We start from the raw sequence: 56283 nt of genomic DNA, 5'->3' as shown, positions 1-56283 counted from the left end.
GTGTTGCAACCACCCCTAGAAACCGCCCTCCCAGGGGGGCGGCCCCACGTCCATTCTATCGGCCCGGCCCGACACAACCCGGAAATCGCCGCAGCCGCGGCCCGGTTGTCCACATCTCGACGGGGCTGTGGACAACCGGCGGGGGTCACGGCGTGACGGCCGCCGCGTCTCCCCCGGCCAGTCCCGCCTCGTACGCCGTGATCGCCGCCTGGACGCGGTTCTTCACCCCGAGCCGGGTCAGGATCGTGCTCACGTGGGCCTTGACCGTGCCCTCCACGACGAACATCTTCGCCGCGATGTCCGCATTGGACAGTCCGGCGCCGACCAGCGCCAGCACCTCCCGCTCGCGCGGGGTCAGCGCGGCGATCCGCTCGCGGGCCGCGGCGGCGCGGGCCAGCTGCCCGCCGGACAGCCGGGCGATGACCCGCTGCGCCACCTTCGGCGAGAGGAACGCGGCCCCGCCGGCGACCGCGTGGATGCCGGCCAGCAGCTCTCGCGGGTCTCCCGACTTGAGCAGGAACCCGCCCGCACCCAGGCCCAACGCGCGTTCGATGTAGTCGTCCTCGCCGAACGTGGTCAGCATGATCACGCCGGTGGCAGGCAGCAGCCGCCGGATCTCCGCCGCCGCGCCCAGGCCGTCCAGCCCGGGCATCCGGATGTCCAGCAGCACGACGTCCGGGTGCGTGGCGAGGACCTGCTGGACGGCCGAACGGCCGTCGGCGGCCTCGGCGACGACCTCGATGCCGGAGTCCGCGGCGAGGATCGCCGCCACCCCCGCGCGCATCATCGCTTCGTCGTCGGCCAGCACGACCCTGATCACGATGCCCCCTCGGCGAACCTGTCCTTGGCGACCAGCTTGCCATCGGCGAAGCACAGCCGGTACGCGGCATAGTCGCTGTCGAGCCACGACCGTCCGGTTCCGTAGTACTCGCACGCGACGCCGGGCACCGGCGGCAGCGGCGGCTCGCCCCGCACCGGACGGGCGATGCGCTGGCGCTCGGGCAGCCGCGGCGCCACCTCGGTCCGGGACTGCCCGATCCGCAGCCCGTCGTAGACCGCCCCGGGCAGCTCCGAGAAGTTCCACTCGTAAAGGAACACGATCCCGCCCGCTGCCAGGACCACCCCGAACAACGCCAGCGGGACGGCCACCGCCTGGATCAGGCTGCGCCGCACGTCACGCCGCGCCAGCTCGAGGGCCCGGGCCGACGTCGACAGCTCGACATCGTCATCGGAAGCGGCGACCGGCGCTGCGCCGTGCGGCAGCGTCGCGGTGACGGCGAACCCGCCCTCGTGCGGACCGGCCCGCAGCGTGCCGCCGGCGAGCCGGACGCGCTCACGCAGGCCGATCAGCCCGACGTGCCCGGACGCGACCCCGGGCAATGGCCCGGCTGGCGGCTTGTCCCAAGCGGCGTTGACGACGCTGACGTCGGTCCGCGCGCCGGTACTGGTCACCCGGACCGTCACGGCGGCGCCCGGCGCGTGCTTCGCCACGTTCGTCAGGCCTTCCTGGACGACCCGGTAGGCGGCGCGGGCGACCATCGGCGGCACCTCTGCTGTGTCCACTGTGGACTCGATGAGCAGCCCGGAGGCCCGCGCGCGCACGATCAGCTCGCCGAGGTCGCCCTGCACCGGTTCCACCGGCGCGGCGTCCTCGCGCAGCACGCCGATGATCTCGCGCAGCCGCTCGGTCGCCGCCGCGGCGCTGGTCCGCAGCTGCGCGGCGGCGTCGCGCTGGGTGTCGCCGAGGCCGCCCGCGACCTCCAGCGCGGCGGCGCGGACGGCGATCAGGCTCAGCTCGTGCCCCAGTGAGTCGTGCATGTCGCTGGCGATCCGCGCCCGCTCGCGCAGCCGGGCCTGCTCGGCGACCAGCCACTGCCTGCTCTCCATCTCCTCGGCCCGGCGCCAGCCCGTGCGGGCGAGTTCGCCGCGCACGCGGACGTACCGGCCGAGCAGCCACGGCGACAGCCCGGCGAACACGAGGATCGCCACCATCGCGGCCCAGTCCCCGAGGCCGTCAGGTCCGGCGAAGAGGGCCAGCGGCAGGCCGAGGACTGTGACGGCGACGCCGATCAGCACGCCCGGCCGAGCCCGGTCCATCCGCAGCCCGGCCTGGTAGGCCATCGCGACCAGCACGAACACCACCCAGACGGGCACGTGGTTGCCGTACGGGAACGGGACGGCCAGCGCTCCGGCCAGGGCGATGCCGAGCGAGACGACGGGGTATCGCCGGGCCGTGGCCACCGACCCGGTCACGACGGCGAGGCCGCCGGCCAGCTCCCAGTACGACCCGGACTCGACCGTGCCCGTGGCGACGACGAACGCGAGGAACAGCCCGAGAGCGACGTCGAGCACCACCCGCCACTTACGTTTCGTCACCTCTCGCACGGTTCGAAGCTACAAGCCGTGAAAGCGGGCGACCACTGCCGAAAGTCAACCTTTCAGCGTGTCCAGGAACGCCAAGGTCTGCGGCCAGGACAGCGCGAACGCGTCGGCGTTGACCTCGGTGCCGTGCCGCGACGAGTCGCTGAAGCCGTGCTCGGCGCCGGGGAAGTGCTGGGTGAACGTCGCACCCCGCGGCCGCGACTGCAACGCCGTCTGCAGGCGCCCGAACGTCTCGTGCGAGACGACGGCGTCGGCCTCCGGGTACGCGACCAGCACGGGCGCGGTGATCTCTGTCGACAAATCGACCGCGTCCAGTTCGTGGTTCGGCGGCGCCGGGTCGCGGACGGTCGGGTGGTAGGCGACGACGCCGGAAAGCCGCTGGTCACGTGCGGCGAGCAGGAGCGCGAACCGGCCGCCGAGGCACCAGCCCATGACGCCCGCCGACGTACAGCCGAGGTCACCGAGAAGGTGGTCGAGCAACGCCGTCTGCTCGGCGAGCGCGGCTTCGTCGCGCAGATCGCCGAGCTTCGCGCCCAGGTCTTCGCGGGCGGTGTTGTCGGTGCTGGCGCCGTGGAAGACGTCCCAAGCCAGCGCGGTGATCCCGCGCCCGGCGAGTTCGTCGGCCCAGGTCCGGACCTGCGCGCCGATCCCGGTGATCATCGGCAGCAGCAGCATCCCGAAAACCGGCTCGCCGGAAGGACGAGCCAGGTAAGCGGAGAGTTCGCCGACACGGACGGTGGACGTCTCGATGCTCATATCCGCACGGTAGCGGCCCGCGTGTTGCATGATGATCCACCATGGCCGAGCGCACACTCGCCGATCAGTTGGGCGGCTACCTCCCCGAAGGCATCGAGGCCCTCGAAGAGCACGAGCGGCAGGACCTCGCCGACGCCCTGCGCGACGCACGCAGGCGGCAGGCGAAAGCGCTCGCCGAAGCGGGCGAGGAGGGGCTTCGGTACGTTCCCGCGCTGCTGCGCGGCGCGGTCCGGAAGGCGGTCGGCTTGTGACGGAAACCCATGCGGCCGAGGCGGAGATCCTGAAGCTGGCCCGCGTCCTCGACGTCGAGCCGGAGCGGCTGGGCTACCTCGCCCGCGTCGACGCCGACGATCTCAAGGCGTTCCGCGAACAGGTCACCGACACGCTGTTCGACGCGAACGCCGCCGTGCTGCAGCGGATGGCGCTGGCCGCGCGGGTCGTGCCCGTCGGGGTGCTCGCCAAGATCGCCGAGAAGGTGTTCGGCCCGCTGCTGTGCGCCCGGATCGCCGGGCTGGTCGACGTTTCGCGCGGTGTCGACGTCGCCAAGCGGCTCCACCCGCGGTTCCTCGCGGAGGTCGCCGCGGAGCTCGACCCGCGGCGTGCGAGCGCGATCATCACCCGCATCCCCCTTGACACCGTCCTCGCCGTGGCGGCCGAGCTGGCCCGCAAGGAGGACTGGATCACGCTCGGCCGGTTCGTCGGGCACCTGCCGGACCCGACCGTGCAGCGAGCCCTCGCCCGGATCGACGACCCGTCGCTGCTGCGGATCGCGTTCGTGCTCGACGACAAGCACCGCGTAGACCACGTCGTCGGCCTGCTCCCGGCGGACCGGCTCGGCAGGCTGGTCACGGCCGCGAGCGCCGACGAAGACCTCTGGACGCCGGCGCTCGACCTGCTGGCCCACCTGGGCGAAGCCCGCCGCACGACGCTGAAGCCGATGCTCTCCGGCCTGCCCGAAGGGTTCCGGGACCGCGTTCAGGCGACGATCAAGGAGATCCCGTAGCCGACGATCGCCGCGCAGGCGGCGAAGCAGACGACCGCGCCGGCCAGCTGTCCCGTGCCGGACGCACCGGCCTCGCGGGCCGACTCGCGCTGGGAGAGCCCGACCACGCCGAACGAGAAAAGGCTGGTCAGCACGACCACCGAAGCGAGCGCGACGACGAAGACGATCCCGAGGGAACCCCAATTGATGTGCACGGCGCTCCTCAGGCGTTGGCCGGCTGCGGCACGGCGGATTCGGACGCGTTCACGGAATCGGCGTTGACCGGGTTCCGCTTCGAGGCGAGGTAGATGCCCAGCGCGACGACGACCCCCGCCAGGCCCACCAGCACGGTGCCCCAGGTCCCGAGTGTCGAGACCTCGGCGGCGACCGCGCCGACGATGGCGGCGGCGGGCAGCGTCAGCGCCCAGGCGAGCACCATCTTGCCCGCGACGCCCCACCGGACCTCGGCGAGCTTGCGGCCCAGGCCGGAGCCGATGATGCCGCCCGAGCAGACGTGCGTGGTGGACAGCGCGAACCCGAGGTGCGCCGAGGTCAGGATGACCGCCGCGGCGCTGGTCTCGGCCGCGAAGCCCTGCGGCGTCTGGATTTCCGTGAGCTTCCTGCCCATGGTCTGGATGATCCGCCAGCCACCGAGGTAGGTGCCGAGCGCGATCGCGGTGCCCGCGGTCAGGATCACCCACAGCGGCGGCCCCGAGTTCGGCGCGAGCGAGCCGGACGCGATCAGCGTCAGCGTGATGACGCCCATGGTCTTCTGCGCGTCGTTCGTGCCGTGCGCGAGCGACACCAGCGACGCCGAGGCGATCTGGCCGGCCTTGAAGGTCCGGCCGACCGTGTCCTGCTTCGCCCTGGCGGTGATCCGGTAGACGAGGAACGTGCCCAGCGTGGCGACGATCCCGGCGACGACCGGCGAGGCGAGCGCCGGGATGAGCACCTTCTCGACGACCTTCCCGAAGTGGACGGCGTCCGAGCCCGACGCGATCCAGGTGGCGCCGATCAGACCGCCGAACAGCGCGTGCGACGAGCTCGACGGCAACCCGATCAGCCAGGTCACGAGGTTCCACACGATGGCACCGACGAGCCCGGCGAAGATGATCACCGGTGTCACCTTGGTGTCGTCGACGATGCCGCCGGAGATCGTCTTCGCGACCTCGACCGAGAGGAACGCGCCGACGAGGTTCAGCACGGCGGACACGGCGACGGCGACCCGCGGCTTGAGCGCTCCGGTGGCGATCGAGGTGGCCATCGCGTTGGCGGTGTCGTGGAAGCCGTTGGTGAAGTCGAAGGCCAGTGCGGCGACGATCACCACCAGCACGATCAGCGAGAAGTCCATGGTCGGCACTCTCTTTCGTAGCTGTTGGTTAGCCACGCTACTGATCAACTTCGGTCAGTCCGATCCCTGCTGTATGACGCCTTTCTGAACTCTCGATGAACCGGGGTGAGGAAAACCCCACCAAAACCCGGTGGTTCAGCCCAGTGTCTTCACCCGTCGCGCCTGGAACCCTCGGAACGGGCGAAAGGGGGCCACGATGGCCAAATCGGGGTGGGCGGCAGCCGCGACAGCGGTATCCGCCGTGTTGTTCTTCTTCGGCACGGGTTTGGACCCGCTGCCCGAACTCGCGTGGCTGGCGCCGTTGCCGATCTTGCTGCTCGCACCCCGCGTCCACGGCGGGATCGCGTTCGCCTGCGCATTCGCCGCGTACCTCGCGGGCAGCAGCGGAAGCTGGGGCTACTTCTGGCATTCCCTCGCCATCCCGCGTCCGGCGGCGGTCGCGATCCTCGGCGGCAGCGCACTGCTGTTCGCCCTGGCCACCGTGCTGTTCCGGCTGCTGGTCCGGCGCGGCCACGGATTGCTGGCCGCAGTCGCCGCGCCCGCGTTGTGGACCGTCGCGCTCTACGTCGTTTCGCTGCTCAACCCGGCCGGAGTCATGGGCACCCTCATGACGACCCAGGCCGACCGGCCGTCCGTGCTGTGGATCGCCGCGGTCACCGGCGGCTGGGGCGTGGAGTTCCTGGTGCTGTTCGTCCCGGCCGCCGTCGCCGCCGCGCTCGCGCCGGGGGTCCGTGGCCTCGCCCGGCTGACCGGACTGGCCGCCGTCGCCGGCGTCCTGGCCGGGCTCGTCTTCTGGAGCGTTCCACCGCTCGCCGGGCCGTCGACGCGGGTCGCCCTGATCGCTCCCGGCCAGAGCCGGTGGGCCGCCGACGTCGCGACCCCGGACGGACAGGCCCTTATCCAGTCCTATGTGGACGAAATCGGCCGGCTGCCGGACGGCGTCCAGGCGGTCGTGCTGCCCGAAGCCGCCTTCGCGGTGGATCGGACCAGCCGCCCGCAGCTCGTCGAGTCGTTCACCCGGGTCGCCCGGGCCAAGCACCTCGACGTCGTCACCGGCGTCCTCGACACGACGCCGGACGGCCGGTTCAACGCCGCCCTCGCCGTCCCGCCCGCCGGGGAACCGGTCGAGTACCGCAAGTGGCACAACGGGGACGCGAAGAACCTCACCTCCGGCACCGAACTCGCCCACCTGGCCGGCATCGGGCTCATGGTGTGCATGGACGTCAACTTCGCGAACCCCAGCCGTGGCTACGGCGAAGCCGGCACCGGGCTGGTCCTCGTCCCGGCCTCCGACGAGGACGTGGACGGCTGGCAGCACAGCCGCACGGCGCTGATCCGCGGCGTCGAGAACGGCTTCTCGGTGGCGTGGAGTGCGGCCCGCGGCACGCCGATGCTGGCCGACGCCCACGGCCGCGTCCTGGCCGAGACCCACACCGGCGGCAGCCCGTTCTCGGTGGTCGTCGCCGACGTCCCGACCGGCACGGGAAAGACCCCGTACGCCCGCTTCGGCGACTGGTTCGCCTGGCTCTGCGGCTTGGTCGCATTGGCCGGGATCGTCGCCGCGGCCCGCACCCCGCGCACCGGTCAGCCGGCCGCCGCGACCGGCAGCGGATCCTGGCCCATGAACCGCCGCCCGTTGTCCGCGGACTCCCGCACCTCGGCGAAACCGTAGTCCACCATCGCGGTTTCGTAGGCGGCCACGGCGTCGAGCAGCGGCGCCCCGGCCAGCGCGGAGGCCAACGTCGCGCCGTCACGCAACGCGGTGTTGGCGCCCGCGCCGCCGGCCGGGCTCATCGCGTGGACGGCGTCGCCGACGAGCGTCACGCGCGACGGCTCCCACAGCTCGATCGGCACGCTCGTGCGGATGGGCTGCGGGAACGTCGCCTCGACGTCCCAGTGCTCGACCATCGCGCGAGCCAGGGGATGCCAGCCGTCGACCAGGCGGAGCGCCACCTTCCGCAGGTCTTCCGGCGTCATCGCCGCGAGCTCGGCTTCGGTGTGACCGGCGACCTCCCAGCGCGCCCCTACCGAGCAGGTCATGTACGGCTGGTCGTCACGCAACCGCAGGTCCGGCACCAGCCGCGCGCACGCGTCGGCGACAGGTTCGGGGTAGTCGACCGGCGCGAACCCGGCGATCGTCCGGTCCGGGCCGACCATCATGGAGAACACCGCGAACATCTCCGGCTCGAACAGCGCGCGCGTCTCGGGTGTCAGCGGGATCCGGCCGTAGAGCTGCACCAGCCCGGCGCCGACGACCTCGGCGTGCGGGAGGTACTGCCGTCGCACGCGCGAGTTGATGCCGTCGGCCCCGACGAGCAGGTCGCCCCGCGCGGACGTCCCGTCGGCGAAGTGCGCGGTCACGCCGTCCGCGTCGGTTTCGTAGTGCGTGAAACGCTTTCCGTAGGCCACTTCCTGACCGTGCAGCAGGATCTGCCGCACGGTGAAGCGGTTGGTGTTGAGATGTGTTCCCTCGTCTTCCAGGCGTGTGACCAGCCGCAGCTGGTCGTCGTAGACGTTCGTGTGCGGCAACGCGCGGCCGGCGGTGGCGCGGAAGAGTTCGTGCAGCTCCGGGCGCAGCACCGCACGCAACGCCGAGTCGCCGTCGCCGCTGATGTGCAGCCGGTAGCCCTGCTTCCGCGCGCCCGGCGACTCGTCGCGTTCGTATACCTGGCACGGGATTCCGGCACGGCGCAGGCCGTGCGCGAGACTCAAGCCACCCAGACCGGCACCCACAATGATCACAGACACAGCTGTCCCTTCGTCACGGATGAGGAAGGGACGCACAGGTAAGCCTGCGTAAGCTGCCCGGACTAACCCATACCGGACTGTGTCTTCGCGCGTCCTCTGCGACCCAAGTTAGCGCACACGCTCACCTGCGCGCCACACCATGTTCGTCAGCGGGACCCCGGGCCGGTACGCCAGGTGCGTCACCGAAGGCGCGTCGAGCACGTGGATGTCCGCCCGCGCGCCGGGCCGCAGCACGCCGACGTCGTCGCGGCGCAACGCCTTCGCCCCGCCCGCCGTCGCGGCCCAGACGGCCTCCTCGATCGTCATCCGCATCTGCAGCACCGCCGTCGCGACGCAGAACGCCATCGACGTCGTGTACGAGCTGCCCGGGTTGGCGTTGCTGGCCAGCGCGACGGTCGCGCCCGCGTCGAGCAGCCGCCGCGCCGGGGCCGGCGGCTGGCGGGTCGACAGGTCGCACGCGGGCAGCAGCGTCGCGACCGTGCCGGAAGCCGCCAGCGCTTCGACGTCCGCGTCCGAAAGGTACGTGCAGTGGTCGACGCTCGCCGCGCCGAGTTCCACCGCCAGCCGCACGCCGGGTCCTTCGCCGAGCTGGTTTCCGTGCACGCGCAGGCCGAGCCCGCGCTCGGCGGCGGCCTTCAGGACACGCGCCGACTGCGCCTCGTCGAACGCGCCGGTCTCGCAGAACACGTCCGCCCAGCGGACGCTTCCCACGACGGCGTCAAGCATTTCACCGCACACCAAATCTACATAGGACTCCGCGTCCGCGCCCGGCGGCACCAGGTGGGCACCGAGGAACGTGACCTCGTCGGCCACCTCCCCGGCGATCCGGGCCGACCGCGCCTCGTCCGCGACGGTCAGCCCGTAGCCCGTCTTCGTCTCCAGGCAGGTCGTCCCCTGTCGCGCCGCTTCGCCGACATGGCGGCGCAGGTTCGCCGCCAACTGCTCGTCGGACGCCTCCCGCGTCGCGTCGACGGTGATCGCGATACCACCTGCCGTGTAAGGCTTTCCGGCCATCCGCGCTTCGAACTCGGCGGTGCGGTCACCGGCGAAGACGAGGTGCGTGTGGCTGTCGACCCAGCCGGGCAGCACCGCGCGGCCGTCGACGTCGACGCGCTCGTCGGCGGCCGGCGCCTGGTCCGCCGGGCCCACCCAAGCGACCTTTTCGCCTTCGACGACCAGGGCGGCGCCGGTCAGCCGGCCGAGTCCGGGGTCGTTCGTCGTGAGTTCGCCGATGCCCGTGATCAGGACTGCCACAGTGTCTCGATCTCCTTCGCCAGAACGGTTTCCGGACGTTCGATGAGCTGGTGGGCGCCGTCGCGCACGACCTCGCGGCCCGCGACGACGACGTGCCGGACGTCGGCCGCGGATGCCGCGAACAGGACGCCGGACGGCTCGATCCCGGCCGTCCGCACCGAATCCAGGGCCACGGTGACGAGGTCCGCGCCCGCCCCTTCGGCGAGCGCGCCGACCTCGTCCCACCCGATCGCCGCGTGGTCGGTGCCCGCCTCCAGGAGTTCCCCGGCGCTGAACCGGCCGCGTTCCTCGCTGGCCAGCCGGTCGTCCAGTTCCAGCGCACGGGTCTCTTCGAACGCGTCGACGACGGCGTTGCTGTCGCTGCCGATGCTCAGCCGCACCCCGGCGTCCCGCAGGGCGCGGGCCGGGCCGATGCCGTCGCCGAGGTCGCGTTCGGTGGTCGGGCAGAAGCACGCCCGCGCCCCGCTCAGCCGCTCGATGTCCGACATCGTCAGGTGCGTGGCGTGCACGGCGACCAGGCGCTCGGTCAGCACCCCGCGGTCGTCCAGCAGCTCGGTGGGCGTGCGGCCGTAAGCGGCCCGGCACTGCTCGTTCTCGGCCCGCTGCTCCGACAGGTGAACGTGGAGGACCCGCTTGCTGTCCACAAGCGACAGTTCGGCGGCCGGAACGGCGCGCACCGAATGGATCGCGGCGCCGACCCGGAACAGCTCGCCTTCGTTCAGCGCGGCCACTCGTTCCGCCCACGCCGAAGCCGACCCGTCCGAGAATCGCCGCTGGACCTCGTCGGGCTCGACGCCGATCCCACCCGCCAGGTAACACGTGTCGAGCAGCGTCAGCCGGATCCCGGCGTCGGCCGCCGCCTGCCGCAGCGCCTCCCCCATCGCGTTCGGGTCGGCGTACGGCTTTCCGCCGGGCGCGTGGTGCAGGTAGTGGAACTCCCCGACGCTCGTGTACCCGCCGAGCACCATCTCGGCGTAGACCCCGCGGGCCAGCCGGTAGTACGCGTCCGGATCGAGCCGGGACGCCAGCGCGTACATCCGCTCGCGCCACGTCCAGAACGTGCCGCGCTCGTGGTGCGTCCGGCCCCGCAAAGCCCGGTGGAAGGCGTGCGAGTGCCCGTTCGCGAAACCCGGCAGCGTCAGTCCGTCGAGCACCACGCCGCCGCGGGGCGCGCCCGCCGTCACCGCGGTGATCCGGCCGTCGGCGACGTCGATCCGCACCCCGGACGCGATCCCGTCCGGCAGCCAGGCCTGTTCGCACCAGAAAACTGTCGGTGCCGAGCGATAGGCTGGAAATGGGGGGCGCCCCCGCGGGCCGAAGGTCATCGCGCCAGCCGCTCCAGGACCGTAGCCAGCGCCGCCGCACCGGCTTCGACGTCGCCGGCTTCGGCGAACTCCTCCGGCGAGTGGCTGATCCCGGTCGGGTTGCGCACGTAGAGCATCCCGGCCGGGACGAATCCGGCGAGGATGGCCGCGTCGTGCCCGGCGCCGGTCGGCAGCTCCGGCGGCGCGCCGAGCCACCCGCCGAGGTCGTGACGCAAGGCGTCGTCGAAGACGACATCGTCCGAATAGGACTCTCGCGTCACGGTCACCCGGCAGCCCTCGTCCGCGGCGGCGGCCTCCGCGGCCTGCCGGATGTCCTCGACGAGCGCCGGGGTCGCGGTTCCGGGCACCCGCGCGTCGAGCCAGAGGTCCACAGTGGACGCGATGACGTTGGTACCACCGGGCGTCGGCACCAGGCGGCCGACGGTCGCTCGCGCGTCGGGCACCGCGTGGGCCAGCCGCCGGACGGCGGTGACCGTCGCGGCGGCGGGCAGCATCGGGTCGGCCCGGTCGGCCAGCAGCGTCGCCCCGGCGTGGTTTCCCTGGCCGGTGAAGGAGAACCGCCACCGTCCGTGGGCGATCACCGTGCTGCCGACGGCCACCGGCGAACCGAGATCGATCAACCCGCGTCCCTGCTCGACGTGCAGTTCGAGAAACTTCCCGATCAGCCCGAGCCGCTCGGGATCGGCGCCGATCCGGGCCGGATCGAAGCCGGCCTTCGCGGCCGCTTCGGCGAACGTCACGCCGTCGGCGTCACGCAGCGCCCGCGCCTTGTCGGCGTCGATCGTGCCGGTGAGCAGCCGCGAGCCGAGGCAAGGGACGCCGAACCGGCCGCCTTCCTCCTCGGCGAACACGACGACGGCGAACGGCTTCCCGGGCCGGAACCCGTTCTCCTGCAACGACTCCACCGCGGAAAGGGCACTGACGACGCCGAGCGGGCCGTCGAAGGCGCCGCCGCCGGGCACCGAGTCGAGGTGGCTGCCGGTGACGACCGCGTCCGGCCCCGGCGGACCCCACCAGGCCCAGATGTTGCCGTTGTGGTCGGTGTCGACATCGAGCCCGAGACCCAGCGCGCGCTCGCCGAACCACGCGCGCAGGTCCTGCTCGGGCGCGTCGAAGGCGTGCCGCGAGTAGCCGCCGCGCTTCGGGTCGCGCCCGACGTCGGCGATCTCCCCCAGCAGCCGGGAGGCGCTCACTCGGCGTCCCGCATCGGCACTCGCACGCCCCGCTCGCCGGCGACTTCGGCCGCGCGGTCGTAGCCGGCGTCGACGTGCCGGATGACGCCCATGCCCGGGTCGTTGGTGAGCACCCGCTCCAGCTTCTGCGCGGCCAGCGGCGTCCCGTCGGCGACGGACACCTGACCCGCGTGGATGGACCGGCCCATGCCGACGCCGCCGCCGTGGTGAATCGACACCCAGCTGGCCCCCGACGACGTGTTGACCAGCGCGTTGAGCAGCGGCCAGTCGGCGATCGCGTCGGAGCCGTCGGCCATGCCCTCGGTCTCCCGGTACGGCGAGGCGACGCTGCCGGAGTCGAGGTGGTCGCGGCCGATGACGACCGGTGCCTTCAGCTCGCCACTGGCCACCATCTCGTTGAACCGCAGGCCGGCCAGGTGACGTTCGCCGTAGCCGAGCCAGCAGATCCGGGCGGGCAGCCCCTGGAACGCCACGCGCTCGCCGGCCAGCTTGATCCAGCGAGCGAGGGATTCGTTCTCCGGGAACAGTTCCAGCATCGCGCGGTCGGTGGCCGCGATGTCCTCCGGGTCGCCCGAGAGCGCCGCCCAGCGGAACGGGCCGTTGCCTTCGCAGAACAGCGGCCGGATGTAGGCGGGCACGAAGCCGGGGAAGTCGAACGCGCGCTCGCAGCCGCCGAGCTTGGCCTCGCCGCGCAGGGAGTTGCCGTAGTCGAAGACCTCGGCCCCGTTGTCCAGGAAGCCCAGCATGGCGTCGACGTGGTCGGCCATCGACTCGCGCGAGCGGTCGGTGAACTCGTCGGGCTTCTTGGCCGCGTAGTCGTGCCAGTCCTCGACGCTGACGCCCTTGGGCAGGTAGGAAAGCGGGTCGTGCGCCGACGTCTGGTCGGTGACGATGTCGACCTCGACGCCACGGCGCAGCAGCTCCGGCAGCACCTCGGCGGCGTTGCCGACGACGCCGACCGACAGCGGGCGCTTCTCCTGCTTCGCCTTGGTGGCGCGGGCGATGGCGTCGTCGAGGTCGTCGGCGACCTCGTCGAGGTAGCGCGTCTCGACGCGGCGGTGCGCGCGCTGCGGGTCGCACTCGATGACCAGCGCGACGCCGTCGTTCATGGTCACGGCGAGCGGCTGCGCGCCGCCCATGCCGCCGAGACCGGCGGTCACGGTCAAGGTCCCGCGAAGTGTTCCGCCGAACTTCTTCTTCGCCACGGCGGCGAACGTCTCGTAGGTGCCCTGGAGGATGCCCTGCGTGCCGATGTAGATCCACGAGCCCGCGGTCATCTGCCCGTACATGGTCAGGCCCTGCTGCTCGAGGCGGCGGAACTCCGGCCAGGTCGCCCAGTCGCCGACCAGGTTCGAGTTCGCGATGAGCACGCGCGGCGCCCACTCGTGCGTGCGGAACACACCGACCGGCTTGCCGGACTGGACCAGCAGCGTCTCGTCGACGTCCAAAGTGGTCAGTTCACGCGTGATGGCGTCGAAGCTGGCCCAGTTGCGGGCGGCCTTGCCGGTGCCGCCGTAGACGACGAGGTCCTCGGGCCGCTCGGCGACATCGGGGTCGAGGTTGTTGTGGAACATCCGCAGCGCGGCTTCGGTCTGCCACGACTTGGCGGTGAGCTGGGTGCCGCGGGCGGCACGGACGACGCGGGACATCAGACCTCCAGACGGGCGGCGTCGAGGACGGCGCCGGAGCGGACGAGTTCTTCGGCGGCCGCGATCTCGGGCGCCAGGTGGCGGTCGGGGCCGGGGCCGGCGACCTTCGTGCGGAGCAGGTCACGCACCGCGCCGGTGACCGGCGACGGTTCGAGCGGCGCGCGGAAGTCCAGCGCGCGGGCCGCCGTCAGCAGCTCGATGGCGAGGACGGTGGTCAGGCCGTCGACGGCCTTGCGCAGCTTCCGCGCGGCCGACCAGCCCATCGAGACGTGGTCCTCCTGCATGGCGCTGCTCGGGATCGAGTCGACGGACGCGGGCACGGCGAGCCGCTTGAGCTCGCTGACGATCGCGGCCTGCGTGTACTGGGCGATCATGTGGCCGGAGTCGACACCGGGGTCGTGCGCGAGGAACGGCGGCAGGCCGTGCGAGCGCGCCTTGTCGAGCATCCGGTCGGTGCGGCGCTCGGCGATGCTGGCGACGTCGGCGATCGGGATGGCCAGGAAGTCCAGCACGTACGCGACGGGCGCACCGTGGAAGTTGCCGTTGGACTCGACACGGCCGTCGGCGAGGACGACGGGATTGTCCACAGCGGACATCAGCTCCCGCTCGCCGACGAGTTCGGCGTGCGCGAGGCTGTCACGCGCCGCGCCGTGGACCTGCGGGGCGCACCGCAGCGAGTAGGCGTCCTGGACGCGGTTGCAGTCCGGGCCGCGGTGGCTCTCGACGATCTTCGAGCCCTGCAGCGCCTGCCACATCCGGGCGGCGGACTTCGCCTGCCCGGGGTGCGGGCGCAGGGCCTGGAGGTCGGCGGCGAAGGCGCGGTCGGTGCCGAGCAGGGCTTCGACGCTCATCGCGGCGGTGAGGTCCGCGATGTCGAAGAGCCGGTGCAGGTCGGCGGCGGCGAGCAGGAGCATGCCGAGCATGCCGTCGGTGCCGTTCGTGAGGGCGAGGCCCTCCTTTTCGGCGAGGACGACCGGCTCGATCCCGGCGTACTTCAAAGCCTCGGCGGCGGGCTTCACTTCGCCGGCGTGGAGCACTTCGCCTTCGCCCATGAGCGCGAGCGCGACGGCGGCCAGTGGTGCCAGGTCGCCGGAGCAGCCGAGCGAGCCGTACTCGTGGACGATCGGGGTGATGTCGGCGTTGAGCAGGGCCGCAAGCGTTTGCGCGGTGCCCGGCCGGACGCCGGTGTAGCCGCTGGCGAGGGTCCGCAGCCGCAGCAGCATCAGCGCGCGGACGACCTCGGCCTCGACGGCGGGCCCGGCGCCGGCGGCGTGCGACCGGATCAGGCTGCGCTGCAGTGCGGTCCGGCTCTCGACCGGGATGTGACGGGTGGCGAGCGCGCCGAAGCCGGTCGAGACGCCGTAGGTGGGCGTGACGGCATGGGCGAGGTTCTCGATGTGCTGACGCGTCGCGGCGAGGTTCTTCTCGGCCGCGTCGCCGAGCCCGACGGGTGCGTGCCCGCGGACGACGTCGACGACCTGGGCGGCGGTCAGGGGCTCCGGGCCCAGGAGCACTTTTTCCGGCATGGGCCCATTGGACATCGTCCTTCCCGCTGGTGGGATGCCTGAACGAGTGGTTTTGTCTGGGATCCCAGACGTAGACTCGAGCTGTGGGCGAGAGCAGTGAAGTTCCGGCGCTGCGCCGCGGGCTGGCCGTGCTGAGCCTGCTGGCGACCCGGCCCGGCCCGGTGACGGCGGCGGCGATCGCCCGGGAGGCGGCTCTCCCCCGCTCGACCACGTATCACCTGCTCAGCGAGCTGGAGGCCGCCGGTTTCGTCGTGCACCTGCCCGCGGAACGCCGCTACGGCCTGGGCATCGCGGCGTTCGAGCTGGGCTCGGCGTACCTGCGGCACGACCCGCTCGAACGGCTGGCCGGCCCGTTGCTGCGCAAGCTCGTCGACCGGGCCGGGCACACCGCGCACCTGGGCGTCCTGCACGGCAACGAGTCGCTGTACCTGATCAAGGAACGCCCGGCGCGGCCGGAGACGCTGGTGACCGAGGTCGGCGTCCGCCTGCCGGCGCAGCTGACGGCGTCCGGCCGCGCGATCCTGCGCCACCTGCCACCGCCGCACGTCCGGGCGCTGTTCCCGTCGGCGTCGGCGTTCGTGCTCCGCACCGGCCGTGGCCCGCGCACGCTGGCCGAGCTGCGCCGCACGCTCACCGCGGAGCGCCGTCTCGGCTGGTCGGTCGAAGACGGCCACGTCACGGACGGCTTCGCGTCGGTGGCCTGCCCGGTGTTCGACCACGGCGCCCGCCCGCTGGCGGCGATCAGCGTGACCTTGCGCCACCACTGCGCGGCGGAGCCGTGCGAAGAAACGTGGCCGGAGCTGGCGGCGGAGGTCGCGGCGACGGCCGCCGAGCTGACCACCCGCATCGGCGGCCACCCGGGCTGACGGCGCTGGTGCGATCGGGGCAACTGTCACCGAACGGCTCGATTCCGCTCCGGGGCGTGCTTACCGTGGCTGAACAGTGGTTTCCAGGGGGATCCGGTGCGGACAGGACTGCGCTTCGGGCTGGCCCGGCGATCGGCGTTGTGGCGGCAGGGTCCGCGGGTGGTCGCGTACTGCCTGGCGAGCGAGGTCGTCGCGGTGGCGCTCGCCCTGCGGCCGGCCTCACCGGCGGTGGACCGGCGGACGCTGCTGGTACTGGGCACGCTGCTGGTGCTCGGGGTGGTCCAGGCGGAAACCGGGCGGCGGGTGGAGCGCAACCAGCGCCGGAGGTCCCAGCCGCCGCACATCAACATGACGTCGGCGTGGACGTTCGCCGGGGTGCTGCTGCTCCCGCCGGTGCTGCTCGCGGTCCTGGTCGCCGGGCTGTACCTGCACCTGGCGATGCGCAGCTGGTACCGCCTGTCCCGGGTGCCGGCGTCACGGACGGTCAGCAACGCGGCGATCATCCTGCTCTCCTGCTACGCGGCCCAGGCGGCGTTGCGCCTGGCCGACGTCGAAGACATCCGGTCGGCGGTGGCACGCGGCTGGGCGGGCACGTTCGCCGTGGTGGCGGCCGGCCTGACGTTCTTCGTGGTGAACGCGCTGCTGGTGCTGCCGGCGCGCCGCCGGATCGGGCGGACACCGGCGGCGTTGTTCGGCACGTGGTCGGACAACGGCCTGGAGCTGGCGACGTTGTGCCTGGGCGCGGTGAACGCGCTGGCCCTGGCGACGTTGCCGGGCCTGGCAGCACTGGTGCTGCCACCGGTGTTGCTGCTGCACCGGACGGTGCTGGTGAAGCAGCTGGAAGTGGCAGCGCGCCGCGACGAAAAGACGGGCCTCTACAACACGACCGGCTGGCACGCATTGGCTGAACGGACGCTGTCGGACGCGGAGCGGCACAGCGGAACGTTCGGGTTGCTGATGCTGGACCTGGACCATTTCAAGCAGGTCAACGACACATACGGCCACTTGGCGGGCGACGCGGTCCTCCGCGCGGTGGCGCAGGCGATCACATCATCGGTCCGAGGCCGAGGCGACGCGGTGGGCCGCTTCGGCGGCGAGGAGTTCGTGGTGCTGCTCCCGGACATCGACCCCGCGGACATCGGCCCCCTGGCGGAGCGCATCCGCCGGGCGGTCAGCACGCTGACCGTCCCGGCAGGACAGTGCTCGATCACAGGCCTGTCGACCTCGATAGGAACAGCGAACTACCCGACGTCGGGAAGATCCCTCCAGCACCTGCTGGACGCCGCGGACACAGCGCTCTACCGCGCAAAGGCGACAGGCAGAAACAAGGTGGTCCACGTAACGGACGTGGTCTGACGCCTCACTCAGGCGAGCCGCTGCCGCCGCCCGACATCAAGCCCGAGCATGGCCAGAAGCTCGGCACAGTCCCGCACGTCGGAGGAGTGACCGGCAACGGTCACAAGAGCCCGATCGTTCTGTTCGGCAAGCCTCTCGGCCTCCTCGGCCCGAATAACCCCCATACGGCTGTCTTCATCGTTGGCGGTAGAGCTGCCATGCTGCCGGGCCCAGGTCATCTGGCACCTACTTCCGACCCCGCGGGTGCGGAGCCACAATCGGAACCCCAGCATGACACTAACAAGAACTTCACCCACAAGTGACCCCCAAATCCCACCCAAAGTAACCCCCCAACCACCCCCCGAACCCCCAACTTCCCCCCAACGACGGGCGAAGCCCCCAGGGGGCAAGCAGACTCCACCAAAGTCGTGTCGTTGCAGGTAGCTCCGCAAAGGACTCGCTGACCCACCACCCCGAAGCCCGATTGTGACTACGGACGGCAGCACCGCGTCAAGGCGGGAAAGCGTGCCTTGACCCGGCACTACCGTCCGTGTTTCGGCTTCGTATCGGGGTGGCAGGGGGAGGTCTGGATGGGGTGCCGTTTGTGTCTTCAGCGTGCCGTTCACGCCGGTGAGACACCTGAAAAAGGGGCGCTACGCCTTTGCCGAACCCCAGGGGGCAAGGGGCGAAGCCCCAAGGGCGAGGGGCAAGGGGGCGAAGTCCCCAACAGGCGACGGGCGAAGCCCTGAGCCCAGACCCGGGGTCCGGGGCGAAGCCCCGGGGAGGGGGTCCAGGGGGCGAAGCCCGCCTGGCGGGGGTCTGGGGGTTCGACCCCCAGAAAAACACCCGAGAACGAAGAGAAGGCCCAGCCCCGATAGGGGCGTGGGCCTTCTCGAAGTGGAGGTGCCGGGAATTGAACCCGGGTCCTCTGGCGTATCAACAGGGCTTCTCCGTGCGCAGTCCGCTACGTCTCTGCTTGGCTCCCTCAGTCACGCGAACAAGCTGAGGTGACGAGCCCAGCCACTGTTTGCTTCACGACTGTTCCCCGTGGCCGGGACAGTCGCTGAGCCTCCTAGCTGATGCCGGTACCCGGGCCGGAGGCGAACCCGGGCCGACAGAGTCGCACTCGCTCAGGCGGCGAGGGCGAACTCGCGCTGACTGGAGTCGGCGCTTATTTGGTTGCGATGACGCTTACGGTGGTCTCTCGCCTGCACCGGCACGCTTCTCCTGAATCAACGTCCAAAGTCGAAACCGTTCACCCCCTTGGTGGGATCACAACCTGTCCATCATAACGCGTCCCGCTACTGGGTTACTCCCGGTGGGTAGGGCCAGCCCTACCGGGAGGATGCCCGCTCGCACCATGTCCGATGCGTCGCCGGAAGGCGATCCTTGGTCCATCGTGGGATGAAGGGAGTCCGGTGATGGTGAGCGAGAGGCGGGATCCGCCGTTCGGTGGTTCGGTGGTGTTCCTGCTGATGAACCTGCCGCTGGGAGTGCTGGCGTTCGGGTTGCTGACGTCGTTCACGGCGGCCGGGCTGGGGACCGCGGTGGTGTGGGTGGGCGTGGGCCTGCTCGCGCTCGTCGTCCTCGCGGTGCGGGGGGCCGCGAGGTTGGAGCGCGCGCGGGTCTACGCGCTGCTCGACCGGTATGTCGATCTGCCTTATCTGCCGCTGCCGGTTGGCAGGCAGAGCCTGCGGTGGAAGGCGCGGCTGAAGGATCCGTCGACGTGGCGGGACCTGGTCTACTTCTTCCTTCTCTTCCCGTTGGGCATTGTGGAGTTCGTGCTGGTCACGGCGTTCTGGTCGACGAGTTTGGCGTTGGCGGGGCTGCCGATCTACTTCCGGTGGCTGCCGGACGGCGCGTACTACTTCCCGGCGGAGGAGCTGCGGTGGCTGACCGTGGACTCGACGGTGGAAGCGCTACCGTGGGCGGCGCTGGGGGTGTTGTTCATCGCGTTGTCGGTGGCGTTGACGAAGGCGCTGGCGGGGATGCACGCCCGGGTGGCGAACGCGCTGCTGGGGCCGACCGTGGCGCAGCGCCGTCGGATGGAGCGCTGGTGGGAAGCCGTCGAAGAGCAGAACCTGGTGGTGGGATGAGCGAGGTCCAGCGGCTGGAGCATCCGCGGCCGCATCCGGCTCGCACGATCGTGTACATGATCGTGAGTTTCGTCTTCCGGCTCCTGCAGTTCGTGCTGATCGTCACCGGCATCGCCGTGGGGGTGTCGACGGCGGTGGTGTGGGTCGGGTTCCCGATCCTGCTGGCGACGACGAGTCTCATCCGCTGGTCGGGTGATCGGGAGCGCGAGTGGCTGGGCTCGATGCTGCGGGTGCCGTTGCCGCCGGCGGAGCGGCGTCCGTACGACGGCCTGCCGCTGCTGCGGCGGTGGATCGTGCGGTTGAGCGACATGACGACGTGGCGGGACCTGGCGTACCTGATGGTGGCGTTCCCGCTGGCGTGCCTGGAGTTCGGGATCGCGATCGCGTCGATCGTGCTGCTGCCGATGGCGGTCTGGGTGACGCCGTGGCTGGGCTGGCTGCATGGTGAGCTGGGGCTCGCGCTGCTGGGTCCGGATCGCACGAAGCGGCTGGAGCAGAAGGCCGAACGGCTGCAGGCTTCGCGGGCGCGGGGGGTCGACGCGGCGGAGGCGGAGCGGCGCCGCATCGAGCGTGACCTCCACGACGGCGCTCAGCAGCGGCTGGTGGCGGTCGCGATGAGCTTGGGGCGGGCGAAGTCGAAGTTCGACCAGGACCCGGAGGCGGTGCGGGAGCTGATCGACGAGGCGCATGCGGACGCGAAGCTGGCGGTGTCGGAGCTGCGGGACCTCGCGCGCGGCATCTACCCTGCCGTGCTCGGCGACCGGGGGCTGGACGCGGCGTTGTCGGCGCAGGCGGCGAAGTCGCCGATCCCGGTGGACGTCTCGGTGGACGTCGACCCGCGGCCGCCGGCGGCGGTGGAGACGACGGCGTACTTCATCGTCGGCGAGACGCTGACGAACATCGCGAAGCACTCCGGAGCGACCGAAGCGACCGTGAAGGTGTGGCGGACCGACGACCACGTCGTCGTCGAGATCACCGACAACGGTCACGGCGGCGCCGAGGTGCGGCCCGGCGGCGGGCTGGCCGGCCTGGCCGACCGCGCCGCGACGATCGACGGCGTGATCACCGTGGTCAGCCCGGTGGGCGGGCCGACGGTAATCCGGGCTGACCTGCCCTGTCAGTGGTGAATAGGCTGGACCCCGTTCATCCACGAACCTGGGGGCCGGATGCGGGTAGTCATCGCCGAGGACGCCGTGCTGCTGCGGGCCGGGGTGACCCGCCTGCTCGCCGACGAGGGCATCGAGACGGCCGCGGCCGTCGACAACGGCGACGACCTGCTCGGCGCGATCAAGGAACATCGCCCTGACCTGGCCATCGTCGACGTCCGGATGCCCCCGACGTTCACCGACGAGGGGCTGCGCGCGGCGCTGGCGGCGCGCAAGGAGATCCCGGGGCTGCCGGTGCTGGTGCTTTCGCAGTACGTCGAGGAGTCGTACGCGGTGGAGCTGCTCTCGGGCGGCGCCGGCGGGGTCGGCTACCTGCTGAAGGAACGCGTGGCGGACGTCGCGGACTTCCTGGACGCGGTCCGCCGGGTGGCGGGCGGCGGCACGGCGATCGACCCGGACGTGATCGCCCAGCTGATGGCCCGCGGCCGCCGTAACCCCTTGGACGCGCTGACCGCCCGCGAGTCCGAGGTGCTCGGCCTGATGGCGCAGGGCCTGTCGAACACGGCGATCGCGAACTCGCTGGTGGTCTCCCACGGCGCGGTCGAGAAGCACATCGGCAACATCTTTTCGAAGCTCGGCCTGGAAGCGAGCTCGGAAGAGCACCGCCGCGTCCGCGCGGTGTTGACCTATTTGGGCCGCTGAGCGGAACTCTCCGTCACCGAAGTTCCCGTAGAGTGGACAAAGGGTCACCCGTTCCGCGGGCGGCACCCCCCTGATCGCTCACCTACCATGAGCGAATCCGCCGGAGAGGAGCGCAGATGTCCGACGATTCTCGGTGCGTCCGCTTCTTCGGCGGACCGCTCGACGGCCGCGTCCAGGAGCTCGGCGACGCCGAGCCGGTGCCCGGCACCGTCATCCGGCACATCCACCTGCACGGCGGCCCGAAGATCGAGACGCGCTACGAGCTCGGCCTCACCGAGACGGGCTGGGAGTACCGCGTCGCGGCGACGCAGCACGAACCCGAGCCGGACGGCCTGAGGTAGGGAGAACCCCCGTATTCACCGGGGGTGGACAGGACCCCCAAGAGGCCGGTCAGCATCGCTGTTTTGCCAGGTCGGGACGACCAGGCTGAACGGCATGCAGACAAGCCAGGGGGTCGCGAGCGGCGGCCGGGACAGGTTTCTCGACGTCGTCCGGGCGGGGGCCATCCTCGCCGTCATCGCCCAGCACTGGATCATGCCGGTGCTGTCCTATTCCGACGGGCACCTCGCGACCGGCAACGCCCTCGCGACGCCCGGCTGGTGGGTCGTGACCTGGTTGTCGCAGGTCATGCCGCTCGTCTTCTTCGCCGGGGGTGCGGCGAACCTGATCTCGTTCCGCCGCGCGGACTCCGCGCGGCAGTGGCTCGCCGGCCGCATCCGGCGCCTGATGGTGCCGGTGCTGCCGCTGGTGGCCGTCTGGCTGGTCATGCCGGACTTCCTCCTCGGCCTGGGCGTGCCGCCCCAGCCGGTGCAGGTCGCGAGCGCGATCGCCGCGCAGCTGCTGTGGTTCCTCGCGGTGTACGTGCTGGTCGTGCTGCTCACGCCGGTGATGGTCGCCGCGCACCGGCGCTGGGGACTGAAGGTGCCGCTGGTCATGGCGGTCGCGGGAGTGCTGGTCGACGTCGCCCGCTTCAACGACCTCGGGTACGTCGGTTACCTCAACGCCGTGTTCGTCTGGGTCGCGGTGCACCAGCTGGGCTTCCACTACGTCGAAGGTCGCCTCGGCGCGCTGACCCGCCGTGCCGCGCTGACTTTGTCGGCCGCCGGCTTCGGCACCACGGCGCTGATGGTCGCGTTCGGGCCGTACCCGGCCAGCATGATCGGCATGCCGGGGGCGCCGGTGTCGAACATGAGCCCGCCGACCGTGCTGCTGGCCTTCCTCGCCGTCGGCCAGATCGGCCTGCTGCTGGCCTTCCGCCCGCAGCTCAACGCGCTCGCGGCGCGTCCCGGTGTCGGCGGCGCCCTCGGCTGGCTCGGCGCGCGGTTCATGAGCGTCTACCTCTGGCACATGCCGGCGCTGGTCGTCGTCGCGGGCGTGACGGTCTACGGTCTCGGCTACCAGACCCCGCCGCCCGGGACCGTGTTCTGGCTGGTCATGGCGCCCGCGTGGTTCGCGGTCTGCGGGCTGACGCTGCTCGGCCTGCTGCGGCTGTTCGCGCAGTTCGAGACGCGGCGTGACGCGAGCGAGGCGACGGCGGGCGTGCCGCAGCTGGTGGTGGCCGGGCTGATGATCTCCGGTGGTCTGCTCGGCCTGGCGGCCCACGGGTTCGCCCCGCTCTCGGACGGGATCGCGGGCGGCCCGCTGCCGTGGGTGGTCCTCGCGACGGCCGGGTTCCTCCTGGCGGGCAAGCAGATCCCCGCGACCGTCCTCGGCACCCGCCTCCTCGGCCGCGCGGTAGCGGTGACCGAACGGGCCGCGCTGCGCCGCTGAACCTCAGGCGTTGAGCAGCCGCAGCGGGGTGTCGTGCAGGACGGCCCGCAGGAACGGCTCCCCCAGGCGATCGTCGGCTGCTGCCCAGCCGGCGATCGCCTGCAGCTGCGTCGCGTACGAGTACGGGATGTTCGGGAAGTCCGTGCCGAGCACCACGCGGTCGGCGAACGCGGCCAGCCGCGCGGTCCAGTCCGGCGGCAGCGGGGCCATCTCTTCGACGAACGGCACCCCGACCATCGTGGTGTCCAGGTGCACCCGCGGGTACTTCGCCATCAGGTCGAACGCCGCTTCGAACTCCGGCATCGCCGCGTGCGCGAGCACCGCCGTCAGCTTCGGGTGCCGGGCCAGGACCTCTTCGAACACCGGCAACCCGGTGAAGTCGCCCGGCAACGGACCGTGTCCACAGTGGACGACAACGGGGACGCCGGCGTCGGCCAGCGCGCCCCAGACCGGCTTCAGCAGCTCGTCACGCGGGTCGTACGCGCCCACCTGCACGTGCGCCTTGAACACCCGGGCACCGGCCCGCAACGCACCGTCCACTGCGGACCCGGCGCCGGGCTCCGGGTAGAAGGTGCCGGTCGGCACCGCGTCCGGGACGCGGGCGGCGAACTCCAGCGCCCACGACGTCAGCCACTCCGCCATCCCCGGCTTGTGCGGGTAGACCAGCGGCGCGAACCGCCGGACGCCCAGCGAGCGCAGGGTCTCCAGCCGGTCCTCTTCGGACGTCCGGTAGTGCACCGGCCACGCGGTGCCGTAGTGCGTCGAGGCCCGGTCGAAGTAGGCCCAGACCTTGTCCATCACCGGCTTCGGCAGGAAGTGGACGTGCAAGTCGACCAAGCCCGGCAGGCCCAGCGACGCCGTCCAGCGCGCCACGTCGGCATCGGAAGCCGGGCCGGGCGTCACTCCGTGAACCGGCCCTTCAGCGCGCGGCCCATGGCCTTCCTGATGTCGCGCTCCGCGTCGCGCTTGGCGAGCGTCTGCCGCTTGTCGTAGGCCTTCTTGCCCTGGGCCAGCGCGATCTCGACCTTGACCTTGCCGTCCTTGAAGTACATCGACAGCGGGACCAAGGAGAGTCCGCTCTCCTTGGTCTTGCCGATGAGCTTCTCGATCTCCCGCCGGTGCAGCAGCAGCTTCCGGGTACGCCGCGGCGTGTGGTTGGTCCACGTGCCCTGCGTGTACTCCGGGATGTGCACGTTGCGGAGCCAGACTTCGCCGTCGTCGACCGTCGCGAACGCGTCCGCCAGCGACGCGTGGCCCTCGCGCAGGCTCTTCACCTCGGTGCCGACGAGCACGAGACCGCATTCGTAGGTGTCGAGGATGGAGTAATCGTGCCGCGCCTTGCGGTTCGACACGATCACCTTCTGGCCACGTTCCTTGGGCATACGACCACTCTACGTGATTCTCGAAGCGACAAGCAGCTGGTTAAACGCTAGTGCCGGACGTACAGCCGCAGCGTGACGTACCCGGTGATGGCGGAGATCACCACGGACACCCCGAGCAGGATCGGCGCGACCGGGAACAGCAGCTCCAGCATGGTGATCTTCGGGAACACGTCGCCGGTGAACACCGAATCGAGGAAGCCGGCCTTCGTGATGATCAGCATGATGATCCCGATGACCGCACCGAAGACGCCGGCGACCACCGCCTCCAGCAGGAACGGCAGCTGCGTGTACCACCGCGTCGCGCCGACCAGCCGCATGATGCCGACCTCGGTGCGCCGGGTGAACGCGGACACCTGGATCGTGTTCGCGATCAGCAGCAGCGCCGCGATGGCCATGATGAGCGCGGCGCCGAACGCCATGTTCCGGACGCCGTTGAAGGCGTTGAACACGCGGTCGAGGAACTTCTTCTGGTCGTCGACCTTCCGCACGCCCGGCTTGCCGCTGTACTCCTGGACGATCGCGTTGCTGCGGTCCGGGTCCTTCAGCTTCACCTTCAGTGACGCGGGCAGCGACTCGGGACCGGTGAGCGCGATCAGTTCCGGCTGGCTCTCGAAGATCTTCTTGAACCGGTCGAAGGCCTGGTCGCGGTTCTCGAACACGACCGACTCGACGCCGCCGTTGCTCTGCAGCGAGGAACGCAGCGACTGGCACAGCGACTGGGTGCAGTTCTTGTCCGTCGCGCTGATGTCGTCGGTGAGGTAAACCGAAACCTCGACGTCGGCGAGGAAGTTGGACTTCATCTTGTCGATCGTGCGCACGGCCAGGAGGCCGCCGCCGAGCATGGCGAGCGACACGGCCGTGGTCAGGATCATCGCGATGGTCATCGTGACGTTCCGGCGCAGGCCGGTGATTACCTCACTGAAGACGAAACTGGCGCGCATGTCGGGGTCAGGTCCTTGAAGTCGGGGGCTGGGGCGGGAAGGTCAGCGACCGATGCCGTAGACGCCGCGGGCGTCGTCGCGGATCACCCGGCCGAGCTGCAGCTCGACGACTCGGCGCCGCATGGAGTCCACGATGGAGTGATCGTGGGTCGCCATCAGGACGGTCGTGCCGGTGCGGTTGATCCGCTCCAGCAGCAGCATGATGTCCTGGCTGGTGTCGGGGTCCAGGTTCCCGGTCGGTTCGTCGGCGAGCAGCACCAGCGGGCGGTTCACGAACGCGCGCGCGATCGCGACGCGCTGCTGCTCACCACCGGAGAGCTCGTTGGGCAGCCGGTCGGCCTTCCCGTCGAGGCCGACGAGCTCCAGCACCTCGGGGACGACCTTCTTGATGGTCGGGGCCGGCTTGCCGATGACCTCGAGGGCGAACGCGACGTTCTCGGCGACGGTCTTGTTGGCCAGCAGGCGGAAGTCCTGGAACACGCAGCCGATGGTCTGCCGCAGCCGGGGGACGCGGCGGCGGGCCAGCTTGGCGACGTCGAAGTTGGACACCATCACGCGGCCCTTGCTCGGCGTCTCTTCGCGCAGCAGAAGCCGGAGGAAGGTCGACTTCCCCGATCCCGAGGGACCGATGAGGAAGACGAACTCACCCTTGTCGATGTTGACGGAAACCCGCTCGAGCGCGGGCCGCGTCGAGGTCTTGTAGACCTTGGAAACCTCTTCGAGCCGGATCACGATTCGGCATACTACCCACCGGTCTCGTGAAGCCCCGGTTGCCGGGGGCCACCCGGGTGGAGCAAGGGTCGTTTGCGCACTGTGTGTAGTGGGGTCGTACCCCACACCCCGCGCCGGTGGCTCCGCCACCCGGACCCCCGGAAAGCCGCCGTGAGCGGTCGACCGGCCACCGCACGCACCCGGCCTAAGAGCCTTGTATCCGCCAGCGGATGCCGGCGTCGAGGAAGCCGTCGATGTCGCCGTCGAGCACCGCGGTGGGGTTGCCGACCTCGTACTCGGTCCGCAGGTCCTTGACCATCTGGTACGGGTGCAGCACGTAGGAGCGCATCTGGTTGCCCCAGCTGGAGCCGCCGTCCTTGAGCGCGTCCATCTCCTTGCGCTCTTCTTCCTTCTTGCGCTGCAGCAGCCGGGACTGGAGGACCTTCATCGCGGCCGCCTTGTTCTGCAGCTGCGACTTCTCGTTCTGGCAGGAGACGACGATGTTCGTCGGGATGTGCGTGATGCGCACCGCGGAGTCGGTCGTGTTGACGCTCTGCCCACCGGGGCCCGACGAGCGGTAGACGTCGACCCGGATGTCCTTTTCCGGGATGTCGACGTGGTCGACCTCTTCGACCTCGGGCAGCACCTCGACGTGCGCGAACGACGTCTGGCGGCGGCTCTGGTTGTCGAACGGCGAGATCCGGACGAGCCGGTGGGTGCCCTGCTCGACCGAGAGGGTGCCGTAGACGTAGGGGGCGCTGACCTTGAAGGTCGCCGACTTGATGCCCGCCTCTTCGGCGTAGGAGATGTCGTAGACGTCGGTCGGGTAGCCGTGACGCTCCGCCCAGCGCAGGTACATGCGCAGCAGCATCTCGGCGAAGTCGGCCGCGTCGACGCCGCCGGCCTCGGAGCGGATGGTGACGACGGCGTTGCGGTCGTCGTACTCGCCCGAGAGCAGGGTGCGGACCTCGAGGCCGTCGATGGCCTTGCCGAGGTCGGTCAGCTCGGCCTCGGCCTCGGCCATGCTGCCGGAGTCGCCCTCGGCCTCGGCGAGCTCGTACAGCACGCTCAGGTCGTCGAGCCGCTGGCGCAGCTCACTGATGCGCCGCAGCTCACCCTGCCGGTGGGACAGCTGGCTGGTGACCTTCTGCGCCGCCTCCGGGTCGTCCCAGAGGTTCGGGCTCGAGGCCTGCTGTTCCAGGTCGGCCACCTGGGCACGCAGCGCATCCAGGTCCATCACCGACTCGATCTGCGTCAGCTTGCCGGCCAGGTCCTTCAGTGCCGCGTCGAACTCATCACTCACGTTTGTCAAGGTTACGGCAAAACCCACGACCGGTTGCGAGGACCGGTCGTGGGCGCTGCAACCTCAGGCCGCGGGGATGGCGTCGAGCAGCTTCAGCGCGGCCTTGGCCTGCGCCTGGGCGAACTCGGCGACGGCCTTCTCGTACGGCCCGTCGGCCGCCTTGGTGGCCGACCGCGCGTCGTCGAGCTGCTGGCTGTAGCTGGCCCGGGCGGACTCGAGCAGCGACTGGCGCTGCTTCGCCGTCAGCGAGCCGGCGTGCACGAGCCGCAGGATGAGCGGGCTGCGCAGGTGGTCGGGGCCGGCTTCGGACGTCAGCCAGGCCTTGAAGGCCTTCTTGCCGGCGGCGGTGATCAGGTACTGCTGGCTGGAGCGCGGGCCCTGCTTGCCGAGCCGGACGAGACCTTCTTTGGACAGCGCCGGGAGCTCCCGGTACACCTGGCTGCGGGTGACGCTGAAGAAGGCGCCGAATCGCTCACCCGCTCCCGCGACGAGCTGCCCGCCGGTGGCGGGACCGTCGTGGAGCAGACCGAGCAGGGCGGCGGCTGTTGCATTCAATTCGGACACGTCCTCTACATTCCCACTTATCGGCCGCTGTGTCCACAGTGGTCAGCGGAGGTGTCCATTGTGGCTAGTGAGATCCCCTCGTTCGGCCCAATGCGACCGGGTCCACTGTGGACCGCGGACACGCTGTGCAACCACCAGGGGCACGCTTTGGTCCGAAAAGCCGCACACTCACCGCCGCGGCAACCTCCAGGCAGGTGAGTTCGGCAAGCGGCCTTCCCCAGCTTGGCGCACACCGAACACGCACCGCAACCATCCGGAAACAACGGCCGGATCGCGGGATTCGTAGAAAAAGGCGGCCACGGCGAGGGATCCAAGTGGACAGAGCGCCTTTGGCGGGGTTTCGGTGTTCGGCCACCAATACAAAGCGAAAGAGGCCGATGTTCGCATATTATGCGAACATCGGCCTCTGCCGTGGTAGCGGGGACAGGATTTGAACCTGCGACCTCTGGGTTATGAGCCCAGCGAGCTACCGAGCTGCTCCACCCCGCGCCGTTGTGGTACTTGAAGAAGATTACACGGTGCTTCCAAGGCGTTTACACCGGGGTCCCCTAACCCGCCTGACCAGGCGTTTCAAGCCAGCCGCGGGCTCCACTGAGGACCATCGACAGGCCGTCCTCGAACCGCGCGTCGGCGTCACCCAGCACGGCTTCGCCCGCCGTCTCGCGGTACCGCTCGTCGAACTCCCCCGGCACGGGGCGGACGGCCTGCTCTTCGATCACGTAACCGATGACGAAGCAGTAGACGGTGAACGTCGCACGGCTCGCCCGCCCTTCGTCCAGACCGGCCTCGATGCTCCGGCGCAGCGAGTGCTCGCCGATCAGGCTCATGTCGGCGAGGTAGGTCCCGGAGAAGACCTTCCCGCCGTCGCGGTAGGCCAGCATCATGCGGCGCAGCGCGCGGGCGCCGTACGCGACGCCTTCCCACTCCCCCAGCGACTCCGGCACCGCCCGCTGCGCCGCGGAATCGCGGTACATCTGTGTCGCCATCTCGTCGAGCAGCTCCTGCTTGTTCTTCATGTGCCAGTAGAGCGCCGGCGCCTTGACGCCGAGGTCGGCGGCGATCAGCCGGAGCGTGAGGCCGTTCAGCCCGACGTCGTTGAGCAGCTTCAGCCCGGATCGCGCGATGTCCTGCCTGCTCAGCGCCATTTTCGCCGATCCCCTTCGTTACCCGGGTTGACAGTTTAACGATGTTAAGGGCATCCTCGGGGCAGGTCAATTTAACGTTGTTAAGGAGTGAGGATGGACGAGCTGACGGCAGAGGTGGTCGTCGCCGGGGCCGGCCCGACGGGGCTGATGCTGGCGAACGAGCTGGCACTGGCCGGAGTGGACGTTCTGGTGCTCGAGCGGATGCACGAGCGGACGGGATTGTCGAAGGCGCTGAACCTCCAACCCCGCACAGCGGAAATCCTGGACCTGCGGGGTCTGCTGGGCCGCGCGGAGGACCGGTCGTTCGCGACTGTCGCGGACGGACACTTCTCGGTGATTCCGGTGAGCTACACGGGCTGGGACACCCGGCATCCGTACCAGCTGGGCATCCCGCAGGCGGAAGTCGAAGCGGCGCTGGAGGAGCGGCTGGCAGAGCAGGGCGTGCGCGTGCGACGCGGCCACGAGCTGACGGGCTTCTCGCAGGACGCCGAGGGGGTAACGATCACGGCAGGCGGCATCCGCGTGCGAGCGGCCTACCTGGTGGGCTGCGACGGCGGCCGCAGCGCGGTGCGCAAGGCGTTGAACCTGCGGTTCGAAGGGATCGAAGGCCGGGGCCACGGCGTCTCGGCGGACGTGTTGTTCGAGTCGCCCCCACCGGGAGCACCGACGAAGTGGCGCTCGATGGCCAACATGGTGACGTCGAAGAGCCCGGGCAAGTTCGTCGGCATCATCCCCCTGGCCGAGCCGAACCTGTACAGAGTGACGTTCGGCGACCGCCTGAACCGCCCGCGGAACCTCCGCGCGGAGGTCACCGACGACGAAGTCCGCGAAGCGGTCCACGAGCGTTTCGGCCCGGAGGCGAAGCTCGCGAAGATCCGCTGGGCATCCCGGTTCTCGGACGACAGCCGCCTGGCGGCCAGGTACCGGGTGGGCAGGGTCTTCCTGGCCGGCGACGCGGCCCACATCCACTTCCCGGCCGGAGGCCAGGGCCTCAACTTGGGCATCCAGGACGCCATGAACCTGGGCTGGAAGCTAGCCGCCGAGCTGCACAACCAAGCCCCACCAACGCTCCTGGACACATACGAAGCAGAGCGCCGCGAAGTGGCGAAGCAGGTCCTGGACAACATAGCGGCCCAGAACGCCCTGGTCCCCCTGAACGAAAACCAGCGAGCCCTCCGAGCCCTGTTCCGCACCTTGACAGAGCTCCCAGAGGTAGAGCACCACTTATCAGGAATGATCTCAGGCCTGAGCATCAGGTACGAAACGAAGGAAACCCACCCGGCAGCAGGAGCCCGCCTCCCCGACTTCCCAACACCAGAGGGCCACGCAAGCGACGTGTTCCACAAAGGAAAGTTCGTCCTGCTGACGACAACCCCAACCCCACCCCCACACCCACACCCAGAGGTAGTGGTAGCGAAGGTCCCCAAACTCCCTTGGCCAGACCTAACAAGAATCTTGGTCCGCCCAGACGGCTACGTAGCGAACACGACAGGCGCAACAACCGGCTGGCTGACAACCTGACCTGACCAACCGACGGAACCACCCGCAGGGGGGTCCAGGGGCGGCGAAGCCCCCCTGGCGGGGGTCTGGGGGTTCGACCCCCAGGGGCAAACGCGAAGGAGGGCCGGCTCGCCGATTTTGGCGAGCACAGCCCTCCCAACCTCTGTAGCGGGGACAGGATTTGAACCTGCGACCTCTGGGTTATGAGCCCAGCGAGCTACCGAGCTGCTCCACCCCGCGTCGTGACACCTACCTTACGCCCTGGTTTCCCGGGGGTGCAAAGCAGGTGCCTCGGAGGTAAGCGAAGTCACCTTCCCGGCGGGGTGCTGGGGGGTGCGCTGGTGCCGGGTGCGGCGGTTTTGGCGGCTTCGTAGGCCCTGGCGGCGGCGTCGAGGGCGGCGAGCGCGGCGCCTTGGTCGGTGAAGTTGCCGGATTGCTGGGCGGCTTTGAGTTTGGCGATGGCCGCTTGGATGTCGGCGACGGCCTTGTCGAGGGCCGCGTTGCCGCCGCCGGTGTTCGCCGGCGGTGTCGTCGGGGTGGTGGGTGTCGTAGGCGGCGTCGTGGTCGGCTGCCCGGATTGGGGTGGCGTGGTGGTGGCCTCGCCGGTGCCGGCGCCGAAGACCTGGTCGAGGGCTTCCTGGAGGGTGGCGCCGTAGCCGACCTTGGGTCCGTAGGAGACGAGGACGCGGGCCAGCTGCGGGTAGCTGTTCTGGTTGCGCTGCCGGATGTAGACGGGTTCGACGTAGAGGAAGCCGTCGGCGACCGGAAGCGTGATCAGGTTGCCGTAGATGGGCGTGACGTTGGGGTTGTTGAAGAGGGTGCGGTCCTGGGCGACGCGGGAGTCGCTCTGGAACCGGTTCTGGACTTGGACGGGTCCGTCGACCTGGGTGGCTCCGGTGGCCGCGCTGGGTAGCTGGAGAACGCGGATCTTGCCGTAGTCGATGGGGTCGGACGACACGGACATCCACGACGCGAGGTACTGGCGCTGGAGGCCGGTGAGGGAGCTGGTCAGCTGGAACGTCGCCTTGGCCTGGCCGGGAGTGTTGGCGAGGACGTAGTAGCCGGGCTGGTTGGCGGCGCCGGCGGCCGCCGGGTTGGAGCCGCCTTCGGCGGTCGGGTCCTGCGGGACGCTCCAGAAGGCCTGCTGGGAGTAGAACTCCTGCGGGCTGCTGACGTGGTAGCGGGACAGCAGTTCGCGCTGGATCTTGAAGAGGTCTTCGGGGTAGCGGAAGTGGGCGCGCAGGTCCGGGGAGATCTCGGAGCTGGGCTTCACGAGTCCGGGGAAGACCTTCTCCCAGGCGTTGAGGACGGGTTCCTTGTCGTCGATCGAGTACAGGGAGACGGTGCCGTTGAAGGCGTCGACGGTGGCCTTCACCGAGTTGCGGATGTAGTTGATGGAGCTGTTGGCCTGGCGGGCGACGCCGTTGAGGGAGTCGTTGGTGGCCGCGCCGAGCTGGGTCTGCTGGGCGTACGGGAAGTTGTTGAGCGTCGTGTAGCCGTCGATGATCCACTGGATCTTGCCGTCGACGACCGCCGGGTACGGGTCCCCGTCGAGGGTCAGCCACGGGGCGACCTTGCTGACGCGGTCGCGCGGGTCGCGGTTGTACATGATCTTCGAGTTGTCGCCGATGGCGTCGGAGAACAGGATGTTCCGCTCGCCGTACTCGGCGGCGAAGGCGAGGCGGTTGAACCAGTTGTCGACGGAGACGCCGCCGGTGCCCGTGTACTTGTAGCGGTCGGTGGCGGTGTCGTACTCCCCGGGCGCGTTGCCGGATGTGCCGCCGACGATGGCGTAGTCGGATTCCGCGGCGGACAACTCGCCGTAGTAGATGCGGGGTTCCTTGACCTCGATGCCGGGCTGCCCGGACGTGGGCGCGCCGGCGCCGGCCGGGTTCTGCGTGTCGCTGGTGGTGGCGATCGGGTAGCCGCCGTCGGAGTTGGCGTCCTTGACCGCGCGGTCGATCGTGTTGGCGGGTGCGACGACGAAGCCGTTGCCGTGGGTGTAGACGAGGTGCTTGTTGATCCAGCTGGTCTGGTTGCCGGTCAGGCCCTCGGTCTTGATCTCCTTGGCGGCGACGATGTAGTCCTGCGTGACGCCGCCGACGGTGTAGCGGTCGATGTCGAGCTTGGCCGGGAAGCCGTAGAAGTTCTCGCGGCCGACGCGCTGGGTGAACGTGTCGGACAGGATGTTCGGGTCGAGCAGCCGGATGTTCGACATCGTCCCGTTGTCGGACTTGATCTGGTCCGGGGTGGCGGACGAGCTGCCGGTGTAGGGCTGGTACTGGACGTCGGTGAGGCCGTACGCGCGGCGGGTGGCGTCCATGTTGCGCTGGATGGACGTCGCTTCCCTCTCGTTCGCGTTCGGCTTGACCGAGAACTGGTCGAGGACGGCGGGCCAGGCGACGCCGACGAGGATGCTGGACAGGATGAGCAGCACCAGGGCGATGGCCGGGAGCTGCAGGTTGCGCAGGAAGGCGCCGGCGAAGAACGCGATCGCGCAGATCACCGAGATGCACAGCAGGATCAGCTTGGCGGGCAGCACCGCGTTGAGGTCGGTGTAGGTGGCACCGACGAACAGCGGCATGTCGCGGTCGGACAGCAGCAGGTTGTACCGGTCGAAGAAGTACTCGATCGCCTTCAGCAGCACGAAGAGGCCGACGGTGATGGCGAGCTGCGCGCGGGTCGGGCCGGCGAGCTGGCCGCCCTTGCCCGCCAGCCGGATGCCGCCGAAGACGTAGTGGGAGATCAGCGCGCCGAAGAAGGAGATGACGACGGTGATGAACAGCCAGCCCAGCAGCCAGTTGTAGAAGGGCAGGTCGAAGGCGTAGAAGCCGACGTCGTGGCCGAACTCGGGGTCGGTCTGGCCGAACGAGGTGCCGTTGAGGAACAGCTGCACGACCTGCCAGTCGCCCTGGGCGGACAGCCCGGCGACGAGGCCGGTGAGCACCGGGATGCCGACGCCGAAGAGGCGGATGCGCGCGACGATCGCGGAGCGGTAGCGCGCCAGCGGGTCGTCGGCGCCGGAGATCGGCACGAACACCGGGCGGGTGCGGTAGGCGATCATCAGGCTGACCGCCAGCGCCCCGCCGACGAGCAGGCTGACGGCGAGGAACAGCACGGCCCGGGTCACCACCTGGGTGGTGAACACCGGCCGTGCGCCGACTTCGCCGAACCACAGCCAGTCGACGTACGTATCGAGGAGACGGGCCCCGAGCAGCAGCGCCAGCACGATCACCGCGGCGATGATGAGGAGGATCCGGCTCCGCCGGGACAGCTTCGGCAGGCTCACCGGGGGCCGAGTCGCCACGGCACACGCTCCTGTCTTCGTGAACACTTGAGCAGGGGCGCGTGCGCCCCCTGATTCCCTAACTCTACGGATGCCCGGTGGAGTTCCCGGGACCCGCCCGAACCGGACTCGCGGCGTCGCGCGCCGGTCGACCTGACACGATGTGCGCATGGCAGCGAACGAAGCGCGACAGGCCGGCGTGGCCGCGCTCGCCCGTGAGATCGAGGAGTTCATGGCCGCGGGTGGCTGGGACCAGCCGCCGCAGCTGTTCGCGCTGGTGCCGACGGCGGCGCTGCTGGACGAGCAGCCGGAGCTGGCCGGGCAGCTCGACCGGGCGAACCCGCTGACGCCGGTGGCCCAGGAAGCGCTGCCGGAGGGCGACCTGGCCGAGGCGCTGGGCCGGATCGCGTGGCCGGATCTGGTCATCGGGTGCGCGCTGGCCCAGGAGATCATCGTGCTGCCGCCGGGCTCGGAGTCGGAGCTGCCGGACGTCGCCGAGGCGGACGCGGAGAGCCTGCGCCGCGCGGCCGCCGACCACCCGCAGCGGACGGAGGCCCGCCTGGTCGCCGCCGTCCTGCGCGACGGCGAAGGCGCCTGCGTGATGCGGCTGCGCGGCATCGGGACGGCGGACGGAACGGACGAGTCGGTCGACGAGATCGTGGAAAGCCCGGACCTGGCCCCGAATCTGGTCGAAGCGCTCAAAGCGACGCTGTTGCCCTAAGAGAAGGCGGCGGGGCCCTAGCAGGAGGCCGTCGGGCGCCCCGCCTTGAGGTTGGCCAGCTGGGCGAGCGCGTCGTCCAGTGTGGACACCTTGATGAGGTTGAGCCCGGCGGGCGCGGCGGTCTTGGCTTCGGCGCAGTTGTGCTCGGGCACCAGGAACTCGGTGGCACCCGCCTCGCGCGCGCCGACGACCTTGAACGAGATCCCCCCGATCGGGTCGACCTCGCCGGTCTCGGTGATCTCGCCGGTGCCGGCGATGTGCCTGCCGCCCGCGAGGTCGCCGGGCTGCAGCCGGTCGATGATGGCGAGGGTGAACATCAGCCCGGCCGACGGGCCGCCGACGTCCTGCAGGGAGATGTTCACGGTGAACGGCGCGTCGGCGCGGTCGACCGCGGTGAGGCCGATGAAGCCCTCCTTGCGGTCGGGGCGCGCGGCGAGCGTGAGCGGCACGGTCCGCTCGGGCTGGCCGTCGGACTGGAAGGTGATCTGGACGGTCTGGCCGGGCAGGGTGCCGGTCAGCGCCGCGCGCACGTCCGCGGCCTCGACGATCTTCTTGCCGTTGACGGTGATCAGCCGGTCGCCCGGGGCGAGCACGTGGTCGGCCGGGCTGCCGGAGACGATCTGCTTCGCCAGCACCTTGATCGGGTAGCCGAGCTTGCGGAGGGCGGCGACCTGGGCGTTCGTCTGGGAGTCCTGCAGCTGCTGGATGTTCTCCTGCTTGACCTGCTCGTTGGTCTCGCCGGGCTTGAAGTAGTCCTCGCGCGGCGCGAGCGCGAACCGGCCGCTGGCCCAGAAGCCGAGGCCCTGGAACAGGGTGACGCCGTCGTGCAGGGAGACGGTCGTCATCCGCAGCTCGCCGGTGGTCTGCTGGGTCGCGTGACCGGTGACCTGGATGACCGGGTTGCCCGCCGCGTCGCGACCGAGCGTGTCGTAGGTGGGACCGGGGCTGATCGCGACGAACGGCACCGGCACGACCGAGCCGAGCACCACGAAGATCAGGAACAGCGAGCCGCTGACCACCAGTGTCCAGCCGCGGCGGGTCATCCGCCGGGCCTCGCCGGCCGGCTCCGCCGCCGGTTCCGGGGCGCTCTTCGCGGGGGCGGTCTCCTCGGAGGACTTGGTCACGACCGACAGCGTACGGTGACCGCGTTCGCTTCCCGGTGAAGGCCACGCACATGGGTCCGGTTGACGCGCTCGACGGCCGCCGATCCGCGTACGGTGGACACATGAGCAAACCCCCGTTCGGCTTCGGACCTTCCGATCCCGACAAACGAGGTGAGAACGACCCCTCGGAAGGCGGGCAGCAGTCCGGCGCCGAGGCCTTCAACCAGCTCGGGCAGATGCTGAGCCAGCTGGGCCAGATGCTCAGCCAGGCGGGCAGCTCCAGCGGGCCGGTGAACTACGACCTCGCCAAGCAGATCGCCCTGCAGACCCTCGGCAGCGAGGGCAACACCGGCGAGAGCAAGCTGGGCTTCCGCGGCGGCGACGACGCGAACGCCGCGGTGCGTGACGCCGCCCACCTGGCCGAGCTGTGGCTCGACGCCGCGACGGTGTTCCCGGCGGGTGCGACGTCGACGGTCGCGTGGTCGCCGCGGTCCTGGGTGGAGAAGACCCTCCCGACGTGGCAGCGGCTGTGCGACCCGGTGGCCAGGCAGGTCTCGGGCGCTTGGATGGAAGCACTGCCGGAGGAGGCCAAGCAGGCCGCCGGCCCGCTGCTGCAGATGATGGGGCAGATGGGCGGGATGGCGTTCGGCTCCCAGCTCGGCAACGCGCTGGCGCAGCTGGCGTCGGAGATGCTGACGGCGTCCGAGATCGGCCTGCCGCTGGCCCCGGCCGGGACGTCGGCGCTGCTGCCGGCGAACATCGAGAAGTTCGCCGAGGGCCTGGAGCTGCCGAACAGCGAGATCCTGGTGTTCCTGGCCGCGCGCGAAGCCGCGCACCAGCGCCTGTTCACGCACGTGCCGTGGCTGCGGCAGCGGCTGCTGGCGACGGTCGAGGAGTTCGCCCACGGCATCACGGTCGACACGTCGGCGCTCGAGTCGCTGGCCGGCCGGATCGACCCGGCGAACCCGGCGAGCATCGAAGAGGCCATGTCGTCCGGGCTCCTGGAGCCCCAGACGACGGAGGAGCAGAAGGCGGCGCTGAACCGCCTGGAGACGCTGCTCGCCCTGGTCGAGGGCTGGGTCGACGTGGTGGTGTCGGAAGCGGTCGGCGACCGTCTCCCCGGCGCGGACGCGCTGCGCGAGACGCTGCGCCGCCGCCGCGCGACGGGCGGCCCGGCGGAGCAGACGTTCGCCACGCTGATGGGCCTGGAGCTGCGCCCCCGCCGGATGCGGGCGGCCTCGGCGCTGTGGAAGCTGGTGGGCGACCGTCACGGCCTCGACAAGCGCGACGGCCTCTGGTCCCACCCGGACCTGATGCCGACGGCCGAGGACCTGGACGAGCCGATCGACTTCGCGGAGCGGGTGGGCTCGAGCGGCTCGCTCGACGACCTGGACCCGATCGCCGAGCTGGAGCGCACGGAACGTTCCGAGCGCGCGGAGCGCGAGCAGCAGGACACGCCGCCCCCGGACGACGACGCCAAGGGCGACGACACCAAGAGCTGAGCAGTGCCCCGGAGCCGGGCGTCTCGCGATCCGCGAGGCGCCCGTCTCCATTTCCGGCACCAGCACCACCACCCGCCGCTACCCCAGCCTGCCAATCCCCGCGTGTCGACCCCTCAATCACGCGAGTCGACCCCCCAATCACGCGAGTTGACCCTCCAGGCACGCCAGCCGACCCACCAGGCACGCCAGCCGACCCTCCAGGCACGCGAACCGACCCTCCAGGCACGCGAACCGACCGTCCGGGCACGCGGGTCCACCCGTCGAGCACCCGCGACCTACCGTCCGGCCATCACCGCGCCCGCGACGCGACCGGGGTGGCCCGCACAGCGGACCACCCCGGTCACCGTCACCCGCTCAGTCCTCGGTGGAGATCCCCCACCCGGCTGCGGCCGACAGCCCCTCGAGGTATCCCATCGCGCGTTCGGTCTTCGGGTACCGCCGCACCAGCGCCCAGAACGCCGCGTCGTGGCCGGGCTCGCGCAGGTGCGCCAGCTCGTGCACCAGCACGTAGTCCAGCACCCACGGAGGGACCTTCCGCAGCCGGTCGCTGACCCGGATGGTCGCGTCGACCGGCGTGCAGGACGCCCACCGCGTGCGCATCGGCGGCACCCAGCGGACGCTCGCCGGCGTCGCGTTGCCGTCCAGGTACTTGCCCGACAGCAGCGCGCAGCGCGCTAGCAGGGCTTCGTCCGACGTCTTCGGGGACGCCGGACGACGGGGTTCGGAGCGCTGCAGTTTGCGCTCCATCTCGGCGACCCAGTGTTTCTCCTCCGCCCTGGTCATCCGCGCGGGGATGAGCACGACGAGCGTGTCGTCGTTCCAATACGCGGTGACCGTCCGGTGCCGGCGCTGGCTGCGCCGCACTTCGACCTTGTGTCCTGGTGTGTCCGACGGGGGGTTCGTCTCCCCCGAGCCTCTCAGTGAGGGCGTCCGTGCTTCGACCACCCGACCACGGTAAGGCCAGACACCGACAATCCCGAGTGCGTTGAGGTCACAGACCCGAGTTGTCCACAGCCGGTTTCAATTGTGGATAACTCGGCCGTTCCGCCGTCTTCACGGACTCTCCCGTCGCCGCCTGGTGCGATCCTGCGGACATGCTCCTCTCCACCGCGGACATGCCTCCGGTCCTGTTACCCACACACCCCGCCCTGCTCCCGGGCCTGACGGTGCTGGACCGTGGCCCGCGCGAGATCCAGATCGGGCTCGACCCGCGCCACGGCGTGATCGTCGAAAACCTGCCCCCGGACCTCGCCCGGCAGGTGCGCGCCCTCGACGGCAGCCAGCCCGTCGAGCGGCTCCTGCTCGCCGAGAGCGAACACCGCGACCAGCTGCGGACGCTGCTCCGGCAGCTCACCGCGCTCGGGCTGGTCGTCGACGCCGGAAGGCCCGACAGCCCGGGTCCGCGCGGTGAGACCGGCCTCTGGTCCCTGCGGGCCCGGCACCACCAGGCAGCGTTGACGGACCGGCGGCGCGCCGCCGCGGTGTCGGTGCACGGTGACGGCCGCCTGGCGGTCGCCGTCGCCGTCCTGCTGGCCAACGCGGGCGTCGGGCACGTCGACCTGCGGGTGTCCGGTGTGGTGACCGAGCACGACCTCGGCTCGGGCTTCACCGACGCGGACGTCGGACGGGCCCGGCGGGAGGCACTCGGCGCCCTGCTCCACCGGGTCGGCCCCGAGGTCCGCGTCACGCGCCTGCACGACCGACAGCCGGACATGGCCCTGCTCACCGACGCCGTGGTGCCGGCTCCCGAAGTCGTCGCCGACCTGATGGACGAGGGTGTCCCGCACCTGCTGGTGCGCGTCCGCGACGGGACCGGCATCGTGGGGCCGCTGGTGCTGCCGGGCCGCAGCTCGTGCCTGCGCTGCGCCGACCTGCACCGGACGGATCTCGACCCGTGCTGGCCGCGCGTCGCCGGGCAGCTGGCGGGCCGGCACCAGCGGCCCGACCTCGGTGCGGTCCACGCCTGCGCGTCGCTGGCCGTCGCCCAGGCCATGCGGCTCCTCTCGCCGGCCGAGCCACCGCCACCGACGTGGAACGCCACCCTCGAGATCGACGCCTTCGACGGCCGCATCCGCCACCGCGGCTGGCCGCCACATCCCCGCTGCGGCTGCGGCGCCCGGGCGGTACTCCAGGAGACGTAGGCCACCAAGACGTCGCAAGCAGGCTGCGCGCCGCCGAGGACGCAGGGCAGAATCGCCGGTGTGACCGACTTCCGCGACCCGGCCGATCGCGACACCGCGATGCCGCGCAAGGGTGCCGCCCGTACCGCCAAGCTCGCCAGTCTCCCGCTCGGCATCGCCGGCCGGGCGGTCGGCGGGTGGGGCAAGAGGCTCGCCGGCCAAAGCGCGGAGCAGGTGAGCGCGACGCTCTCGGCCAAGGCCGCCGAGCAGCTGTTCGAGGTGCTCGGCACGCTCAAGGGCGGGGCGATGAAGTTCGGCCAGGCGCTGAGCGTGTTCGAGGCCGCAGTGCCGGATGACATGGCGAAGCCGTACCGCGAGGCGCTGACGAAGCTGCAGGCCGCCGCGCCGCCGATGCCGGCCCGGCAGACCCACCGGGTGCTCGCCGAGCAGCTGGGCCGCACCTGGGCCAGCCGGTTCGCGTCGTTCGACGACGAGCCGTCGGCGGCCGCGAGCATCGGCCAGGTGCACCGCGCGGTCTGGCACGACGGCCGCGAGGTCGCCGTCAAGGTGCAGTACCCGGGCGCCGACGAGGCGTTGCGCAGTGACCTGCGGCAGCTGCAGCGGTTCAGCAGGCTGTTCCAGGCGTTCGTGCCCGGCACCGAGGTCAAGCCGCTGCTCGCCGAGCTCGCCGAACGGATGAACGAGGAGCTCGACTACCAGGCCGAGGCCCAGAACCAGCGTGCCTTCGCGAAGGCGTTCGACGGCGACCCCGGCATCCTGGTGCCCCGGGTGGTGGCCAGCGCGCCGAAGGTCGTCGTCACCGAATGGGCGAACGGCACGCCGTTGTCGAAGGTGATCGCCGACGGCGACCGCGAGACCCGGAACCTGGCGGGCAGGCTGCTGGCGGAGTTCCACTACTCCTCCCCCGAGCGCGTCCACCTGCTGCACTCCGACCCGCACCCGGGCAACTTCATGATCACGGCCGACGACCGGCTGTGCGTCATCGACTTCGGCGGCGTCGCCCGGCTGCCCGACGGCATCCCCCGCCACCTGGGCGAGATGACGCGGCTGGCCCTCGACGGCGAGTCCGCCGGACTGATGCGCCTGCTGCGGGAGAACCGGTTCATCCGCGCCGACAGCGACCTGACCGCGGACGAGGTGCTGGCGTACCTCGCGCCGTTCACCGAGCCGCTGGCCGAGCCGACGTTCCACTTCACGCGCCGCTGGATGCAGAAGCAGGCGGGGCGGGTGGGCGACAGCCGCGGCAACGACTTCCGGGTCGGCCGGTTGCTCAACCTGCCGCCCGAGTACCTGATGATCCACCGGGTGACGGCGGGGTCGACGGGCATCCTCTGCCAGCTCGACGCGGAGATCCCGGCCAGGGGCATCGTGGAGCGCTGGCAGCCCGGTTTCGCGGCCTGAGTTATCCACAGGCGAGGCCGCGAACGGACGGATTCCGCCGAGTTGTCCACAAGTGTCCAAGAACGGGGTTCCACCCGGTTGGCCGAGCCGCCATGCTCGAACCATGACCGCTACTCAACGCACCGATCCACTGTCCCTCAGTAATCCCGGCACCTGCGAGGTGATGAGCCTCGAACAGCTACGCAGGGCCGGGGTGTCCGACCGAAGAACCCGGCGGCTCTGCGGCCCCGGTGGGCCGTGGCGCCGCCTGCACCCCGGTGTCGTCCTGCTGCGCAACACCACCCCGACCCGGCGGCAGCTGCTGCACGCCGCGCTCGGGCGGTACGGCGCCGGGGTGGTGATCAGCGGCGCCGACGCCCTGCAGGCCCACGGCGTGAAGTGCCCGGCCGACGGCGAGATCCGGCTGCTGGTGCCCGACCACTGCCGGGCGGCCGCCCGCGCCGGCGTCCGGGCGGCACGCACGGCCCGGTTGCCGGACCCGGTGGTGGTCGACGGGCTGCCGTTCGCGCCGCCGGCCCGGGCGACGCTCGACCTGGCCCGGTCGGAACCCGATCCGGCCCGGATCCGGCACCTGCTGACGCTGCCGCTCTACTGGGGCCTGTGCGACCGGCGAGAGCTGCTGGCGGAGCTGGCCGACGGTCCGCAGCGCGGCACGGCGGCGGTCCGCAAGGTGCTCCGCACGATCGACGAGCGGCCGATCCAAGCCCACGGCCTGGCGACACGCGTCCTCGACGCCGCCCGGCTCCCGCCGCCGATCTGGGACGTGACGATCTGCGACCGGCGCGGCCGCCGCATCGGCGAGGCGGACGCGTGGTGGGACGAGATCGGGCTGGCCTGGCGGTACCAGTGCGGCCCGGGCCCCGGCGGCGGCTTCAGCCACCTCGCGCTGGCGGCCACGGGCATCGTCCTGGTCCGCTGCACGGTCCGCCAGCTGCGCCAGGTTCCCCAGGAGGTGGCGCTGGAGCTGGCCCAGGCCTTCGGCGAAGCGTCACGCACACCCCGCCCGCGGGTCCGCGCGGTCCCGATGACGCCCATCGGAGACGCGGCCTGACAACTCAAGCACCAGCACTCGCGCGGTGAACTGCCGGGCGAGCCCGTGGCCATCGATCGCTCAGGAGGACGGATTGATCACCAGTACTCGTCGGGCAGCTTGCCCTCGATGTCGCGCACGTGCTGCCGCGCGCAGTCCGGGCACAGCCACTGTTGCGTCCCTCGCTCGCGGGTGGACACCCAGGCGAGCGCCGTAACCGGGTCGTCGTCAGCGCTTCGGCCGCGTCCGCAACGCGTGCACACGGCCGGCTCGGGCGCGCTCACCGCAACCGTCCACAGTGGATCTCCTTGGCGCCGAACAGGTACAGATCGTCCCGGTGGCCGAGGAAGTCCGGGCTTCCCGGGTCGGTCAGGGCGGCGATCGCGGCGAGATCGTCCGCGTCCAGCCACTCCTCGGCCGACTCGGCGAACCAGCCGACGCGATGCACGACGTACTCGCGCAGGAGGTCCGAGCCCGGCATCGGGTGGTCGATGAGCGCGCCGAAGGACTCGACGTCCGCGAGCCCGGCTTCGCGAAGCGCGCGCGGCCAGCCGTAGGGCATGGCGACGCTGCCCGGGATCCCGGCGCGCATCCGGGAGAACCACGCGGACCGCGCGGCGTGCAGCCGTTGCTCCAGCCCGGGCCGCCCGACGCCGAGGTCCCAGGGAAGGCACCGCATTTCGAGGCCGCCCTCGGAGATGGCGAGCACCCCGCCCGGCCGCAGCAGGCCGGCGAGCGTCCGCAGGGCGGCCTGCTGGTCACCGACGTGGTGCACGACGCCGGAGGCCCACACGAGATCGGCGGCGGGCACCCGGCCGGCCAGCCCGGGGTCGGCGAGGTCACCGGACAGGCTGACGACCTCGACGGAGCCGGCGGCCACCGCGGCAACGGCCCGCTCGGCCTCGGCAAGCAGTTTCGGCGTGGTGTCGACGAGCACGACGGTGCCCCCGGAGCGGTGGGCGAGCTCGCGCGCGAACAGCACGCTCATCCCGCCGGCCCCGGACCCGACATCGACGACGGTCGGCCGCTCCGGCACCGAGCCGACGAGCCGCCGGGCAACGGGGGTGAGGGCCATGGCGTCGAGCGTGTCGGCCATGCGCAGCTGGGCGAGGCGGTCCGCCCAGTCGATGTCGTCATGGGTGTGTCCGGACATCAGCCCATTCAACACCAGCCCGCCCACCGCGGCCCGGACCGCCGAAGGAGGTTCCGAAAGACCCCCACGGCATCCAGCCGCCGACGACGTCATGAACGAGTCGTTCATGACGTCCGGCGACATGAACGAGTCGTTCACGACCTGCGGCCGCCGGACAGCCGGGGCACAGCGGGACGCACACTCGCCGACCAGCACGACGGCCCCCGCCGCCCGAAGGCGGCAGGGGCTCTGCGCTCAGTTCTGGTCCTGGTACCGCTCCGCCCGTCGAGCGGCCCATCGGGCTACTCGCGTCCAGCGGCGGGCCGCACGCGCGCTACCTCGGGCCCGCTGGGCGCGGACCCCCTCCTCCAGGTCCCGTATTCGAGCCCTGGACAGTTCTTCATAAAGCAACATCTCGCTGATCTCCTCGATCTCGGTCTTCGTCAACTGCAGTCGCGGACACATCCGCGCTTCGTAGTCCTTTGCGGTAACCGGTTCGACGCTCATGCGGCGGCGCTCCGGTGATCGCCGCGGGCCTTGGCCGCGGCGGGCTCAACGGCGGCGTTCTTGCGCGGACGGCCGCGGGGCCGCTTGCGCGCGATCACGACACCGCGCTCGAAGATCTCGCCACCCCAGACGCCCCACGGCTCACGCCGGGCCAGCGCACCGGCCAGGCAGGCCTCGCGCACCGGGCAGTCGGCGCACTGCGCCTTGGCGCGCTCGAGCTCGGCCGGGGACTCCGCGAACCACAGGTCCGCGTCGCCCGAACGGCAGGGCAGCGCCACGTCGGGGACGGCGATCGGGTCGAGCAGGTCGGCGAATATTGCCTCACCCGAGGTGTAGGCGATGGCCGAAGACATGGGGGTTCCTCCTTGTGTCGTACGGGTTTTCTCTTGGGAGATGGAGCTGGGCAACGCTGGTTCCTCTTGGGTTGTGCAGCCAAAAACACGAAGGCCGCGGATCCGGGGTTTCCGGTTCCGCGGCCTTCGTGAGCCTCGTGTCCTGACTAGGTCAGGAACTTCGCTCCCGTATCGACAACGGAACACGGAACTGCTTGATGGTCGGCAGATCGGCCTGCGGGTACGCGGCGAGAACGCCCTGCGTCCCGAAGACGACGACACCGGTGGCCCAACGCCGCTCGACGCGACGCATGCCACGGATCTCGTGCGCGCTCACGGACACATTGGTGCCCGGGCGCGAAGCAGCCGCGGTTTCCGCGGCGCAGGACAGACGGGTGCCCGGGTTCGTGAGCGTCACGTTGATGGTCATTTCACCGGCACCTCCTTCTGTACTCTGTACACACGGCCGCCGAGCGGCGCTGCGACGTGGATCCCCAGCCGAGCCCTTCGGGCTCGGTACTGGCAGGTTATTGCCCCCCACCACACCGGGGCAACTCAATTAACGGGAAAATCCTCGAAGTTACGAAGATCGCCCCTGAGCAGCGGGTTCGCCGCGTCGATCATGGCTGCGACGCGGTCAAGACCGCATCGTCGCCGGTCGGCCGCACCCTCGGCGCGGGCGGGACGACACCGGCCGGAAAGCGATCGCCCGACAGACTGCCCGAAAGGGCGGCCCGATCGGGCACCGCCGAAGCGCACTCGGACCGACCATGCGCCGCCGGAACCGGCCGAGCCCCGTCAGGACTCCGCCGATGCCCGGACGACGCCGAGGATCTCCGCGCCGAAGCGTTCGAGCTTGGTCGCGCCGATGCCGGAGATCGACACCAGTGCCCCTTCGTCGACCGGGCGCTGCTCGGCGATGGCCATCAGCGTCGCGTCCGTGAACACGACGAACGCCGGCACCTTCAGCTCGCGAGCCCGGTCGGCGCGCCACGACTTCAGCCGCTCCAGCAGGGCCTCGTCCACCGTGGACGGGCAGCGCCCGCAGCGGCCCAGCTTGACTTCGATGGTCTCCAGCAGCGGCCCGCCGCAGACGCGGCAGCGCGTCTTGGCCGGCGTCGACGGCTTCTGCTGCTGCGACCGCGCCACCCTGGCGGCCGGGTGGTCCTCCGGGACCAGGCCGTAGAGGAACCGGCTGCGCCGCCGGTTGCGCCGCGCGCCCGGCGTGCGGGCCAGCGCCCACGACAGCCACAGGTGCTCGCGGGCCCGGGTGACGCCAACGTAGAACAGCCGACGCTCCTCCTCGATCGCCGCTTCGTCGTCGCCGGCGTGCAGGATCGGCATCGTGCCCTCGGCCAGGCCGACGAGGAACACGGCGTCCCATTCCAGGCCCTTCGCCGCGTGCAGCGACGCGAGCGTCACGCCCTCGACCGTCGGCGGGTGCTGGGCCGCGGCGCGCTGGTCGAGCTCGGCGCAGAACCGCGGCAGGTCCGCGTCCTCGACCGTCGCGGCGAGTTCCTCGGCCAGTTCGACGATCGCCAGGAGCGCGTCCCAGCGTTCCTTGGCCGCGCCGCCGGCGGGCGGCGACTCGGTGAGGCCGACCCGCGCGAGGACCGAACGCACCGTCGTGACCAGGTCGGAGCTGCCGTCGCCGCTCGCCGCGCGGAGTGCGGACATCGCCTGCCGGACCTCCGTCCGGTTGAAGAACCGCTCGCCGCCGCGGACCAGGTACGGGATGCCCGCCTCGGTCAACGCCGATTCGTAGGCCTCGGACTGCGCGTTCACCCGGTAGAGGATCGCGATCTCGCTCGCCGAGACGCCGCCGTCCAGCAGCTCGCGCACCCGCCGGGCGACGGCCTCGGCCTCGACCGCCTCGTCGTCGAACTCGGCGAAGCGCGGCTCCGGCCCGGGCGGCCGCTGGCCGATCAGCTTCAGCCGCGAGCCCGCCGGACGGCCCCGCGCGGCGCCGATCACCCGGTTCGCCAGCGCGACGACCTCGGGCGTCGACCGGTAGTCACGCTCGAGCCGCACGACGGTGGCGTCCGGGTAGCGCCGGGTGAACTCGAGCAGCGGCCTCGGCGACGCTCCGCCGAAGGAGTAGATGGTCTGGTTGGCGTCGCCGACGACGGTCAGGTCGTCGCGGCCGCCGAGCCACGCGTCGAGCAGGCGCTGCTGCAGCGGCGTGACGTCCTGGTACTCGTCGACGACGAAGCAGCGGTAGCGGTCGCGAAACTCCTCGGCGACGGTGCCGTGCTCTTCGAGCACCGCCGTCGTGTGGAGGAGGAGGTCGTCGAAGTCGAGGACCTGCGCGGCGTTCTTCAGCTCTTCGTACGTGCGGTAGACCTCGGCGATCTGCGCCGCCGGCGCCGGGATGTCGCGCTGGGCGCGGGCGGTGACGGCCGGGTAGTCGTCCGGGCTGATCAGCGACGCCTTCGCCCACTCGATCTCGCTCGCGAGGTCGCGCAGGACCTCGACCTCGGTGCCGAGCTTGGCCCGGTTCGCGGCCTGCCCGACGTAGCGCAGCTTGTTCTCCAGCAGGTCCCACGGCCGGTCGCCGACCACGCGCGGCCAGAAGTACCGCAGCTGGCGGCGGGCGGCGGCGTGGAAAGTCAGCGCCTGCGCGGCGTCGACGCCGAGGCCGCGCAGCCGCGTCCGCATCTCGCCCGCGGCCCGCGTCGTGAAGGTGACGGCGAGCACCTGACCGGCGGAAACGTGGCCGGACCGGACTAGGTGGGCGATCCGGTGCGTGATCGTGCGGGTCTTGCCCGTGCCGGCGCCGGCGAGCACGCAGACCGGCCCCCGTGGGGCACTGGCGGCGGCGCGCTGCTCGGGGTCGAGACCGTCGAGCAGACGGTTGATGCTCTTGGTGGAAAGTACGCCGGTCACGTCCGGCATCCTCGCAGAGGGGGACGGGGAAACGGGGCAGGGGCACGCGGCCGTATCCTGGTCATATGGCGGGTAAGCAGGACAAGGAAGCGGCCAAGCAGGCCAAGAAGGAGAAGCGCGCGGCGAGCAAGGCACGCCGTGGCCAGCTCTTCGAGGCCTTCAAGATGCAGCGCAAGGAAGACCCGTGGCTCATCCCGTGGATGGTCGGCGCGATCGTCGTCGTCGCCGGCGTCCTGTTCGGGATCGGGTTCTTCTTCAAGGCGCAGTGGGTGCTGCTGCCGCTGGGCCTGGTCCTCGGCGCCCTGCTCGCCATGATCATCTTCGGCCGGCGCGTCCAGCGCACGGTCTACTCGAAGGCCGACGGCCAGCCCGGCGCCGCGGCGTGGGCGCTGGAGAACCTGCGCGGCCGCTGGAAGGTGACGCCGACCGTCGCGGCGACGACGCAGCTCGACGCGGTGCACCGGGTCCTCGGCGGCCCCGGCGTGGTGCTGGTCGCCGAAGGCGCGTCGCACCGCGTGAAGACCCTGCTCGCCCAGGAGAAGAAGCGCGTCTCCCGCCTGATCGGCGACACGCCGATCTACGACGTGACGATCGGCCACGAAGACGGCCAGCTCCCGCTGAAGAAGCTCCAGGGCTACCTGATGAAGCTGCCGCGCAACCTCAAGCCGGCCCAGGTCGACGCCCTCGAGGCGAAGCTGGCCGCCCTCGGCAACCGCGGCGCGGCGCTCCCGAAGGGCCCGATGCCGGCCGGCGCGAAGATGCGCAACGTCCAGCGGACGATCCGCCGCCGCTGACCCGCTCATGAGAAAGGCCCCGTCCGGAACCCGGACGGGGCCTTTTCGCGGGTTCAGCGCATCCGGATGACGACGGTGCCGGTCAGCCGGTCGAGCCAGCTGCGGCCGTCGGCGTTGCGGACCGCCGCCGGGATGATGACGAACGTCAGCGCCGCCCGGACCAGCGCGCGCAGCGGGCCGACCAGCGCGGCGCCGTCGAGGCGGGCGACGCGGATGCCGACGGCGGCCATGCCGGGTGTGAAGCCGAAGAAGCCGGCGGAGATCACGGAGATGACCGCCCAGACGCCACCGGACCAGAGGTTGAAGTTCTGCATCGCGACCGGGTCCTGCAGGCTGGGGTGCAGGAAGATCGCCGTGACCAGGGCCGCGACGACGAGGTCGGCGATCAGCCCGAGCAGCCGCGCGCCCCCGCTCGCCGCCGAGCCGACGCCCGACTCGGGCAAACCGAACTTCTCACCCGGCCAGCGCGAGCCGTGTTGATCAGTGTCCGGACCACCGTCGCCGGTGCCGGGTAGCCATTCGCCGGTCCATCTCGCCACCCGTCTAGGGTATGCCGGTGGCGCGGACCACATCCGACCTGGTCGGATACCCGATATCGACCACCCGTTAACACTGGCGAAACATACGGGTGACGGTCGGGCAACACCGCACTTTTAGCGTGAGCCGAAGAGAGCACTGCCGTACGAGCTCGAACGAGAAGGAGTCACCGAGGGTGCCCACTACTCCAGACGACATTCAGCGCCTCATCGCCGACCAGAACGTCGAGGTCGTCGATGTCAGGTTCTGCGACCTGCCCGGCGTGATGCAGCACTTCACGGTCCCCGCGAAGGCGTTCGACAACGACGCCATCGACGAGGGACTCGCGTTCGACGGCTCCTCGGTGCGTGGTTTCCAGTCGATCCACGAGTCCGACATGCTGCTGCTGCCGGACCTGGACACGGCGCAGATCGACCCGTTCCGCAAGGCGAAGACGCTGTCGATCAACTTCTTCGTGCACGACCCCTTCACGCGCGAGGCCTACAGCCGCGACCCGCGCAACATCGCGCGCAAGGCCGAGCAGTACATCGCCGAGTACGGCGTCGCCGACAGCGTGTACTTCGGCCCCGAAGCCGAGTTCTACATCTTCGACTCGGTCCGTTTCGACTCCGCCGAGCACGCCTCGTTCCACGAGATCGACTCCGTCGAGGGCTGGTGGAACACCGGCGCCGACGAGGTGGGCGGCAACCAGGGCTACAAGACGAAGTTCAAGGGCGGCTACTTCCCGGTCCCGCCGGTCGACCACTTCGCCGACCTGCGCGACGACATCGTCCGCAACCTGACGAACTCCGGTTTCGAGATCGAGCGCGCGCACCACGAGGTGGGCACCGCGGGCCAGACCGAGATCAACTACAAGTTCAACACGCTGCTGCACGCCGCCGACGACTTGATGATGTTCAAGTACATCGTCAAGAACACCGTGTTCGCGGCGGGCAAGACGGCGACCTTCATGCCGAAGCCCCTGGCGGGCGACAACGGTTCGGGCATGCACTGCCACCAGTCGCTGTGGAAGGACGGCACGCCGCTGTTCCACGACGAGTCCGGCTACGCGGGCCTGTCCGACACCGCTCGCCACTACATCGGCGGCCTGCTCAAGCACGCCCCGAGCCTGCTCGCCTTCACGAACCCGACGGTGAACTCCTACCACCGCCTGGTCCCGGGCTTCGAGGCGCCGGTCTCGCTGGTCTACTCGCAGCGCAACCGCTCCGCCTGCGTCCGCATCCCGATCACGGGTAACAACCCGAAGGCGAAGCGCGCCGAGTTCCGCTGCCCGGACTCCTCGGGCAACCCGTACCTGGCGTTCGCGGCGATGATGATGGCCGGCCTCGACGGCATCAAGAACAAGATCGAGCCGCCGGACCCCATCGACAAGGACCTCTACGAGCTTCCGCCGGAGGAGGCCAAGAACGTCCAGACGGTGCCGGGCGACCTCGGCACGGTGCTCGACACCCTCGAGGCCGACCACGACTACCTCCTCGAGGGCGGCGTCTTCACGCCGGACGTGATCGAGACGTGGATCTCGTACAAGCGCGAAAACGAGATCGACCCGCTGCGCCTGCGCCCGCACCCGTACGAGTTCGCTCTGTACTACGACGTGTGATCCGGTAGCACGCCCACGGACACGCCGGCGGCGAGGTGCGAACAGCCCTCGCCGCCGGCGTTTCTCGTGTCACTCCGCCGTCGACAGCACCTTCAGGTCCGCGCCCGCCGCTTCGAACCTGCCTCGCGGATCCTCGACCAGCTTGCGGCGCTCCAGGTCCATCAGCCCCAGCGTGCAGGTGATCTCCGCGGCCAGGGTCCCGTCGAGCTTCACGATGTTCGAGTCCATCTTGAACGTCTTGCCGCTGCCGAACTTGACGTCGCAGGTCACGTCGACCACGTCGCCGGCGCGCAGCTCGCGGCGGAACACCACGTGCGTTTCCAGCAGGACCGAAGCGAGCCTCGCCTTCCTGAAGCCTTCGAGGCCGCCGGCCGCTTCGAACAGCTCCAGTCTCGAAACCTCGCCGTACGAGTGGTAAACGGCGTGGTTGAGGTGGCCCAGGGTGTCCAGCTCGTAGTGCCGGACCTTGATCCGGGTCCGGAACGGCTCGCGATCGGTCACTCGCCCACTGTAGGTCAGGCCTCGTAGAACAGGTGCTCCACCACGGTGTGCGCCCGCCGTGTGATGCGGCGGTACGTGTCGAGGAACTCGCCGGGGTCGTCGCCTGCCGTCTGGCCGAGCACACGGGCCACCGCTGCCAGGTCGCGGCCCGAACCGGGGACCTCGTCGACGGCCTTGCCGCGCACGAGCATCCCTGCATTGCGGACCTGCGTCGCCAGCAGCCACGCCTCCCGCAGCGAGTCCACCTGCGCCTGCTCGGCCAGGCCCGCTTCCGGCAGGCACGCCAGCGCGTCCAGCGTCGACGTCGTCCGCAGCGCCGGGACCGCGTGCGCGTGCTGCAGCTGCAGCAGCTGGACCGTCCACTCGACGTCGGCGAGGCCGCCGCGGCCGAGCTTCGTGTGCCGCGTCGGGTCCGCGCCGCGGGGCATCCGCTCGGTCTCCACCCGTGCCTTGATGCGGCGGACCTCGCGCGCGTCCTTCGCGGCCAAGCCGCCTTCGGGGTAGCGGATCGGGTCGATCATCGCGATGAACCGGCCGCCGAGCTCGTCGTCACCGGCGATGAACCGCGCCCGCAGCAATGCCTGCGCCTCCCACACCTCGCCCCAGCGCGCGTAGTAGGCGCGGTACGAATCCAGCGTCCGGACCAGCGGCCCGCTGCGTCCTTCCGGCCGCAGGTCGGCGTCGACGACGAGCGCCGGGTCCGAACTCGGCGCGCCCAGCATCTTCCGGACGGTCTCCGCGACCGACGAAGCGAACTTCACGGCGTCGGCGTCCGAAACCCCTTCGGACGGCTCACACACGAAGAGCACGTCGGCGTCGGAACCGTAGCCGAGTTCGGCGCCGCCGAGCCTGCCCATCCCGATGACGGCGATGCGCGCCGGTGTCCGGCCGAGTTCGGCCTGCCGCTGCCGGAACGCCGCGGCCAGCGCGCCCTGCAGCACCGCCACCCAGACGCTGGACAGCGCTTCGCACACCGCGGGCACGTCGAGGAGCCCGAGCAGGTCTGCACAGGCGACGCGCAGGAGTTCGTGCCGCCGCAGCGAACGCGCCGCGGCGACCGCGGCGTTCAGCCCGGGCTGACGCCGGACCGCGGCACGCAACGACGTCGCCACCTCGGCGGGCGTGCGGCCCAGCAGCCGGGCCGGGTCCCCGAGCAGCTGCAACACCTCGGGCGCGCGGACCAGCAGGTCGGGCACCAGCCGCGACGTCCCCAGCAGGAGGGCGAGGTTCTCGACGACCGTGCCTTCGTCGCGCAGCACGCGCAGGTACCACGGCGTGTCTTCGAGCGCCTCGGACACCTTCCGGTACGACAGCAGGCCGCCGTCGGGATCGGGCGTGTCGGCGAAGAGGTCGAGCAGCACCGGCAGCAGCGCCTGCTGGATCGCGGCGCGGCGCGAGACGCCCGAAGTGAGGGCCTTGATGTGCTGGAGCGCGCCGTCGGGCGCGGTGTAGCCGAGTGCGGCCAGCCGGCTCGCCGCCTGCTTGGTGGTCAGCCGCAGCGCCTCGGTCGGCACGTTCGCGACGGACTGCAGCAGCGGCCGGTAGAAGATCTTTTCGTGCAGGCGGCGGACGCCCTTGCCGTGCCGCCGGAACTCCGCGAGCAGCGCGTCGCCCTGGCTCTTGCCGCCGCTCGCCTTGATTCCACTGGCCCGGGCGAGGATCCGCAGCTCGCCGGTCTCGGACGTCGCCGGGAAGAGGTGGGTCCGGCGCAGCCGGCGCAACTGCAGCCGGTGCTCGATCATCCGCAGGAACTCGTACGACGCGCCCAGCTCGGCGGCGTCCTGACGACCCACGTACCCGCCTTCGCCGAGCGCCGCCAGCGCGTCCATCGTGGACGGCGAGCGCAGGTTCGCGTCGATCCGGCCGTGCACGAGCTGCAGCAGCTGCACGGCGAACTCGACGTCGCGCAGGCCGCCGCGGCCCAGCTTCAGCTCGCGCTCGGCGTGTTCGGACGGCACGTGCCCCTCGACGCGGCGGCGCATCTGCTGCACCTCGCCGACGAAGTTCTCCCGGTCGGCCGCCGACCACACCAGCGGCGCCACCATCTCGGCGTACTGGCGGCCGAGCTCGGCGTCGCCCGCCACCGGGCGCGCCTTGAGCAGCGCCTGGAACTCCCAGGTCTTGGCCCACTTCTGGTAGTAGCCGTGGTGGCTTTCCACGGTTCGGACGAGCGCGCCGGCCTTGCCCTCGGGACGCAGCGCCGCGTCGACCTCGAAGCACGCCTTCCCGACGACGCGCATCATCGTGCTCGCCAGCCGTGTGGCGGCGCCGAGGTCACCTTCGCCGACGAAGATGACGTCGACGTCGCTGACGTAGTTCAGTTCGCGGCCGCCGCACTTGCCCATGGCGATGATCGCGAGGGTGCCGTCCGCCGCGGCGCCGACCTCGGCCTCGGCGACCACCAGCCCGGCGGCCAGGGCGGCCTCGGCCAGCTCGGTCAGCTGCGCCGCGACCTCGGCGTAGCGCGGGTGCTCGAGCCCGGGTTCGACGACGTGCCCGAGGTCGGCGGCGGCGATGCCGAGCAGCTGGCCGCGGTAGGCGACCTTGAGCGCCTGCTCGGCCTTGAGCCCGGTGAGCACCGAGCCGTCGTCACCCAGCAGAGCCGCGCGCAAGGCTTCCCGGTAGCAGGCGGCGTCGGTGCACTTGTCCCCGGTGAGCGAGCGCCACTGCTCCGGGTTCGCGGCGACGAAATCGGCCAGCGCGCTGGACGTCCCGAGCACGCTGAGCAAGCGGCCGCGGAAGGTGCGGTTCGCGCAGAGCTGTTCCGCGAGTGGCGCCCACTCGCCGGCATCGGCCTCGCGGATGCGGTCCAGCCCGCGCAGCGCGAGGTCGGGATCGGCGGTGCGGGACAGCGCCGAGAGCACGTCGGTGGCCGACGCGACGGGGCCGCCGTCGTCCCACCAGCCGGCCGTGCGCAACTGACCCTCGGCACGGGCATCGGTGAAGCCGTACCTCGCCGCCGAAGCGGTCGTTCGCGCGCGGTCTGCCATCACCGACCACCGTAGCCGGGCGACGCGGCTCAGGCGGCGAGCCGGCCCGGCTCGGCTCCGGCGGGCGTCGGCTCGGGCACGTGGAAGCTGTGCGCGGTGACGGGGTGACGGCGCGAAAGCAGGTAGATGCCGAGGCCGACCCCGATCCCGACCACGCCGACGGCGACGGTTCCGGCGGTGCCGAGGGAGGCGACCTTGCCGGAGATCGCGCCGACGATCGCGGCGGCGGGCAGCGTGAACAGCCACGCGACGACCATCCGGCCCGCCATCCGCCAGCGGACCGGCGCGTCCCGGCGGCCGACGCCGGAGCCGACGATGCCGCCGGAGCACACGTGCGTCGTCGACAGCGGGAAGCCCAGCCGCGACGAGATCAGGATGACCAGCGCCGAGCTCGTCTGGGCGGCGAAGCCTTGCGGGCCCTCGATGTCCGTCAAGCCCTTGCCCAGGGTGTGGGTGATGCGCCAGCCGCCGAGGTAGGTACCGAGCGCGAGGGCGCACGCGGCGCTGACGATCACCCAGACGGGCGGCGACGCGCCCGCCGGGAGACTGCCGGCGCTGACGAGCGTGAGGGTGATGACGCCCATCGTCTTCTGCGCGTCGTTGGTGCCGTGGGCGAGCGAGACGAGCGACGCCGAGACGATCTGGCCGACCTTGAACCCGCGGGTGGCCGGACGGCGCCGCACCAGGAAGCGGTAGACCAGGTAGGTCGCGATCATGGCGACGACACCGGCGATGACCGGGCTCGCCGCAGCGGGGATCAGGACCTTCTCGACGATCTTTCCGAAGTGGACCGAATCGGCACCGGCCGAGATCCACGTGGCGCCGATCAGGCCGCCGAAGAGCGCGTGCGACGAACTCGAAGGCAGCCCGACGAACCACGTCACGAGGTTCCAGACGATCGCGCCGATCAGCCCGCCGAAGACGATCGACGGGCCGATCTTCGTGTCGTCGACCAGTCCGCTGGAGATCGTCTTGGCGACCTCCACCGACAGGAACGCGCCGACGAGGTTCAGGATCGCCGAGATCGCGACCGCCACGCGGGGCTTGAGCGCCCCGGTGGCGATCGACGTCGCCATCGAGTTCGCGGTGTCGTGGAACCCGTTCGTGAAATCGAAAACCAGGGCCGTGACGACGACGACCGCGACCAGCAACGAGGGCTCCACCCCGACCTCCGAACCCTTGTGGGGACTTCTCCCGCAAGGTACCTGACGGGTGCGCCCGGCGTTAACAGGACGTTGCTGGTTGTGACCCTTGTCGTTAAGCCAGCGGCAATGTGCGTTGACGGTCGACGGCGGGCGCGAGCTCACCGGCGGCCAACCGGACGAACCTTTGTGCGAAGGGACGCCAGGTCTCCTCGATGTCGGCGTGCACGGTGACCAACGCGTCGTGCTCGAGTGAGCCCGGCCGGGCGAACTCCGCGACTTCGGGGCACTCGGCGGCCCAGCTCTCGACGACGGCGGGCGTCGTCTCGATGTGGAACTGGACACCGTAGACACAACGGCCGAGCCGGTAGGCCTGGTTCGCGTAGCGCGGCGCGGATGCGAGCAGTTCGGCGCCGGGCGGGAGCCGCGTGATGGCGTCGGTGTGGAACTGGAGGACGTCCTGCATGAGCGGCAGGTCGGCGAACAGCGGGTCGGTCCAGGCCGCGTCTTTCTTGGCGACGAGGTGCGGACCGACCTCCGGCCCGTCGGAGCCCTCCTCGACCCGGCCGCCGGTCGCGAGGGTCAGCAGCTGAGCGCCGAGGCAGATGCCGAGCGTGGGCAGGTTCTTCGCCGCGGCCTTGGCCAGCAGCCGCCGGACGTCGGCCAGCCACGGGTGTTTCGCGTCGTCCTGCGCGCCCATGTCGCCGCCGAGGCAGACGACACCCTGGTAGCCGTCGACGTCCGTCGGAAGGCCGCCGTCCGGCTGCAGGCGGACGTCGAGCTCCGCACCGGCGTCGGTCAGCCAGTCGCCGAGGGGGCCGAGGGGGTCCGACGGATCCGGCTGGATGATCAGCAGTCGTGTCACGCCTTCCAGGGTAGGTCAGCAGGCACAGCGAATTCCGGGAGCCGTGGTTCCGTCGACCGGGTAGCCGGCGGCGATCCAGCTGGTGATGCCGCCGGAAAGCCGTTTCACCTTGAAGCCGAGTTCGGCGAGCTTGAGTGCGCCCTTGGTGGCGGCGTTGCACTGGGCGCTTTCGCAGTAGCAGACGTAGACGAGGTCCGTGTCGAGGTGCGCTGTGCTGTCCGGCGTCATGTCGCGGTAAGGCAGGTTGATCGCTCCGGGGATGCGCGCTTGCGCGAAGGCTTCGGGAGCGCGGGTCTCGACGACGACGTAGCCATCGGTGCGGCCGGCGTCGAGGTCCCGGACGAGGTCGTCGGGATCGACCTCGAAGCCGAGTTCGGCACCGAAGTACTTCACGGCGGCGTCCGGCGCCGGAGCGGGGACGGTGAGCGTGCGAGCGGTGGTCATGCGGTAAATCCTGCTGCCGGAGGCGCTTCCGGCACAGGGCAGAATCGGCATGGGAGCCCGGACCGGCCGGGGATTTCCCTGTTCTGGCCCTGCGAATCCGGGAGAGTTGCGGTGGACCCCCTCGACGACGTCGACTGGCACGTGCTGGAGCTCCTCCAGGCCGATGGCCGACTGAGCTTCACGGAGCTGGGCCGCCGGGTGTCGCTGTCCGGCTCGGCGGTGACCGAGCGCGTTCGCCGTCTCGAGGAGCGCGGCGTGATCACCGGCTACGCGGCGAGCATCGACACGACGAAGCTCGGGTTGCCGATCGAGGCACTGGTGCGGGCGCGGGTGCGGAGTCTCGACACACCCCGGTTCCGGGAGGCGGTGTTGCCGCTGCCGCAGGTCATCGCCGCGGACCACGTCACCGGGGACGAGTGCTGGATCCTGCGGGTGTTGTGCCGGGAGACGGCGGAGCTGGAGGAGCTGGTCGAGAAGGTCCAGCGGTACGGGGAGACGACGACGTCGCTGGTGCTGTCGTCGCCGTTGCGCCGGCGGTCGGTGACTCGGCCGGTTTGAGGCATCGCGCGTGATTGGGGAGGCATCATGCGTGATTGGCGGGGCATCATGCGTGATGGGAGGGGCATCACCGGCCGGCTGGGCCGGTGCTGGCGCGATCCAGGCCGGGACCCGCGTGGTTCGGGGCGGGACTCGCGTGATCCAGGCCGGAATTCGGGGACCGGGACGGTCGGGTCGCGTGCCTGGAGGGTCGGCTCGCGTGATTAGGGGGTCGACACGGGGGG

At 70.9% G+C, this 56283-nt stretch carries 53 protein-coding genes, 2 tRNA genes and 1 other RNA gene; 19 read left to right on the top strand and 37 right to left on the bottom strand.

Going from position 1 to position 56283, the window contains the following annotated elements; genetic code table 11:
• Positions 1-145: 145 nt before the first annotated feature.
• The 3 genes from CF165_RS47835 to CF165_RS47825 are packed head-to-tail and all read right to left on the bottom strand — an operon-like array spanning position 146 to position 3138.
• Positions 146-820 (bottom strand): response regulator transcription factor, encoded by a 675-nt coding sequence (locus CF165_RS47835; RefSeq protein ID WP_093954247.1) that lies wholly within the window; start codon positions 818-820, stop codon positions 146-148.
• On the bottom strand, positions 817-2385 hold the full coding sequence (locus tag CF165_RS47830) for a sensor histidine kinase (protein ID WP_093954246.1): 1569 nt from the start codon (positions 2383-2385) through the stop codon (positions 817-819). The genes CF165_RS47835 and CF165_RS47830 overlap by 4 nt, the downstream gene beginning before the upstream one ends.
• Before the next feature lie 45 nt (positions 2386-2430).
• Positions 2431-3138: a dienelactone hydrolase family protein gene (locus tag CF165_RS47825; protein ID WP_093954245.1), complete on the bottom strand. Its 708-nt coding sequence runs from the start codon at positions 3136-3138 to the stop codon at positions 2431-2433.
• 41 nt (positions 3139-3179) lie between these two features.
• Here CF165_RS47825 and CF165_RS47820 point away from each other — a divergent pair, with 41 nt between their 5' ends.
• Positions 3180-3389, top strand: a complete 210-nt coding sequence (locus CF165_RS47820; RefSeq protein ID WP_003082038.1) for a hypothetical protein — start codon at positions 3180-3182, stop codon at positions 3387-3389.
• Positions 3386-4141 carry a hypothetical protein gene (locus CF165_RS47815; RefSeq protein ID WP_093954244.1) on the top strand — a complete coding sequence of 252 codons (756 nt, stop codon included), beginning with the start codon at positions 3386-3388 and terminating at the stop codon, positions 4139-4141. The genes CF165_RS47820 and CF165_RS47815 overlap by 4 nt, the downstream gene beginning before the upstream one ends.
• Here the strand turns inward: CF165_RS47815 and CF165_RS47810 are convergent.
• Both CF165_RS47810 and CF165_RS47805 read right to left on the bottom strand, forming a co-directional pair.
• A complete protein-coding gene (locus CF165_RS47810) occupies positions 4114-4335 on the bottom strand; it encodes a hypothetical protein (protein ID WP_093954243.1) in 222 nt (73 codons plus the stop codon). The two genes, CF165_RS47815 and CF165_RS47810, sit on opposite strands and share 28 nt — an antisense overlap.
• 8 nt (positions 4336-4343) lie before the next feature.
• Positions 4344-5471: an inorganic phosphate transporter gene (locus CF165_RS47805; protein WP_093954242.1), complete on the bottom strand. Its 1128-nt coding sequence runs from the start codon at positions 5469-5471 to the stop codon at positions 4344-4346.
• A 196-nt stretch (positions 5472-5667) separates the two neighbouring features.
• On the opposite strand from CF165_RS47805, the gene CF165_RS47800 reads away from it, so the two are divergent.
• Positions 5668-7143, top strand: a complete 1476-nt coding sequence (locus tag CF165_RS47800) for a nitrilase-related carbon-nitrogen hydrolase (protein WP_143268892.1) — start codon at positions 5668-5670, stop codon at positions 7141-7143.
• Here the strand turns inward: CF165_RS47800 and CF165_RS47795 are convergent.
• The 6 genes from CF165_RS47795 to hutH form a co-directional block, all read right to left on the bottom strand.
• Entirely contained in the window at positions 7056-8219 is a 1164-nt protein-coding gene (locus CF165_RS47795) for an FAD-dependent oxidoreductase (RefSeq protein ID WP_240522180.1), read from the bottom strand. The two genes, CF165_RS47800 and CF165_RS47795, sit on opposite strands and share 88 nt — an antisense overlap.
• Positions 8220-8327: 108 nt before the next feature.
• On the bottom strand, positions 8328-9473 hold the full coding sequence (hutI, locus tag CF165_RS47790; protein ID WP_093954240.1) for an imidazolonepropionase: 1146 nt from the start codon (positions 9471-9473) through the stop codon (positions 8328-8330).
• On the bottom strand, positions 9461-10798 hold the full coding sequence (locus CF165_RS47785; RefSeq protein WP_093954239.1) for a formimidoylglutamate deiminase: 1338 nt from the start codon (positions 10796-10798) through the stop codon (positions 9461-9463). The genes hutI and CF165_RS47785 overlap by 13 nt, the downstream gene beginning before the upstream one ends.
• Positions 10795-11991: an allantoate amidohydrolase gene (locus CF165_RS47780; RefSeq protein WP_093954238.1), complete on the bottom strand. Its 1197-nt coding sequence runs from the start codon at positions 11989-11991 to the stop codon at positions 10795-10797. Before CF165_RS47780 ends, CF165_RS47785 begins: the two co-directional genes overlap by 4 nt.
• On the bottom strand, positions 11988-13640 hold the full coding sequence (gene hutU, locus CF165_RS47775; RefSeq protein ID WP_093954237.1) for a urocanate hydratase: 1653 nt from the start codon (positions 13638-13640) through the stop codon (positions 11988-11990). Before hutU ends, CF165_RS47780 begins: the two co-directional genes overlap by 4 nt.
• A complete protein-coding gene (hutH, locus tag CF165_RS47770; protein ID WP_093954236.1) occupies positions 13640-15166 on the bottom strand; it encodes a histidine ammonia-lyase in 1527 nt (508 codons plus the stop codon). The genes hutU and hutH overlap by 1 nt, the downstream gene beginning before the upstream one ends.
• 83 nt (positions 15167-15249) lie before the next feature.
• Between hutH and CF165_RS47765 the strand changes: the two genes are divergently transcribed.
• Positions 15250-16032: an IclR family transcriptional regulator gene (locus CF165_RS47765; protein WP_093954235.1), complete on the top strand. Its 783-nt coding sequence runs from the start codon at positions 15250-15252 to the stop codon at positions 16030-16032.
• A 96-nt stretch (positions 16033-16128) separates the two neighbouring features.
• Positions 16129-17388, top strand: coding sequence for a GGDEF domain-containing protein (locus CF165_RS47760; protein ID WP_240522178.1), 1260 nt, complete (start codon positions 16129-16131; stop codon positions 17386-17388).
• An 8-nt stretch (positions 17389-17396) separates the two neighbouring features.
• On the opposite strand, the gene CF165_RS50885 is transcribed toward CF165_RS47760, so the two are convergent.
• Positions 17397-17606: a hypothetical protein gene (locus tag CF165_RS50885; RefSeq protein ID WP_143268890.1), complete on the bottom strand. Its 210-nt coding sequence runs from the start codon at positions 17604-17606 to the stop codon at positions 17397-17399.
• Positions 17607-18262: 656 nt separating this feature from the next.
• Positions 18263-18630: a transfer-messenger RNA gene (ssrA, locus tag CF165_RS47755) on the bottom strand.
• Between the two features lie 158 nt (positions 18631-18788).
• Here ssrA and CF165_RS47750 point away from each other — a divergent pair.
• The 5 genes from CF165_RS47750 to CF165_RS47730 all read left to right on the top strand — a co-directional run bounded on the left by CF165_RS47750 (position 18789) and on the right by CF165_RS47730 (position 23041).
• The gene (locus CF165_RS47750) at positions 18789-19463 is read left to right on the top strand and encodes a sensor domain-containing protein (RefSeq protein ID WP_093954234.1); all 675 of its coding nucleotides are present in this window, start codon (positions 18789-18791) and stop codon (positions 19461-19463) included.
• A complete protein-coding gene (locus CF165_RS47745; RefSeq protein WP_093954233.1) occupies positions 19460-20590 on the top strand; it encodes a sensor histidine kinase in 1131 nt (376 codons plus the stop codon). Before CF165_RS47750 ends, CF165_RS47745 begins: the two co-directional genes overlap by 4 nt.
• Before the next feature lie 39 nt (positions 20591-20629).
• On the top strand, positions 20630-21271 hold the full coding sequence (locus tag CF165_RS47740) for a response regulator transcription factor (protein ID WP_093954232.1): 642 nt from the start codon (positions 20630-20632) through the stop codon (positions 21269-21271).
• Between the two features lie 116 nt (positions 21272-21387).
• Positions 21388-21612, top strand: a complete 225-nt coding sequence (locus CF165_RS47735) for a DUF8847 domain-containing protein (RefSeq protein WP_093954231.1) — start codon at positions 21388-21390, stop codon at positions 21610-21612.
• A 94-nt stretch (positions 21613-21706) separates the two neighbouring features.
• Complete coding sequence (locus CF165_RS47730) at positions 21707-23041, top strand: acyltransferase family protein (protein WP_093954230.1); 1335 nt, start codon at positions 21707-21709, stop codon at positions 23039-23041.
• A 3-nt stretch (positions 23042-23044) separates the two neighbouring features.
• Here CF165_RS47730 and CF165_RS47725 read toward each other — a convergent pair whose 3' ends face one another.
• From CF165_RS47725 to CF165_RS47690, 8 genes are all read right to left on the bottom strand, one after another.
• Positions 23045-23944 (bottom strand): amidohydrolase family protein, encoded by a 900-nt coding sequence (locus CF165_RS47725; RefSeq protein ID WP_093954229.1) that lies wholly within the window; start codon positions 23942-23944, stop codon positions 23045-23047.
• Entirely contained in the window at positions 23941-24423 is a 483-nt protein-coding gene (gene smpB, locus CF165_RS47720; protein WP_093954228.1) for an SsrA-binding protein SmpB, read from the bottom strand. Before smpB ends, CF165_RS47725 begins: the two co-directional genes overlap by 4 nt.
• A gap of 47 nt (positions 24424-24470) precedes the next feature.
• Positions 24471-25364 (bottom strand): permease-like cell division protein FtsX, encoded by an 894-nt coding sequence (gene ftsX / locus CF165_RS47715; RefSeq protein WP_093954227.1) that lies wholly within the window; start codon positions 25362-25364, stop codon positions 24471-24473.
• Between the two features lie 42 nt (positions 25365-25406).
• On the bottom strand, positions 25407-26096 hold the full coding sequence (gene ftsE / locus CF165_RS47710; RefSeq protein WP_086683549.1) for a cell division ATP-binding protein FtsE: 690 nt from the start codon (positions 26094-26096) through the stop codon (positions 25407-25409).
• Between the two features lie 184 nt (positions 26097-26280).
• Complete coding sequence (gene prfB, locus CF165_RS47705; RefSeq protein WP_143268889.1) at positions 26281-27378, bottom strand: peptide chain release factor 2; 1098 nt, start codon at positions 27376-27378, stop codon at positions 26281-26283.
• Between the two features lie 63 nt (positions 27379-27441).
• Positions 27442-27942: a PadR family transcriptional regulator gene (locus CF165_RS47700; RefSeq protein ID WP_093954225.1), complete on the bottom strand. Its 501-nt coding sequence runs from the start codon at positions 27940-27942 to the stop codon at positions 27442-27444.
• Between the two features lie 412 nt (positions 27943-28354).
• Positions 28355-28431 (bottom strand) — tRNA-Met (locus CF165_RS47695).
• A 59-nt stretch (positions 28432-28490) separates the two neighbouring features.
• A complete protein-coding gene (locus CF165_RS47690) occupies positions 28491-29087 on the bottom strand; it encodes a TetR/AcrR family transcriptional regulator C-terminal domain-containing protein (RefSeq protein ID WP_093954224.1) in 597 nt (198 codons plus the stop codon).
• A gap of 93 nt (positions 29088-29180) precedes the next feature.
• Between CF165_RS47690 and CF165_RS47685 the strand changes: the two genes are divergently transcribed.
• Positions 29181-30608, top strand: coding sequence for an FAD-dependent monooxygenase (locus CF165_RS47685; RefSeq protein WP_093954223.1), 1428 nt, complete (start codon positions 29181-29183; stop codon positions 30606-30608).
• A gap of 145 nt (positions 30609-30753) precedes the next feature.
• On the opposite strand, the gene CF165_RS47680 is transcribed toward CF165_RS47685, so the two are convergent.
• Positions 30754-30827: transfer RNA gene (locus CF165_RS47680), tRNA-Met, on the bottom strand.
• Positions 30828-30894: 67 nt separating this feature from the next.
• On the bottom strand, positions 30895-33894 hold the full coding sequence (locus CF165_RS47675; protein ID WP_093954222.1) for a UPF0182 family protein: 3000 nt from the start codon (positions 33892-33894) through the stop codon (positions 30895-30897).
• Between the two features lie 148 nt (positions 33895-34042).
• On the opposite strand from CF165_RS47675, the gene CF165_RS47670 reads away from it, so the two are divergent.
• Entirely contained in the window at positions 34043-34594 is a 552-nt protein-coding gene (locus CF165_RS47670; protein WP_093954221.1) for a PPA1309 family protein, read from the top strand.
• A 17-nt stretch (positions 34595-34611) separates the two neighbouring features.
• Here CF165_RS47670 and CF165_RS47665 read toward each other — a convergent pair whose 3' ends face one another.
• Positions 34612-35616: a YlbL family protein gene (locus tag CF165_RS47665; RefSeq protein WP_205661221.1), complete on the bottom strand. Its 1005-nt coding sequence runs from the start codon at positions 35614-35616 to the stop codon at positions 34612-34614.
• A 203-nt stretch (positions 35617-35819) separates the two neighbouring features.
• Between CF165_RS47665 and CF165_RS47660 the strand changes: the two genes are divergently transcribed.
• Positions 35820-37199 carry a zinc-dependent metalloprotease gene (locus CF165_RS47660; RefSeq protein ID WP_167441781.1) on the top strand — a complete coding sequence of 460 codons (1380 nt, stop codon included), beginning with the start codon at positions 35820-35822 and terminating at the stop codon, positions 37197-37199.
• 354 nt (positions 37200-37553) lie between these two features.
• Here CF165_RS47660 and CF165_RS47655 read toward each other — a convergent pair whose 3' ends face one another.
• A complete protein-coding gene (locus CF165_RS47655) occupies positions 37554-38063 on the bottom strand; it encodes a M48 metallopeptidase family protein (RefSeq protein ID WP_093954218.1) in 510 nt (169 codons plus the stop codon).
• A gap of 230 nt (positions 38064-38293) precedes the next feature.
• Here CF165_RS47655 and CF165_RS47650 point away from each other — a divergent pair, with 230 nt between their 5' ends.
• The 3 genes from CF165_RS47650 to CF165_RS47640 all read left to right on the top strand — a co-directional run bounded on the left by CF165_RS47650 (position 38294) and on the right by CF165_RS47640 (position 41792).
• Positions 38294-39340, top strand: coding sequence for a ThiF family adenylyltransferase (locus CF165_RS47650; RefSeq protein WP_093954217.1), 1047 nt, complete (start codon positions 38294-38296; stop codon positions 39338-39340).
• 60 nt (positions 39341-39400) lie between these two features.
• Positions 39401-40741, top strand: coding sequence for an ABC1 kinase family protein (locus CF165_RS47645; protein WP_093954216.1), 1341 nt, complete (start codon positions 39401-39403; stop codon positions 40739-40741).
• Between the two features lie 163 nt (positions 40742-40904).
• Positions 40905-41792 (top strand): hypothetical protein, encoded by an 888-nt coding sequence (locus CF165_RS47640; protein ID WP_093954215.1) that lies wholly within the window; start codon positions 40905-40907, stop codon positions 41790-41792.
• 77 nt (positions 41793-41869) lie between these two features.
• Here CF165_RS47640 and CF165_RS47635 read toward each other — a convergent pair whose 3' ends face one another.
• The 6 genes from CF165_RS47635 to CF165_RS47610 form a co-directional block, all read right to left on the bottom strand.
• Positions 41870-42055, bottom strand: a complete 186-nt coding sequence (locus CF165_RS47635) for a hypothetical protein (RefSeq protein ID WP_093954214.1) — start codon at positions 42053-42055, stop codon at positions 41870-41872.
• Entirely contained in the window at positions 42052-42924 is an 873-nt protein-coding gene (locus CF165_RS47630; RefSeq protein WP_167441780.1) for a class I SAM-dependent methyltransferase, read from the bottom strand. Before CF165_RS47630 ends, CF165_RS47635 begins: the two co-directional genes overlap by 4 nt.
• Before the next feature lie 234 nt (positions 42925-43158).
• Entirely contained in the window at positions 43159-43410 is a 252-nt protein-coding gene (locus CF165_RS53300; protein ID WP_093954213.1) for a hypothetical protein, read from the bottom strand.
• A complete protein-coding gene (locus tag CF165_RS47620) occupies positions 43407-43763 on the bottom strand; it encodes a WhiB family transcriptional regulator (protein ID WP_020643722.1) in 357 nt (118 codons plus the stop codon). Before CF165_RS47620 ends, CF165_RS53300 begins: the two co-directional genes overlap by 4 nt.
• A 151-nt stretch (positions 43764-43914) precedes the next feature.
• Positions 43915-44172, bottom strand: coding sequence for a hypothetical protein (locus CF165_RS47615; protein ID WP_093954212.1), 258 nt, complete (start codon positions 44170-44172; stop codon positions 43915-43917).
• Between the two features lie 368 nt (positions 44173-44540).
• The gene (locus CF165_RS47610) at positions 44541-46637 is read right to left on the bottom strand and encodes an ATP-dependent DNA helicase UvrD2 (RefSeq protein ID WP_205661220.1); all 2097 of its coding nucleotides are present in this window, start codon (positions 46635-46637) and stop codon (positions 44541-44543) included.
• A 56-nt stretch (positions 46638-46693) separates the two neighbouring features.
• Between CF165_RS47610 and CF165_RS47605 the strand changes: the two genes are divergently transcribed.
• A complete protein-coding gene (locus CF165_RS47605; protein ID WP_093954210.1) occupies positions 46694-47422 on the top strand; it encodes a DUF4191 domain-containing protein in 729 nt (242 codons plus the stop codon).
• Between the two features lie 53 nt (positions 47423-47475).
• Here the strand turns inward: CF165_RS47605 and CF165_RS47600 are convergent, their stop codons facing one another.
• A complete protein-coding gene (locus tag CF165_RS47600; RefSeq protein ID WP_093954209.1) occupies positions 47476-47865 on the bottom strand; it encodes an RDD family protein in 390 nt (129 codons plus the stop codon).
• 269 nt (positions 47866-48134) lie between these two features.
• Here CF165_RS47600 and glnA point away from each other — a divergent pair, with 269 nt between their 5' ends.
• Positions 48135-49559, top strand: a complete 1425-nt coding sequence (gene glnA / locus CF165_RS47595; RefSeq protein ID WP_093954208.1) for a type I glutamate--ammonia ligase — start codon at positions 48135-48137, stop codon at positions 49557-49559.
• A 69-nt stretch (positions 49560-49628) separates the two neighbouring features.
• On the opposite strand, the gene CF165_RS47590 is transcribed toward glnA, so the two are convergent.
• The 5 genes from CF165_RS47590 to CF165_RS47570 all read right to left on the bottom strand — a co-directional run bounded on the left by CF165_RS47590 (position 49629) and on the right by CF165_RS47570 (position 55501).
• On the bottom strand, positions 49629-50060 hold the full coding sequence (locus CF165_RS47590; RefSeq protein WP_093954207.1) for an acyl-CoA thioesterase: 432 nt from the start codon (positions 50058-50060) through the stop codon (positions 49629-49631).
• Positions 50061-50074: 14 nt separating this feature from the next.
• Positions 50075-53050 (bottom strand): bifunctional [glutamine synthetase] adenylyltransferase/[glutamine synthetase]-adenylyl-L-tyrosine phosphorylase, encoded by a 2976-nt coding sequence (locus tag CF165_RS47585; protein WP_167441779.1) that lies wholly within the window; start codon positions 53048-53050, stop codon positions 50075-50077.
• Positions 53051-53079: 29 nt separating this feature from the next.
• Complete coding sequence (locus CF165_RS47580) at positions 53080-54213, bottom strand: inorganic phosphate transporter (RefSeq protein ID WP_167441778.1); 1134 nt, start codon at positions 54211-54213, stop codon at positions 53080-53082.
• 94 nt (positions 54214-54307) lie between these two features.
• Complete coding sequence (locus CF165_RS47575) at positions 54308-55057, bottom strand: type 1 glutamine amidotransferase (RefSeq protein ID WP_093954205.1); 750 nt, start codon at positions 55055-55057, stop codon at positions 54308-54310.
• A 15-nt stretch (positions 55058-55072) separates the two neighbouring features.
• Positions 55073-55501: a rhodanese-like domain-containing protein gene (locus tag CF165_RS47570; RefSeq protein ID WP_093954204.1), complete on the bottom strand. Its 429-nt coding sequence runs from the start codon at positions 55499-55501 to the stop codon at positions 55073-55075.
• A 111-nt stretch (positions 55502-55612) separates the two neighbouring features.
• Here CF165_RS47570 and CF165_RS47565 point away from each other — a divergent pair, with 111 nt between their 5' ends.
• Positions 55613-56059, top strand: a complete 447-nt coding sequence (locus tag CF165_RS47565) for an Lrp/AsnC family transcriptional regulator (protein ID WP_093954203.1) — start codon at positions 55613-55615, stop codon at positions 56057-56059.
• Positions 56060-56283 lie beyond the last annotated feature (224 nt).

Origin of the sequence: Amycolatopsis vastitatis, from assembly GCF_002234595.1 — a bacterium.
Lineage (GTDB): Bacteria > Actinomycetota > Actinomycetes > Mycobacteriales > Pseudonocardiaceae > Amycolatopsis > Amycolatopsis vastitatis.
Note: the sequence above shows the minus strand (reverse complement) of the source record. Positions and strands in the feature narration are given on the sequence as shown.

Bases quoted from the DNA above. Each gene is read 5' to 3' on its own strand.
- CF165_RS47800 (WP_143268892.1), top strand. From the start codon at position 5,668: ATGGCCAAATCGGGGTGGGCGGCAGCCGCGACAGCGGTATCCGCCGTG.
- CF165_RS47805 (WP_093954242.1), bottom strand. From the start codon at position 5,471: ATGGACTTCTCGCTGATCGTGCTGGTGGTGATCGTCGCCGCACTGGCC.
- CF165_RS47615 (WP_093954212.1), bottom strand. From the start codon at position 44,172: ATGACCATCAACGTGACGCTCACGAACCCGGGCACCCGTCTGTCCTGC.
- CF165_RS47660 (WP_167441781.1), top strand. From the start codon at position 35,820: ATGAGCAAACCCCCGTTCGGCTTCGGACCTTCCGATCCCGACAAACGA.
- CF165_RS47605 (WP_093954210.1), top strand. From the start codon at position 46,694: ATGGCGGGTAAGCAGGACAAGGAAGCGGCCAAGCAGGCCAAGAAGGAG.
- CF165_RS47640 (WP_093954215.1), top strand. From the start codon at position 40,905: ATGAGCCTCGAACAGCTACGCAGGGCCGGGGTGTCCGACCGAAGAACC.
- CF165_RS47730 (WP_093954230.1), top strand. From the start codon at position 21,707: ATGCAGACAAGCCAGGGGGTCGCGAGCGGCGGCCGGGACAGGTTTCTC.
- CF165_RS53300 (WP_093954213.1), bottom strand. From the start codon at position 43,410: ATGAGCGTCGAACCGGTTACCGCAAAGGACTACGAAGCGCGGATGTGT.
- CF165_RS47650 (WP_093954217.1), top strand. From the start codon at position 38,294: ATGCTCCTCTCCACCGCGGACATGCCTCCGGTCCTGTTACCCACACAC.
- CF165_RS47620 (WP_020643722.1), bottom strand. From the start codon at position 43,763: ATGTCTTCGGCCATCGCCTACACCTCGGGTGAGGCAATATTCGCCGAC.
- CF165_RS47630 (WP_167441780.1), bottom strand. From the start codon at position 42,924: ATGTCCGGACACACCCATGACGACATCGACTGGGCGGACCGCCTCGCC.
- CF165_RS47685 (WP_093954223.1), top strand. From the start codon at position 29,181: ATGGACGAGCTGACGGCAGAGGTGGTCGTCGCCGGGGCCGGCCCGACG.
- CF165_RS47585 (WP_167441779.1), bottom strand. From the start codon at position 53,050: ATGGCAGACCGCGCGCGAACGACCGCTTCGGCGGCGAGGTACGGCTTC.
- CF165_RS47740 (WP_093954232.1), top strand. From the start codon at position 20,630: ATGCGGGTAGTCATCGCCGAGGACGCCGTGCTGCTGCGGGCCGGGGTG.
- CF165_RS47690 (WP_093954224.1), bottom strand. From the start codon at position 29,087: ATGGCGCTGAGCAGGCAGGACATCGCGCGATCCGGGCTGAAGCTGCTC.
- CF165_RS47820 (WP_003082038.1), top strand. From the start codon at position 3,180: ATGGCCGAGCGCACACTCGCCGATCAGTTGGGCGGCTACCTCCCCGAA.
- hutU (WP_093954237.1), bottom strand. From the start codon at position 13,640: ATGTCCCGCGTCGTCCGTGCCGCCCGCGGCACCCAGCTCACCGCCAAG.
- CF165_RS47670 (WP_093954221.1), top strand. From the start codon at position 34,043: ATGGCAGCGAACGAAGCGCGACAGGCCGGCGTGGCCGCGCTCGCCCGT.
- CF165_RS47735 (WP_093954231.1), top strand. From the start codon at position 21,388: ATGTCCGACGATTCTCGGTGCGTCCGCTTCTTCGGCGGACCGCTCGAC.
- smpB (WP_093954228.1), bottom strand. From the start codon at position 24,423: ATGCCCAAGGAACGTGGCCAGAAGGTGATCGTGTCGAACCGCAAGGCG.
- CF165_RS47785 (WP_093954239.1), bottom strand. From the start codon at position 10,798: ATGACCTTCGGCCCGCGGGGGCGCCCCCCATTTCCAGCCTATCGCTCG.
- CF165_RS47745 (WP_093954233.1), top strand. From the start codon at position 19,460: ATGAGCGAGGTCCAGCGGCTGGAGCATCCGCGGCCGCATCCGGCTCGC.
- CF165_RS47750 (WP_093954234.1), top strand. From the start codon at position 18,789: ATGGTGAGCGAGAGGCGGGATCCGCCGTTCGGTGGTTCGGTGGTGTTC.
- CF165_RS47570 (WP_093954204.1), bottom strand. From the start codon at position 55,501: ATGACCACCGCTCGCACGCTCACCGTCCCCGCTCCGGCGCCGGACGCC.
- CF165_RS47825 (WP_093954245.1), bottom strand. From the start codon at position 3,138: ATGAGCATCGAGACGTCCACCGTCCGTGTCGGCGAACTCTCCGCTTAC.
- ftsX (WP_093954227.1), bottom strand. From the start codon at position 25,364: ATGCGCGCCAGTTTCGTCTTCAGTGAGGTAATCACCGGCCTGCGCCGG.
- CF165_RS50885 (WP_143268890.1), bottom strand. From the start codon at position 17,606: ATGACCTGGGCCCGGCAGCATGGCAGCTCTACCGCCAACGATGAAGAC.
- hutH (WP_093954236.1), bottom strand. From the start codon at position 15,166: ATGCCGGAAAAAGTGCTCCTGGGCCCGGAGCCCCTGACCGCCGCCCAG.
- CF165_RS47610 (WP_205661220.1), bottom strand. From the start codon at position 46,637: ATGCCGGACGTGACCGGCGTACTTTCCACCAAGAGCATCAACCGTCTG.